This is a genomic window from Labedaea rhizosphaerae (assembly GCF_004362825.1).
GTDB classification, from domain to species: domain Bacteria; phylum Actinomycetota; class Actinomycetes; order Mycobacteriales; family Pseudonocardiaceae; genus Labedaea; species Labedaea rhizosphaerae.
Map to the genome: position 1 here is coordinate 1 of NZ_SNXZ01000001.1, position 57671 is coordinate 57671.

Consider the following 57671-nt stretch of genomic DNA (forward strand, 5'->3'; position numbering starts at 1 on the left):
CTCAAAGGAAACCCCTGACAGGGGGTTTCATACATAAGCTCTACTGGCTTAAGTTTATCGGCACACTGTTGAGTTCTCAAACAACACACGCGCAACCGGCTTTACCACTGATTAGTAGTCGTTCCGGGAGGCTTGAATTGCTTCAAGGTCTTGCTTTGTTCTGCTGGGAAGAACCCTACACCCTGTCGATTCCGGTGTTTCACCGGGGGTCAACCTTGGGGATCGAGATCCTCTTGGCAGCGCCGCTCTACGTTACTCGGTCCGGTTCGCGGTGTCAACCGCTGGGGCCCGAGTGAAGCTCGGTCCGTCCAGCTTAACACTGTGCGATTTCCGGTCTTCGTGCCGTCCTCGCCAGGCTCTTGCGTCCTGTTCCGTCCGGCGCTCCGTGCGACGAGGAGAAAGTTAGCGGGGTGGCGATCACGAAGTCAAATCGGCTGGTCAGCGGCCTGTACGCGGTCGCAGCCACAAAGTGGAGAGCTCCCCGGATCGCACGCCGGCGACCGCGTCGGCGACCTCCACGACCGCAGGCGAACCCACCGGGACGACCTCGTAACCGAGCCGCCCGACCTCGCCCAGAACCGCGTCCGGCGCATCCGGCGTCCCGCCGATCTCGCTGCTCAGCGGCCCCGCGAAGGTGCACAGCACGTGCGGGCGGTCCCGCCGCAGCAACCGCACGAGCCCGCCGAACGCCCGGTCCGCGCGCCCCGGCACATCGACCTTCACGACCGACAGCGGCAGCCCCCGCAGCACCCCGGACGACTCGAGCTCGCGGTCCAGCCGGACCGCCCTCGGACCGGATTCACTCGATGAGGTGGTCGTCACATCTTCCGGAGCGGCCGACACGGTGACCCCGCCACCCAGCGCGGGCGCGGTCGCCAACGGGGTCTCGCTGTCCCACGCGGCCGCACGCACCACCGCCAGCCGGTCCGCCACGGCGGCCGAGACGTTCGCGGACACGTTGTGCCGCACCAGGTTCGCCGCGACCGGGTCCGGTTCGACGGCCACCACGGCCCCGCTCGTGCCGAGCCGGGAGAGCACCCGCAGGCAGTGGTAGCCCACGTACGCGCCCACGTCGAGGAACACGCCCTCCGGTTCGATCAGCGAGTCGATGAGCTCGGCGAGCGCGGGTTCCCACACGCCGTTGCTGGACAGCACCGGCAGCATCATCGAGTCCTCGGCGGGCAACCGGATCAGGCCCGCGTCGCAGAGCACGAGCGCGGTCGGCGTGCCGATCTCGTCGAGCTCACCCTCGAGTTCCGCGGTCCGCTCGTGCGCTCGTACGACGACCCGCCGCAACGCGTCCGTGGCTTGAAGGGCCTGCGTCGCCGACCGGAGCTGGCCGGCCGTGTGCGCGTCCCGTTCGGCGAACCGCGCGCTCACGCCCTGCTCGACCGCGTCGATCCGCGACGTCGTCGCCGCCAGCGACGCCGTCAGCTGGTCCACCCGTTCGGACACCGCCGCCAGTTCGGCGTGCCGGGCGGCCGCTTCGTCGGCGATCGCCGTGGTCAACGCCGTCAGGTTGCGGTCGTGGGCGACCAGGTCGGCCCGCAACCGCAGCACGGCGTCCTCGCCGGCCTGCACGCGTTCGGACTGGTCGAGCTCGGTGCGCAACGCCTCGAGATCCACTGTGGACTTCTGGTTGACCGCCAGCTCGGCCGCGGTGCGCTCGACGCCGTCGAGCATCGTGTGCAACACCGTGCGCAGGTGCGCGTCGTAGTGGTTGAGCACGCGCAACACGGCCTTGCGCAGCGCGGGAGCCATCGGGATCTTGTGCCCGACAGCTACGTCGGGCTCCCGCAGCAACGCGTGCCGGGCCGCCCGCAGCGGCTGCAACGGGTCGCGCTCGGGCTCCGGTTCATCGGCGGCGTGCCGTTTGCGCCACGCGCGGTAGGCGCGCTCGACCCGCCCACGCAACACCTCACCCGCGGCGACCGGGCTGAACGCGGCCAGCACCCGGTCCCGCACCGCCCCGCCGAGCTTCGCCGCCGCGCCGTGGTCGCCGACCAGCTCACGCAGCACGTCGGGCAGTTCGCCCTCCCGCGCGACCACGGCGCTGTCGCTGCCGAGCAGGCCGGCGGCGACACCGTCGGCCCGCACGATCACTGGCACGCCGCGCACGGCCGCCGCCGCGAGGTCGAGCAGCACCGCGCCGCTACCTGGGCTTTCGTCCCGTTGCCAACACACCAGCCAGTCGGCGGCGAGCACGGCGTCGGTGTCGGGTGGGCCGTCGACCAGGCGCACGCGCGGGTCGTCGGCGGCGGCGAGCCGGGTGCGTTCGGCGGAATCGGGGTCGGGCGCGGGGGTCGCGTGCACGACCAGGCGCGCGTCGGTCCGGTCGGCGAAGGCCTCGCCGAACGCCTGCACGAGGGTGACCGCCCCGCCGTCGGCGCCGGCCGCGTGGTCGAGCAACGCGACGAAGACGGTTTCGTCGCCGAGCCCGAGGCGCTCACGCGCGCCGAGCCGGTCGCGGTCGTCGCGCTCCCCCGGGTCGTCGAGCGGGAACGGCAGCTGAGCCGGGGTCCACACCTCGTCGGCGCGGCTGCCCGGCTCCGGCTCGGTGCGCACCGCGACCAGGTAGCGGTCCACGCCCGCGAGCAGTTCGTCCACGCACAACACGACCGGGTAGATGGGCTGGTCGGCGTGCGGCAGCCCGGACGCGGCCACGGCCAGGCGCATCGACTCGGCGACCGGGCCCGACCCGAGCACCGCCACGCCCAGGTGGTCGTGCAGCTCGGTCGGTTCCTCGTACCGCACCGCAGCCAGCGGCAGCCGTCCGTCGGCGACGCCCTCGGTCGCGCACCAGCGGCGGTAGGCGGCGCGGTCGGCGCCGTTGAAGTCGGGGAACCGGCGGCGCAGCTCGGGGTCGTCGGCCCACAAGGCGTCTTGCCAACGCGCGCACAACCAGCGTTCGACGTCGGGCACCGGGCCCTCGGCGCGCAACTGGGCGCGCAGCGACGGCAGCACGACCGTGCCGTCCTCGCTCACCCCGAAGCGCCGGCCGTGACGCGGCGGCGACACGGGTGCGGTCAGTTCGTCGCGGTAGGTCTCGCACAACCCGTTGAGCAGCCGGTGCTCGGAGAGCAGCACCCGCGGCCGGTGCAGGTCACCGGTGTAGAGCCACGGCCGGGCCGGGTCGAAGCCGTCGAAGTGCACGGTGCGCAACGGCACGCCGCACGCGGACAACGCCCCGGCCGAGCCGGCCAGCGGGCGTTGCGCGGCATTCCAGTAGGACAGACCGATGCCGGGGTCGCGCAGCACGCGGTGCTCGACCATGGCCGGCGCGCCGTCGAGGAACGCACCCGCCTGGTCGGGGTCGCGCAGGGCGGCGTCGGCCCATTCCCGCAGGAACGGCTCGGCGCCCTCGGTCACCGCGAGGACCCCCGGTTCGTAGACGCCGGCCGCGTGCAGCTGGGCCGAGGTCGGCTGCCGCTCGTCGTCGGGCAGCGGGCGCAGGGTGCGGGGCACCACGACCAGGGAGGCCTCGTCGAGCGCGCGCGCGAACGGTTCGGTGAGGTCGCCGAGCACCATGCCGGACGCGCCGAGGTGCAGCACTGGTTTGCCGGTCGCCGACAGCAAAGCCAGCAACAGCCGGGGCAAGAACACCGAACACGCCTGGTCAGCGGTGATCGACGGGGCCAGCCGCGCCAGTTCGGCGTCGCCGATCCCGATCCGGCCGGGCGTCAGCACGTCCGGCGGCAACCCGGCGGGGTCGGCATCCACCAGCAAGGTCAGGAACCGGACCCCGGGATGGGCCGCCGCGAACGACTTGGCGAGCACCCTCGTCGCCGGGTATCGAGCGCAGGTGGCGACCGTGCACACCGTGAAAGACAACTCAGGCACGGGCAGAACCTAACGGCTCGACCGGCCCGCTGTGGTCACCCACACGAGTTCCAAACCCCTATGACGCCCCTCGCCTGCTCGAATGCCCCCGCAATCGACAGCAATGTCGCGTCGGTGCGCGGCCGGCCGAAGAACGTCACCCCCACTGGGAGCGCTCCCGAGCGGCCGGCGGGCACCGTGACGGCGGGGTAACCCGCGACGGCGGCGGGCGCGGCGGACTCGATGGCCAGTTCCGGCGCCGGGTGCGTGCCGAGCGGATCGGCCGGGTTCTCGGTCGGCGCGAGGATGGCGTCGAGCTTCGCGGCGGTCATGGGCTCGTCGATGCTGCGCCGGGCCAGTCCGGTCGCGGTTCGCCTGCGCCGCAGGTACTCCGGGTCGTCCGGTGGTGGCGCGTCGAGGGCCTTCTCGAACAGGTCCTGGCCGAACACGCTCAGCTCCACCGGATCCGCGCGGTTGAACGCGATCAGGTCGGCGAGGGTGTCCGGTGCGTCCGGGCGGGTGGCGAGGTAGCGGGGCAGCTGGTCGGCGAACTCGGTGAGCATGGCGGCGAACGCGTTGTCCAGGATCTCGTCCTGGTAGTTCAGGCCGAGCTCGACGACGGTCGCGCCGGCGTCGCTCAGCAACCGCACGGCGTTCTCCACCGCGGCGTCCAGCCCGGCGTCCACTCCAGACAGTCGCCAGACGCCGATCCGCTTGCCGGGCAGGATGTCGAGATCCAGCGACATCGACTGTCCACTGAGGACTTCCAACGCACGGGCCGCGTCGGCGACGGTGCGGGTGATGGGACCGACGCAGTCCTGCTCCGACGTGATGGGCACGACGCCGGTGGTGTCGACCAGGCCCAACGTGGGTTTGACCCCGACCACCCCGCACACCGCCGCCGGGCTGACGATCGAGCCGATCGTCTCGGTGCCCAGCGCGAGCGGCACCAGGCCGGCGGCGACCGCGGCCGCCGAGCCCGACGACGAACCGGACGGCGAATGGCCGTGCGCGAGGGGGTTGAGCGTCTGGCCGCCCGTCGCCGACCAGCCGTCGACGGACTCGGAGGACCGGAAGTTGGCCCACTCCGACAGGTTCGCCTTGCCGACGACGACGGCACCGGCCGCCCGCAGCCGGCGCACCACAGGCGCATCCGCGGGTGCGCACCCGGGCAGCGCGCGCGACCCGGCCGTCGTCGGCAGGTCCGCGGTGTCGATGTTGTCCTTCACCAGCACCGGAACGCCGTGCAGCGGACCGGCTTGCGGCGCCGGCAGCTCGGCGGCGAGCGTGATCACCGTGTGCAGCACGCGATCCAGCTCGGCGATGCGCTCGAGGCTCTGGTCGATCCGTTCGATCCCGTCGTGGGGCGCCACGGCAGTGCTCCTCACGTCGGGTCGGGCACCGGGTCCAGGTTGTCGACCACGGACTGGCCGCAGACCCGAGGCGCGCCGCCTTCGGGTCTGATCGCGAAGACCCACTGCACCCAGTTGTCGCCGTCCTGCACGCGGATGCCCACGCTCGCCTTCTCCAGCGGCTCGCCGTCCGTGCCGCCGAGCGCGCTCGAACCGCCGAGTTCGAAGGTGTCGACCTTGTCCACGGTGACGCCGGTGGGGCTGTGCAAGCCCAGCGGGGCGAGCTTGACCTGGTCGCGGAAGCTCGCGCACGCCAGGCGCCGGGCCGAGTCGAGGTCGTTGTTCTGCACGGCCGAGACGTAGTCGTAGCCGACCTGTTCGTACGGGCTCTTGGGCCGGACCGGCTGTCGGTTGGGCACTGCCGTGGGCCGCGCCGCCCGCGCGCTGCCACCGGTTCCGCCGGTTCCACCGGTGGCGTCGGGTCCCGCTGAGTCGTGATCACCGCCATTGCTCACCAGCACCACGACCAGCGCCACCACGGCGACCGCCAGCGCGACGGCGAGGCCCACGATCCACGCGGTCCTGCCCCCCGGCCCGCTGTGGCGGCGGTGGTGGTGGTGGCGGCGCGCCTTGCCAGCCGGCTGGGCCGGACGGGTAGGGCGCATACGGTTGCTGGCTCATCGCTTCCCTTACAGCACGGGCAACAACGTGCGCAGCTCGAACGGCGTGACCTCGCTGCGGTAGCCGTCCCACTCGACCCGCTTGTTGCGCAGGAAGAAATCGTAGACGTGCTCGCCGAGCGCCTCCGCGAGCAGTTCCGAGTTCTCCAGCTCGGCCAGCGCCTCGCCGAGGTTCTGCGGCAGGTTGTCGTAGCCGGCGGCGCGGCGCTCGCGGTCGGTCAGCGACCACACGTCGTCCTCGGCCGGCGGCGGCAGCTCATAGCCTTCCGCGATGCCCTTGAGCCCGGCGGCCAGCACGACCGCGTAGGCCAGGTACGGGTTGCACGCCGAGTCGAGGCTGCGCAGCTCCACCCGCCGCGACGACGCCTTGCCCGGTGAGTACATCGGCACCCGCACCAGCGCGGACCGGTTCGCGTGCCCCCAGCACACCGCCGTCGGGGCCTCGCCGCCGACGATCAGCCGCTTGTAGGAGTTGACCCACTGGTTGGTCACCGCGGAGATCTCACGGGCGTGCTTGAGCAGCCCGGCAACGAACGCCTTGCCGGTGCCGGAGAGTTCGTACGGGTCCTCGCTGTCGTAGAAGGCATTGCGGTCGCCCTCGAACAGGCTGAAGTGCGTGTGCATGCCGGAACCGGGCTGGCCGGAGAACGGCTTGGGCATGAAGGAGGCCCGCACGCCCTGGGTGAGCGCGACCTCCTTGATCACGTACCGGAACGTCATCACGTTGTCGGCCATGGTGAGCGCGTCGGCGTACCGCAGGTCGATCTCCTGCTGGCCGGGCGCGCCCTCGTGGTGGCTGAACTCCACGGAGATGCCCATCGCCTCGAGCGTCTCGATGGCGTGGCGGCGGAAGTGCGTCGCCGTGGCGTGGCTCGCCTGGTCGAAGTAGCCGCCGTTGTCCGCGGCCGTGGGCGGGGTCCCGTCCTGCGGCACGTCGCTGAGCAGGAAGAACTCGATCTCCGGGTGGACGTAGCAGGTGAAGCCCGCCTCGCTGGCCTTCGACAGCGTGCGGCGCAGCACGTGCCGCGGGTCCGCCCACGACGGGGCACCGTCGGGCATGGCGATGTCGCAGAACATGCGGGCCGAATACGGCTCGCCCTCAGGCGTCTCCCACGGCAGCACCTGGAACGTCGCCGGGTCGGGCTTGGCGACCATGTCCGACTCGTAGACCCGGGAGAAGCCCTCGATCGCCGAACCGTCGAAGCCGATGCCCTCGCTGAACGCGCCCTCGAGCTCGGCGGGCGCGACCGCGACGGACTTCAGGAAGCCCAGCACGTCGGTGAACCACAGCCGGACGAACCGGATGTCGCGCTCCTCGAGCGTGCGCAGGACGAACTCTTGCTGGCGATCCATGGGCGTGACTGTAATGGCGAATCGGCGTGTGATCAGGATCTGGTGCGGGCCGGACACATGGACGTAACACGAGCCGCCACCGGCCACCGCGCCCGGCTTCGCGTCGCTGTCGCGACCGGCTCGAATCCGAGGACCTCGAAGAGCGGCCGGGCATCTACCCCTACCCGGTGACCAGGACGTAACGATCACCCGTCGCGCACGACAAGGTGGTCGTGAATTCCTTGCCAGGCCGGGGCCGGACCATCGCGACCGCCTCCGTGGTGGTCGCGACCGCCCTGTGCGTCCTCATCTCCGTCGTCAGGGCCAACGGGGAATTGCTCGGTGGCGGGATCATCGTCCTGCTCGTGCTCTGGTTCGCGTACGACATCTGGTTGCGCCGGTACGGCGGCCATTCCACCGCACGGCAGTGGCCGAACTCGGTCATCTCGTTCGGCGCCGCCTTCGGGGTGACGTCGACCGCCTACTTCGGCACCGACCTGGCCATCGACATCCGTGGCGCGAACGTCAACACCACCATCGACGGCGTGGCCACGATGATCAGCGTGGTGATCCTCGCCCTCGCGGCCGGTGTGGAGCTCTACCGCAGGGAGCGTGACCGCACCCGCGCGGTCACGGGTTAGCCAGTGCGCGGGCTCGGGTGGTGCGGATGCTGATCGAGGCCACGGCCGCGATCCCGCACAGCCCGCCCGCCAGCACCCAGGCCAGGTCGTAGTTGCCCTGCGCGTCCCGCAACGCCCCGGCCGCCGTCGCCGCGATGGCCGCGCCGAGCTGGTGCGAGGCGAACACCCATCCGAACACGATGGGCGAGTCTGCGCCGAAGCGGTCCCGGCAGATGGCGACGGTCGGCGGCACGGTGGCGATCCAGTCCAGGCCGTAGAACAGGATGAACGCCCACATCGGCGGCTCGGTGGTCGGCGCGAGCAGGCTCGGCAGGAGCAGCAGCGCCACGCCACGCAGCGTGTAGTAGGTCAGCAGCAGGTAGCGCGGGTCGATCCGGTCGGTCAGGTACCCGGAGAAGATCGTGCCCGCCACGTCGAACACGCCGATCAACGCCAGCAGCGACGCCGCGACCGTCGTCGGCATGCCGTGGTCGTGGGCCGCGGGCACGAAGTGGGTGCCGACCAGACCGACCGTGGTGGCACCGCAGATCGCGAACCCGCCGGCCAGCAGCCAGAACGTCGGCGTTCGCGCGGCTTCCCGCAGGATCCGCACGGCGCGCGCGGCGCTGCTGCCCACCTGCGCGGTGCGCTTGACCTCGTCGGTGCCCGGCCCGGCGCCGTAAGCCGTGGTGCCGACGTCCGACGGGAAGTCCCGCATGGCCAGCAGGACCAGCGGAATCACGGCGACCGCGGCACACGCGACCACGACGGCGGGCACGCGCCAGCCGTGGTTCGTGGCGAGCGCGGCGACCAACGGCAGGAAGATCAGCTGACCGGTGGCGCCCGCGGCGGTCAGCACGCCGCTGACCAGGCCGCGGCGCGCGACGAACCAGCGCCCGGTGATGGTGGCGACGAACGCCATCGACATCGAACCGGTGCCGACGCCGACCAGCAGGCCCCAGCACAGCAGCAGCTGCCACGGCGCGGTCATGAACACCGTCAGCCCGCTGCCCGCGGCGATCAGCACCAGCGCGCCCGCCACGACCCGGCGGATGCCGAGGCGGTCCATCAACGCGGCCGCGAACGGCGAGATCAGCCCGAACAGCACCAGGTTGATCGACACGGCGGACGAGATCGTCGCGTGCGACCAGCCGAACTCGGCGTGCAGCGGGTCGATGAGCACGCTCGGCACCGAGCGGAAACCGGCGGCGCCGATCAGGGTCACGAAGCCGACGGCGGCGACGATCCAGGCCCGGTGCAGGCGCAGCCGGGGACGAACGCGATCTTCGAGCTGGGTCACGCGGGACAGCATCCTAAATCGGCGAACGGCGAACCAGTGGCCAGATTGTCAATATGTGTAAGAATCTGGCCATGCCCCCACACAAGGTCGCCGTGCTCGCCCTCGACGAGGTGATCGGCTACGACCTGGCCATCCCGCCGCAGATCCTGGGCGAGGCGCACGACGACGATGGCAATCCGCTCTACGACGTGCGGGTGTGCGGCTTGACCACGCAACCCCACCGCGTCTCCGCCGGCTACTGGATCACGCCCGACCACGGCCCGGAGGCGCTGGCCGACGCGGACAGCGTGATCATCCCCGGCACGAAGATCGTCGGCCCGCGCCGGGAAGGCACACTGCCCGACGACCTGCGTGCGGCGCTCGCGACCATCCCGCCGCACGCGCGGATCATGTCGATCTGCACCGGTGCGTTCGTGCTCGGCGCGGCCGGGATCCTCGACGACCGGCCCGCCACGACGCACTGGGCCTACATCGAGGAGTTCCGCGCGCTCTACCCGAAGGTGCACATCGACGAGTCCGTGCTGTTCGTCGACGACGGCGACGTGCTGACCGCGGCCGGGCTCTCCGCCGGCGTGGACCTGTGCCTGCACGTGGTCCGGCTCGACCACGGCAGCGACGTGGCCAACCGGGTCGCCCGCCACTGCGTCGTGCCGCCGTGGCGCGAGGGCGGGCAGTCGCAGTTCATCGAGCAGACCGTGCCCGACCCCGGCTCCGACGGCACCGCGCCGACCAGGGCGTGGGCGTTGCGCCGGCTCGGCGAGCCGCTGGACCTCGCCGCGATGGCCGAACACGCACGGATGAGCGTGCGCACGTTCTCCCGGCGGTTCCGCGCGGAGACCGGCCTGTCCCCCGGCGCGTGGCTGATCCGCGAACGCGTCCGGCATGCGCGGCACCTGCTGGAGAGCACCGACCTGCCGGTCGACCGGGTGGCCGAGACGGCCGGGCTGGGCAGCGCGGCGTCGCTGCGCCAGCACATGCGCGCCGAACTCGGCGTGGCCCCGACGGCCTACCGCCGGACGTTTAGGGGGAACTGAGGCTCGCTCTCAGCGCCGGACCCCTACGATGCCGGGCATGTCGTTGCGTCGTGGTCTCGCCGTCGTGCTCGCGTTGTTCGCGCTGGCCGGGTGCACATCGTCCCCGGACACCAGCGGGCCGCTGCCCGACGGCGCCGCGCTGCTCAAGCAGAGCTCCGAGGCGAGCAAGGCCATCACCAGCGCGCACTTCCAGCTGGTCATCAACGGCACGATCCCGGGCATCCCGATCCAGGGCGCCCAGGGCGACCTGACCAAGGAGGGCACCGCGCAGGGCTCGGCCAAGCTGCAGGAGTTCGGCCAGCTGCTCGAGGTCCAGTTCGTGCTCGTCGGCGGCGAGTTCTACGTCAAGGGCGTCACCGGCGGGTTCCAGAAGATGAACGGCATCACCAACATCTACGACCCCAGCGCGATCCTCGACCCGAACCGCGGCATCGCGAAGGTGCTCACGTCGATCACGCAGCCGAAGACCGAGGCCCGTGAGGAGATCAACGGCACCCAGACGTTCCGGGTCGCGGGCAAGGCGCCCAAGGACGCGGTGTCGGCGATCGTGCCGGTGCAGCAGGACGTCGACGTGAAGGTCTGGGTCCGTGAGGACAACAAGCAGCCGGTGCGCGCGTGGATCCAGCTGCCCGCGGACAAGCCGGGTGCGGGAGCGCCGACCGTCGAGATCACCTTGTCCGACATCAACAAGCCGGTGACGATCACCAAGCCCGCCTGATGGCCGTGGTGACCACGCTCGAGCCGCACACCGCGCGGCGGCGGCTGGCCATCGGCGCCGCCGGGCTCGCGGTGCTGCTCGGGGCGCTGGACACCTACGTGGTGCTCAGCGTCATCAAGCAGATCATGGACGCGATGCAGGTCCCGGTGAACGACCTGCAACGCGTCACCCCCGTCGTCACCGGGTACCTGCTCGGCTACGTGGCCGCGATGCCGTTGCTCGGGCAGGCCTCCGACCGGTTCGGCCGCAAGCTCCTGCTCCAGGTCTGCCTGGCGTTGTTCATCGTCGGCTCGGTGCTCACGGCCATCTCGGGGACCATGCCGTCGCTGGTCACCGGCCGGGTCGTGCAAGGCGTGGCCAGTGGTGCGCTGCTGCCGGTGACGCTGGCGATGGTCGCCGACCTGTGGGCCGAGCAGCGCCGCTCGACCGTGCTCGGGTTCGTCGGCGCCGCCCAGGAGATGGGCAGCGTGCTCGGGCCGCTGTACGGGATCGCGATCGCCGCGATCGCCGGCTGGCGCGGGGTGTTCTGGGTGAACGTGCCGCTGGCGTTGCTGGCCATGGTCGCCGTGCAGCTCAGTGCGCCGCGCCGGTCGCCGACGACCGAACGCACCAGGATCGACGTCGTGGGCGGCGTGCTGCTCGCCATCGTGCTGGGCCTGGCCGTGGTCGGGCTCTACAACCCCGATCCCGAGCACGCCGTGTTGCCGCCGTGGGGCGTTCCGGTGCTGATCGGCGCGGCGGTCGCGCTGGTGGCGTTCCTGCTGTGGGAGTGGCGTGCGCCCACGAAGTTGATCGACCCGGCGAGCGTGCGGATGGGCACGTTCCTCGCCGCGCTCGGCGTGAGCGTCACCGCGGGTGCCGCGCTGATGATCACGCTCGTCGACGTGGACCTGTTCGGCCAGACCCTGCTCGGCCGCAACGACCAGGGCAGCGTGCTGCTGCTGGTGCGTTTCCTGGTCGCGTTGCCGATCGGCGCGGTGGCCGGCGGCTGGCTCGCGAGCCGGTTCGGCGAACGCTGGATCACCGTGGCCGGGATGCTGCTCGCCGCGATCGGGTTCTGGCTGATGTCCGGCTGGCCGGTGGACCCGCTGGTCGCCCGGCACGCGCTGGGCCCGATCTCCTTGCCGCGCCTGGACACCGACCTCGTCCTGACCGGTCTCGGGCTCGGCCTGGTGATCGCGCCGCTGTCGTCGTCGGTGCTGAAGGTGACCCCGGCCCGGCAGCACGGGGTCGCGTCCGCGGGCGTGGTGGTCGCCCGGATGACCGGGATGCTCGTCGGCGTGGCGTCGGTGACCGCGTGGGGCCTGCACCGCTTCCACGCCCTGACGGCGAACCTCCTGATGCCGCTGCCGCAACTGGGCGAGACCGAGAAGCAGTTCAACGCGCGGCTCGTGCCGTACAAGAACGCCCTGTTCGACGCGCTGCTCACCCAGTACCGCGGCGTCTTCGCGATCACCGCCGTGATCTGCCTGGTGGGCGCCGCGCTTGCTCTGCTCGTGCGTACGCGCAGCCCCCAAAGCACGGGCTGACAAGGCACCAGCCGACCGCAAAATTTCGCCGCCGTGCGCGAGGCCATCCCCAGCCCCCGCCCACCCAGGGGACTTCTTGGGGCCGAAGTGCGCCAGTTTATCGAGGTCAGGGCGGTTTCGGCGGAGCGCTCGGCAATCTGTGGACAACCCGCGGTCGCGAAGGGCGGGGTGTGGACAGGCGGTTGCCGGCGCGGGCAAACGGCGCTATGAGCAGCGGGTGCCTTCGGCGGGCATCTTGAGGTCGATCAGGTAGCTCGACGCGGCGTCGTCCACGCACTCGTTGCCCTGCAGGAACGCGGTGTGCTGGGTGCCCTGGAACGTCAACAGCCCGCCGTGCAACGCGTCCGCGAGGTCGACCCCCGACTGGTACGGCGTGGCCGGGTCGCCCGTGGTCGAGATGACCAGCACCGGCGCCAGCCCGGTCACCGCGGGCCGGTGCGGCACGCTGGTCGGCGGCACCGGCCAGAACGCGCACACGTCCAGCGCGGGCACCGGCGGCTGCGCCTCGTCGAGGAACGTGCCCTTCGCCGCCTCCGCGAGCTGCTCGGTCTCCTTCTGCACCTCGGCGCGGTCCTTGAGCTGTGGCTGGTCCACGCAGTTGATCGCGGTGAACGCGTCCTGCAGGTTCGAGTAGTGCCCGTCCTGCCCGCGCCCGAGGTAGGCGTCGGCGAGGATCATCAGCACCCGGCCCTGCCCCTGCGCGAGCTCCGTCAGCCCGGTGTTCAACGGCTCCCAGAGCTGGTTGGAGTACATCGCCTGGATGATCCCGGTGGCCGCGTCGGAGAAGGACAGCTGCCGGTCGCCGACCGCGACCGGGCGCGTCTTGAGCGGGTTCACCAGCTGTTCCAGCTTGGTCTGCGCGGCACCGGCGTCGTGCCCGAGCGCGCAGTCGGCGCGCGCGACGCACCACTTGATGAAGTCCTTGATCGCGCCGTCGAAGCCCTTGGCCTGGCCGATCTGCTCGTCGAGCTGATCGGCGTCGGGGTCGACCGCGCCGTCGAGCACCATGGCCCGCACCGACTGCGGGAACTGCTGGGCGTACTCGGTGCCGATCCGGGTGCCGTAGGAGAAGCCGAGGTAGGTCAGCTTCTGGTCGCCGAGCACCGACCGCATGACGTCCATGTCCCGCGCGACGTCGCGGGTGCCCACGGTGGCGAGCACGTCCGCGCCGGTGCGCTGGGTGCACTTGGCGGCGTAGTCCTTGTTCTCCGCCTCGATCTTCGCCACATCCGTGGTCGGCGGCTCGAGCCGTTGCCGGTCGGTCTCCTGGTCGGTCAGGCAGTGCACCTTCGGCGAGCTGACCCCGACCCCGCGCGGGTCGAAGCCGACGAGGTCGAAGCGCTTGAACACCTCGGCCTTCGAGTCGCTGGAGTAGAGCCCGGCCGCGGCCGACATGCCGGACGCCCCCGGCCCGCCCGGGTTGATCACCAGCGAGCCGACCTTGTGCTGCTGGTCGTCGGCGGGGCGGCGCAGCAGGCCGATGGTCGCGGCGGGACCGTCGGGCTTGGCGTAGTCCAGCGGGACGCGCATGGTGGCGCACTGCAGACCCCGGCCCGCGAACGCCTGGCGGCTCTCGTCGTCGGTGGCGAACTGCGGGCAGCCCGACCAGACCAGCGCCTGGGAGTAGAACTGCTCCAGCCCCGCGGGCACGGCTCCCGCCGGACCCGATCGCTGCACCTTGCCCGCCGTCGGCGTCCCCGTGACCACGGTCGAACAACCGGCGACGAGCACCAGACCGACAAGAATGATCCCCGCACGCATCCGCACAAAGCGATCCTCGCAGGCCACGGGCCGGTACGGCCGAGTGGGTTCACCGGCGTCGACGGGAAACGGGAAAATCCCGCCCGCCTCACACGGAACTCAACCCTTGGGCACCAACGTTGGCCCTTGCGTTGGTTGATGAACCCCACGACCCGTAACGTCGTCCCCGCGACACGCGTGGCGATAACAAGGAGGTGGTCGGCGTGGCACTCGCCGGCCGTTTGCGCACCAGGGTGCGGCGATTTCTCGCCCGTCCCGGAACAGTGGATCTCAGCCGCTATTCCGACCTGCTCAAGGAGGTCGAGTGGCGTGAGGACAAGCTGCGTGAGCTGACCGACGAGGAGCTGACCGAGGCCGCCGCCGCGCTGCGGGACAAGGCGCGTGCGGAGACCAAGAAGGACAAGGGCCCGTTCGACGACGGGGACCTCGTCGAGCTGTGCGCGGTCGGCCGCGAGGCCGGGCGGCGCGCGCTGGACGAGCGCGCCCACGACGTCCAGCTGCTCGGCACCATGGGCCTGCTCGCGGGCCACGTCGTGGAGATGGCCACCGGTGAGGGCAAGACGCTCTCCGGTGCCCTGGCCGCCGCCGGGTACGCGCTGGCCGGCCGGCACGTGCACGTGCTGTCGGTCAACGACTACCTGGCCCGCCGCGACGCCGAGTGGATGGGCCCGGTCTACGACCTGCTCGGCGTGAGCGTGGGCTGGGTGTCGCAGAACAGCACCCACGAGGAGCGCAAAGAGGCCTACGGCAAGGACGTCACCTACGGCGCGGTCAGCGAGGTCGGCTTCGACGTGCTGCGCGACCGCCTGGTCACCAACGTCGACGACCGGGCCCAGCGCGCGCCCGACGTGGCCCTGGTCGACGAGGCCGACTCGGTGCTCGTCGACGAGGCGCGGGTGCCGCTGGTGATGGCGGGCTCGACCGAGACCGACCCCGGCGACCCCGAGGTCGCGAAGATCGTCGCGGGCCTGCGCCCGGGTGCGCACTACGAGCAGGACGAGGACGGCCGCAACGCCTGGCTGACCCAGGCCGGCGCCCGGATCGTGGAGCGTTCGCTCGGCGAAGGCGTGGACCTCTACACCGAGGAGCACAGCGACCGCCTGGCCGCGGTGAACGTGGCGCTGCACGCGCACGCCCTGCTCACCCGCGACGTCGACTACATCGTGCGCGACGGCAAGGTCGCGTTGATCAACTCCTCGCGTGGGCGCATCGCGTTGCTGCAGCGCTGGCCTGACGGGCTGCAGGCGGCCGTCGAGGCCAAGGAGGGCGTCGCGGCCAGCGAACGCGGCCAGGTGCTCGACTCGATCACCGTGCAGTCGATGATCGGCCGCTACCAGCGCGTGTGCGGGATGACCGGCACCGCGGTCGCGGTGGCCGAGACGCTGCGGGAGTTCTACGAGCTCGAGGTCGCGGTGGTCCCGCCCGACAAGGAGTGCGTGCGCGAGGACGAGGAAGACCGCGTCTACGTCGACTTCGAGAGCAAGGAAGCGGCGATCGTCGAGCTGATCGTCGAGAAGCACAAGACCGGCCAGCCGATCCTGGTCGGCACCCTCGACGTCGCCGAGTCCGAGCGGCTGGCCAAACTGCTGGCCAAGGCCGACGTCGAGTGCGTGGTGCTCAACGCGCGCAACGACGCCGAGGAAGCGGCGATCGTGCGTGAGGCCGGGGCGAAGGGCGCGGTCACCGTGTCCACGCAGATGGCCGGGCGCGGCACCGACATCCGCCTGGGCGGCAGCAACGGCAGCCACGAGGAGGTGGCCGAACTGGGTGGCTTGTACGTCCTGGCCACCGGCCACTACCCGAGCAGCCGCCTCGACGACCAGTTGCGTGGCCGCGCCGGACGCCAGGGCGACCCCGGCGGCTCGGTGGTGTTCGCGAGCCTGGCCGACGACATCGTGGCCCAGTACGCGCCCGAGGCCGAGCCCGGCGACGAGCCGGACGACGAGGGCAGGCTCACCGACGCCACGTCGCAGCGCTATGTCGACCACGCCCAGCGCGTGGCCGAGGGCGTGAACCTGGAGATCCACCGCAACACGTGGCGCTACACGCGGCTGATCGAGAAGCAGCGCGAGATCCTGCTGGAGTACCGCGACGAGGTCCTGACCGGCGACGCGGCGGCGGAGTTGTTGGAGGAACGCGCCGCCAAGCGCTACAAGGAGCTGGTCAAGGCGGCCGGCGAGGACGCGGTGAAGGCGGTCGCGCGCCAGATCGTCCTGCGGCACCTGGACAAGCGCTGGACCGAGCACCTGGAGTTCGTCGCCGACGTGCGCGAGACCATCCACTTGCGCGCGCTGGCCAAGGAAACCCCGATCGACGAGTTCCACCGGGCCTGCATCCCGGCGTTCAAGCAGATCCGCGCGGACGTCGCCGACGCGGCGGTGGAGACGTTCAAGGAGATCGAGGTGGGCGAGGGCGGCACGGTGGACCTGGACGCCTCGGGCCTGCGCAAGCCGTCGTCGACCTGGACCTACCTCGTGCACGACAACCCGTTCGACTCCGACGCCGAGCAGGCCCTGCAGAAGGTGCGCGCCATGGTGAAAAAGGTCAAGAAGTAGCAGCCCTGCGGGCGTGTCCCCCACTCCCGCCGGGTGTGTCCCCCGTTCCGACCGGGTGTGTCCCACACTCCCGCCGGGCGTGTCCCCCGGTCGGACCGGGTGTGTCCCCCACTCCGACCGGGCGTGTCCCACACTCACGTCGGGTGTGTCCCCCGCTCGCGCCGCGACTCGGCGGCGCGGGCGTGTGGATGAGAACCTGTCCCTTTAGACTTCGGTCACTTTTCGCCTCGGCGGCGAAAACTTGAGGGAGAATGGCGCCATGCCGCAGTTGCGCATCGCACTCGCCCAGGTCAACTCGTGCGTCGGTGACCTGGAGGGCAACGCCGGAGCCGTCGTCGACTGGACCCGCAAGGCGGTCCAGCAGGGCGCGCACGTCGTCGTCTTCCCGGAGATGCACCTCACCGGTTACCCCGTCGAGGACCTCGCGCTGCGCGAGTCGTTCGCGCGCGCGTCCCAGCAAGCGCTGGAGTCGCTCGCGGTCCGGCTCGCCGACGCCGGGTGCGGCGACATCGCCGCGTTCGTCGGCTACCTCGACCGCGACAGCATGGGCCCGCGCGACTCGGCCGCCGTGCTGCACCAGGGCGCGGTCGTGGCCCGCCAGCACAAGCACCACCTGCCGAACTACGGCGTCTTCGACGAGCGCCGCTACTTCATCGCGGGCCAAAGCCTCGACGTCGTGCGCGTGCACGGGCTCGAGGTCGGCATGGTCATCTGCGAGGACATCTGGCAGGCGGGCGGCCCGGTCGCCGCGCTCGGCCAGGCCGGCGTCGACCTGATCGTCGCGCCGAACGCCTCGCCCTACGAACGCAAGAAGGACGACCAGCGCCTGCCGCTGGTCGCCCGGCGCGCGCAGGAGGGCGGCGCGCCGCTCGTCTACGTGAACATGGTCGGCGCGCAGGACGACCTCGTCTTCGATGGCGATTCCATGGTGGTCGCCGCGGACGGCACGCTGCTCGCCCGCGCCCCGCAGTTCGTCGAGCACCTGATGCTGATCGACCTCGACCTTCCCGGCGGCGCAGCCCGCGCCGATGGCGAGGTCGACGGGTTCGCCGTGCGCCGCGTGGTGCTCAGCGACGAGCCGGTGCCCGCGTTCGAGCCGGAACACTCCCCCGGCGTCGTCGAGCCGCTGCCCGACGAGGCCGAGGTGTGGTCGGCGCTGGTGACCGGGCTGCGCGACTACGTGCACAAGAACGGTTTCTCCTCGGTCGTGCTCGGCTTGTCCGGCGGCATCGACTCGGCGGTGACCGCGGCGCTCGCGGTGGACGCGCTCGGCCCGGACGCGGTCTACGGCGTATCGCTGCCTTCGTCGTACTCGTCGGAGCACTCGAAGTCCGACGCGGCGGAGCTGGCCGAGCGCACCGGGTGCCACTACGAGGTGCAGCCGATCGCGGGCATGGTCGACGCCTTCGTCAACCAGCTCGGCTTGACCGGGCTCGCCGAGGAGAACGTGCAAGCCCGCTGCCGTGGCGTGACGTTGATGGGCCTGTCGAACCAGTTCGGCCACCTCGTGCTCGCGACCGGCAACAAGACCGAGCTGGCGGTCGGCTATTCCACGATCTACGGCGACGCGGTCGGCGGTTTCGCGCCGATCAAGGACGTGCCGAAGACGCTGGTGTGGAACCTGGCGCGCTGGCGCAACGCGGAAGCGGAAAAGCTCGGCGAGACCCCGCCGATCCCGGAAGCGTCGATCACCAAGCCACCGTCGGCGGAATTGCGGCCGGGTCAGCTCGACACGGATTCGTTGCCGGACTACGAGTTGCTCGACCGTGTGCTCGACGACTACGTCGAGGGCGATCGCGGTTACGACGACCTGGTGCGTGCCGGTTTCGAGCCCGAGCTCATCGACAAGGTGCTGCGAATGGTCGACCGGGCGGAGTACAAGCGCCGGCAATACCCGCCGGGCACGAAGATTTCCTTCAAGGCGTTCGGCCGCGACCGGCGTTTGCCGATTACCAACGCCTGGCGCGAAGGCAAGCAGTAGCCTGATCGCCCATGAGGCTGGCGGGTTTCACGGAGGTGAGCCCGCTCGGCGCGGGCGCGTTCGGCCGGGTGGTGCTGGCCCGCGAGGACAGTTCCGGCGCGGTCTTCGCGGTCAAGTACTTGTACGACCAGAATCCGACGGCACGCGCGTGGTTCCGGCACGAGGCCGGGATCCTGCGCCACGTCGTGAGCCCGCACGTCGCGCGGTTGTACGCGTTCGTCGAACAGCCGGACGGCGCCGCGATCGTGATGGAAGCCGTCCCCGGCGTGCCGCTCGCCGCGCTGCTGGCCGATGGCGCGATGAGCCCGGAGTCCGCGCTGACGGTGCTGAAGGGCTCGCTGCTCGGGTTGTCGGCCGCGCACCAAGCGGGGACCGTGCACCGGGATTACAAGCCGGGCAACGTCTTGGTGCAGCCGAACCGGCAGAGCAAGCTCGTGGACTTCGGCATCGCCGTGCTGGCCGGGCAGTCCGGCGCGCCGGTGGGCACACCGAACTACATGGCGCCCGAGCAGTGGTCGCAGGCGCCCGCGACACCCGCCACCGACGTGTACGCGGCGACGTGCGTGTTCTTCCGTTGTGTCGCAGGACATCCACCGTTCGCCGGCGATGACCTGCGCGCGCAGCACGAGCACGCGCCGATCCCGGCCGACGCGGTACCGGAGCCGTTGCGCCCGTTGATCCTGCGTGGCATGGCCAAGTCCCCGGCCGAGCGACCGCCGACGGCCGCGGAGTTCGTCGCGCAACTGGAGTCGTTGGCCGCCAACGGTTACGGCCCCGATTGGGAGAGCCGCGGCTGGGAACGCCTGGCCGGCAAGGCCGCGACGCTGTTGTCACTCACCCCGTTGGCCGGGATCGCCGGTGTGGCCGGGGTTTCGGGCGCGGGTGCCGGTGGGGTTGCGACCAGTGCCGTGGCGGCCGGGTCGGCGGGCGCGGGAGCCGGCACCGCAGGGGTGGGCAGTGCCGTCGGCGGCGCGGCCACCGCGAGTGGCGTCGCGGGTGGTGTCGGGGGTGGTGTCGGGGGTGGTGTCGCAGGCGCGGCGAGCAGTGCCGTGGCCACCACCGGTGTCGGCGTCACCGCGGGCGGTGGCGCGGCCACGGCCACCACAGCCATCGCCGCGAAGGTCGCGATCGGTGTGCTCGCTGTCGCGGCGGTCACGACGACGGCGGTGGTCGTGGTGCACAACTCCTCGGCCGACGAGCCCACCGCTCCCCCGGCGGCCCAGGTCAGCGCGTCGGTGCAGAACCGCGCCGAGACCTTCCCGACCTTCCGGTTCAACGGCCAGGTCGTGCACGTCACCGGCATCGCCGACAAGGCCGTCGCCGCGAAGGTCGACCAGGTGCTGGCCAAGCCGGTCGACGACTGGATCGCCTACACCAAGCAGGGCCTCGCAGCGGGCGGCCTGGTCCCCCCGACCGGCACGCCGTCGGCCACCAGCGAGGCCCACATCGTCGCGCAGACCGACCAGATGGTGTCCGCCCGCTACGACCTGACCATCGAGGACGCGGGCGACGCGTTCGGCAACCACGGTGGCTACCAGGCGGTGGGCCTCACGGTCGACCTCACCACGGGCAAGCAGGTGACCGCGGCGAACGCGTTCCCCAAGGCGGCCTCCTCATCGGACGGCGCGGCCGCCCTGGACGCCCTGCTCACCGACAACGCGCCCCAGGGCTTCTGCGAGGGCGAGGACCAGCCGCGCACCCCGCTGGAACCCGAGTACCTGCGCGACAACACCGTGCAGGTCATGTACGCCGGGGACGGCATGCAGTTCCTGATCGCCCCGTACTCCTTCGGCTACCCGATGGCCTGCTCCATGACCGTCGTCTCGGTGCCGTATGCGCAGCTCAGGCCACTGATGGACGTCCACGCGGCCGCGCTGATCCCCGAGGGCTGATCCCACGACCGTGTGAGCCTGCCGACACGCACTGTCGGGACTCGACCGTCCGGTGTCACGCTGGTGGGGCAACCATCCGCACGACCCGGGGACCCGACGACGGGCCTCGAGGGAAGGACGGTCGACAACGATGTCTGCAGAGCCTTCGACTTCCGCTGGGGAAGTAGCCGCCCCGTACGGCACGGGACCGGCGCAGGCCGCCAAGCCGGTGAAGCGGGTCCGCATCCCGCACCTGCTGGAGCTCAAGGAGCGCGGCGAACCCTGGCCGATGCTCACGACCTATGACATGTACACCGCCGAACTGTTCGACGAGGCCGGCATCCCGGTGCTGCTGGTCGGCGACTCCGCGTCGAACAACGTGTTCGGCTACGACACCTCGCTGCCGGTGACGGTGGACGAGCTGCTGCCGCTGGTGCGCGCGGTGACCCGTTCGGTCAAGCGCGCGCTGGTCGTCGGCGACCTGCCGTTCGGCTCGTACCAGCTCTCGCCGGAGCAGGCCCTGGCGACCGCGGTGCGGTTCATGAAGGAAGGCCGCTGCCACGCGGTCAAGCTGGAGGGCGGCAAGCACTTCGCGCCACACGTGCAGGCCCTGACCCGCGCGGGCGTGCCCGTGATGGGCCACATCGGCTTCACGCCGCAGAGCGAGCACAACCTCGGCGGCTACCGCGTCCAGGGCCGCGGCGACGCGGGCGACGACGTGGTCGAGGACGCGATCGCCCTGCAGGAAGCCGGCGCGTTCGCCGTGGTGATGGAGATGGTGCCCGCCGAGGTGGCCAAGCGCGTGACCCACGAGCTGCGCATCCCCACCGTCGGCATCGGCGCCGGCCCCGACTGCGACGGCCAGGTGCTGGTCTGGCAGGACATGATGGGGCTGCGGCGGGGCAAGTCGCCCCGTTTCGTGAAGCGCTACGCGAACGTCGCGGACGTCATGCTGACCGCGGCGTCGGAGTTCGCCGCCGAGGTCCGGGGCCGCGAGTTCCCGGCCCCGGAGCACTCGTTCCACTGAGTTGACACGCCTGTGGCGCCCGGCCTCGGCTGGGCGCCACCGGCTTGTCAGCCGCTGCGGACCGCGGTGGCCGCGACGGTCGAGTACTTCATGGTGAAGCTGCCGCCCAGTTCGTCGATGGCGGCGCCCACGGTGCTCAGGATTTGGTCCAGCTTCTCGGCGGGCAACGACGTCATCGTGCCCTGCGTGGGGATCTGGTCCAGCCATTCGTCCTTTGTGTACACGCGGTCCCAGTCGAACCGCCATTGGTCGAAGTCCGCGAAACCGCCTTCGGACCGGAACCCGTCCAGTGCCTTGTCCAGGCCCGGCTGGTACAACGCGACACCTTGCGTGGTGCCCATTTTCACCGGCGCGTCCGGCAGCACCTGCGCGAACGCGTCCGCCAAGGCCGCCGCCACCGCGGCCGGCATCTCGAACGCGTGCCAGAACACCGCCACGCGCCCACCCGGCCGCAACACCGAGGCCACCTTGGCCGAACCCGCGACGGGATCCACCCAGTGCCAGGTCATCCCGGCCACCACGACGTCGAAGAGCCGGCCGTCCGAGGACCACTCCTCGAGGGTCGAGACCTCGACGTCGATGCCGGTCGAGCGGGCGAACGCGGCCATCCGGGCATCCGGCTCGACCCCCAACACCGTGCAGCCGGCGTCGCGGAACTGGCGGGCGACGATGCCCGTGCCGCAGCCCACGTCCAGCACGGCGCGGCCCGGGCTGGTCGAGATGATCCGGTTGACCAGCTCATCGGGGTAGTGCGGACGCGTACGGTCATAGCGATCCGGGTCGACGCCGAAGCCTTCGGCCATCTTCCGGTGCTGATGCGACGGTAGAGTGGGCATGCGCCCACGCTAATGGGCAAGCGCCCACTCAGGCAAGGAGGGAGTCCGGAGTGCCCACTGGCGTGGCCCTGCGTGACGTCCGCAAGCAGCTCTTCGACGCCGCCGACCGGATCCTGCTCCGCGACGGCCCCAGCGGCCTGACCAGCCGCTCCGTCACCACCGAAGCCGGCGTCGCGAAGGGCATCCTGCACCGCCACTTCGCCGACTTCGACGCCTTCCTCGCCGACTTCGTGATGGACCGCGTCGACCGGATGGACACCCAGGCCGCCCAGCTGCGCGAGGAGGCGGGCAAGGGCGACGTCGTCGACAACCTCGCCGACGCGCTGACCGCCTTGTTCGGCTCGGTCGCGGTGGCGATCGTCGCGCTGGTGACCTTCCGCGACGGGCTGCGGGCCCGGCTGCGCGAGTCCTGGCCCGCGGGTGTCCCCGTGCTCACCGAGGCCGCGATCATGATCGGCCAGTACCTCACGTACGAACGCGCCCACGGCCGCATCGCCGACGACGCCCCGATCGACGCGCTCGCACCCACCCTCATCGGCGCCGGTCACCTGCTGTTCGCCGACCGCGGCACCCCGCCGGACGCCGAGGCCGTGCGCACGATGGTCACCACGGTCCTCGGCGGGTACCTGAGCCATGCCTGACCTCTACCCGCCGGTCGAGCCGCGCCGCTCCGGCATGCTCGAGGTCGGCGACGGCCAGCTCGTCCACTGGGAGGAGAGCGGCAACCCCGACGGCAAGCCGGTGGTCTTCCTGCACGGCGGGCCCGGCGGCCGGATCGCGCCCGCGCAACGCAGGCACTTCGACCCGGACGCCTACCGGATCGTCCTGTTCGACCAGCGTGGCTGCGGTCGCAGCACGCCCGGCGTGCACGAGCCCGGCGTCGACCTGAGCACCAACACCACCTGGCACCTCGTGGCCGACATGGAACGGCTGCGCGAGCACCTCGGCATCGACCGCTGGCAGCTCTTCGGCGGGTCGTGGGGCGCGACGCTCGCCCTCGCCTACGCCCAGCGCCACCCGGACCGGGTCACCGACATCGTGCTGCGTGGCGTGTTCACCTCGAGCGAGGCCGAACTCGACTGGCTCTACCGCGGCGGCGCGGCATCCATCCACCCCGACGCGTGGCACGCGTTCCTCGCGCCGATCCCCAAGGCGGCACGGGAAGATCCGCTTGCGGCCTACCGCGCGTTGATCGACGACCCCGACCCGGACGTGCGGGCCCGCGCGGCGCTCGCGTGGAGCGGCTGGGAGGCCGCGCTGTGCGAGCTGGTCCCGACCGAGGGCCTGGCCGAGCAGTACGCCGACCCCCGGTTCGCGGTGCCGTTCACCCGCGTTGCGTTGCACTACTTCGGAAACCGGTCGTGGCTGTCCGACGACCAGCTGATCGCGGAGGCGGGCAAACTCGCCGGTATCCCCGGCGTGATCGTGCAGGGCCGCTACGACCTGGTCTGCCCGCCGGTGACCGCGTGGCGCCTGCACCAGGCGTGGCCGGACTCGGAACTGGTGATGCTGCCGGTCGCGGGCCACGCCGTCGGCGAGCGCGGCGTCCTGGCCGCGTTGACCGCCGCTACCGACCGATTCCGTCCAGCGCCGCGCTGAGCCGGCCCCAGGCGTCCACAAGGGACGGTCCGTACCAGGTCAGGTCCCGGCCGGACACCAGCACGCACCGCGCGCCGGGAAACGCTTCGGGCCCATCGGTTTCGGTGAACTCGTAGGGTTCGTCCGGCAGCACGACCAGCCCGGCCGTGCCGTCGGCGAGCAGCCCGTTCAGCTCGTCCAGCGACGGTCGCGGGTAGCGGTCTTCGTGTGCCGCATAGGCGTTCCCGATGCCCAGCCGCAGCAACACGTCGCCCCCGAACGTGTCCCGCCCGACCACCACCCACGGCTTGCGCCACACGGGAACGATCGCGGTTGCTCGCCGCGGCAACGTTTCGCGCCACCGGTCCTCGGCCGCGACCAGCCATGCCGGCTCGTCCAGCCCGAGCCCTTGGGTCAGCAACCGGCGCACCGACGCGAGCCCAGCGGGTACCGTGCCCGGCGCTTCCGTCACCCACACCGGGATGCCGTCGGCCCGCAGCCGGGCGACGTCCTCCGGCCGGTTCTCCTCGCTGTTGGCCACGACCAGGTCGGGCCGCAACTCCAGCACCCGATCGACCTTCGGGTACTTGGAACCGCCGACCCGCGTGACGTCGAGCCCCGCCGGGTGGATGCAGTAGTCGGTGGCACCCACGAGCAGCCCAGCCGCCGACTCCGCGATGGCCTCCGTGATCGACGGCACCAGGCTCACCACGGTCCGCGGCACCCCGGTGACCGGAACCGGCTCGCCGAGGTCGTCGATCAACGTCATGACTTCAGGCTAACTAGGTCTGTGCCGGGGTGGGGTTTTCCACAGGCGGGTAGTTGTCCACAGATCCGCTTCTCCCGCCCCACACCCCCTTTGACCTCGATAGACTGGTTTCAAGGGGTGCCCCCGGGAGGGTGGGGGCTTGTCTTCGCGCGCGCGAGACTGCAGGCCGTTCTTGGTGCGGCGGGGCGTGACGGGCTGGTGCTCGGTGGGCCGGAGCAGGTCATCGATGCCTGTCCGTTGGGGGGTGGATGTTGGGCGGCTGCTGCGGGCCGGTGCTGAGCCTTCGTAGGTGGTTGCTCTCGCGGTGAAGTTGCTTGCCGTCGTTGCCGGGGGTAGCGGGTGACTGACGGGGGTTGAGTCCTCCGGGGATGACTGCTCTCGAATGGGTGTTGCTGCGGCGGGTGTTCGCCGCCGGTGGCTGGTTTGGCCTCGGGGCGGGGAGCGGCGAACACCCTTGCCACCGGTGCCGGTGGTTGCGCTGCGTGGGTGGCCCGGTTGAGGGGTTGCGCTGCGAGGGCGCCCTGCGGTTGCCGGGGTGGTCCCGGCGGTGGCTGAGTTGCGGGCATGCGTTCGTTGGGGGCTGCGTTAGATGCTGGGCGGCCGCTGCGGGGTGGTGGCCGAGTCTTCGTAGGTGGTGCTCTCGCGGCAGAGTTGCTGGCCGGCGTTGGTGGCTGGGACTGGGTGACTGATGTTGGTTGAGTGGTCGTTCCTGGTTGCTCTCGTACGGGTGGGGCTGCCGCAGGTGTTCGCCGCCGGTGGCTGGTTTGGCCTCGGGGCGGGGAGCGGCGAACACCCTTGCCAACGGTGCCGGTGGTTGCGCTGCGAGGGTGGCCAGATTGAGTGGTGGCGTTGCGATGGCAGCCAGCGGTTTGCCGAGGGTTCCGACGGTGGCTGAGTTGCGGGCATGCGTTCGATGCTGGGCGGCTGCTGCGAGGTGGCGGCTGAGTCTTCGTAGGTGGTGCTCTCGCGGTGGAGTTGCTTGCCAGGGATGGCGGCTAGGACCGGGCGACTGACATTGGTTGAGTGTTCGTTCCCGGTTGCTCTCGTGCGGGTGGGGCTGCCGCGGGTGTTCGCCGCCGGTGGCTGGTTTGGCCTCGGGGTTGGGGGCGGCGAACACCCTTGCCAACGGTGCCGGTGGTTGCGTGGCGGGGGTGGCCCGGTTGAGGGGTTGCGTTGCCAGGGCAGGCTGCGGTTTGCCGGGGTGGTCCCGGCAGTGGCTGGGGCGCAGGAATTTACGCGGCGTCTGGTTGTTTAGGAGGCGTGTTGTAGCCAGGGTGGTGGGGTGAATACCGGCAGCCCGTTATCCATATGCACCGACCATTCGGCGTGATGGATCAGCCGGTGGTGATATGGGCATACCAGGACCAGGTTATCTAGCGTGGTTAGGCCGCCGTCGGCCCAATGTTTAATGTGGTGGGCGTGACATTGGTGTGGTGTTCGCGCACAACCCGGGGCGGCGCAGCCTTGGTCGCGGATGGCGAGGGCTCTGCGCAATCGTTTATCAGCTAGGCGGCGGGTTTCGCCGATATCCAACGGCTGGGATTGGCCGCCGAGGACGACGGGGATGATTTTCCCCTCGCAGGCCACCCGGCGGGCTTGCTCTGGGGTCAGGGTGCGGGCGTCGTCGAGGATGGCGTGGCCGATGCGGGTCTGCAGGGTCTCCAAGGAGACCGTCACCGCGATGTGCGGGCGCTCGCCACCCTCAGCCGGAGCCTGGCCGGAGTCGGCGGCGAAGCCGATGATCTCGGCCAGGGCGTCACCCTGACGCTCGCTCAGCGTCCGGTCATCCTGAGGCTGCGGCTTGGCCAACGGGGACAGCAGCGCGCGCAGCACACTCGCATCCTCCCCGCCGAAGCGGAACTGGCCTGACAGGGACCCGTCGCGGTGTTCGTAGAGGTCCAGCGTGTTCTGGCCATCGACCACCGTCGGCTCGATGGGTTTGCGACCGTCCGGGTTCAGAGCGTCGACGATGCGCTCGCCCAGGCGGATGAGCTGGGTCGGGTTGAACTTCCGCGCCAACCCCGTCATGTCCGCCTCGACCTGCTCGGCGTGCTCGACCGGGACCGACTCCACCGTGGTGGCGATCTTGTCCACGTGCGCGCCGGAGATCTCCCCAGCCGCCATCGCCGCCCGCGCCGCAGGCAGCCGCGGCGGGATGGGCTGTCCGGTGATCCCGACCTTGGGGCACAACAACTCGACGTGGTGTTCGAGGCGCTTGGCCTCCTTGGCGGTCACGTGCAGGACGTCCTGCAGGAACCGCCACAACTGGGGAAACCCGGACTCTTTCCACTCCAGGTGGGAAATGTCGTCGAGCAGCTTCAACTCCAGACGCCGCATCTGCGCGACGGTCGAGTTAAGCTCCCCCAGCTCCATACCCCGATCATACCACGCCATTCGAACAAATGGTCTAACACGAACGGGGGAACAAACGTCGGAATATTCCGGCTGAGCTACGCAACTCAGCAATTAACCCAACCACCCGGCGGCGAACACGCGCGGCAGCCGCTCCTAATAGAGAGCCAGGATTCAGACGTTGGTGATGCGCACACCGGAGTTTGTCTTGTAGCGGCGGTTGATCGCGATCAGGTTGGCGGTGAACGCCTCTACCTGGTGCGCGTTGCGCAGTCGCCCGCCGTAGATGCCGCGGACGCCGGGGATGCGGTCGGCTAGGGCGCGGACGATGTCGACGGCCTCGCGGTCTTCGCCCAGCACGAGCACATCGGTGTCCATGTCGGTGACCGACAGGTCCGCGAGGTGCACGGCCGACACGTGGTGGAACGCGGCGGTCACGCGGGCGTCCGGCAGCAGGTCGAACGCCTGCTGGGCCGCGCTTCCTTCGGCGACCGGCAACGCGTACGGGCCCTGCTTGTCGAAGCCGAGCGGGTTGACGCAGTCGATCACGATTTTGCCGGCCAGCTGTTCGCGCAACGACGTCAACAACTCTGCGTGGCCGTCCCACGGGACGGCGACCAGGACCACGTCGGCCGAGGCCGCGCACACGGCGTTGTCGCCACCGGTCACCTCGGCGCCCGCGAGCGACGAGACCTCCGACGCCGCCTGCTCGGCCCGCTCGGCACTGCGCGAGCCGAGGATCACCCGCTGCCCGGCCATGGCCCAGCGCAACGCCAAACCCTTGCCTTGCGGGCCGGTGCCACCGAGCACCCCGACGGTCAGCTCGGAAACCTCGGTCATTCGGTCTTCTCCTCTTGTTCGGCCCGCTGGAAACTCACCTTGCGCGCGGCGGTATCGGCTTCGACCAGCCGCACCCGCATCGTCTCGCCTTCGGACATGCCCTCGCCGGTGCACCGCGCGAGCACGGGCGGCGCCGGGACGAACACGTCGGCGGAGTTGCCGTTCTCCGTGCGCAGCACGACGGCGTCGAACTCGGCGCCGATCTGGTCGGCCAGCACCCACGCCTCGACCTGGTCCAGGCAGGCGCGGTCGACCTTGGCGGCGAGCGCGTCGGACGCGGACATCAAGTCCGGCAAGGAAACCAGCGACTCGCGCACCCACTCGGGCACCTCGGTCCCGGCGCTGACGGCGAGGCAGATCTCCGCGCCGAACCGGTCCACGAGCCGGCGTAAGGGCGCGGTCACGTGCGCGTACGGCGCGGCGATCCCGGCGTGCGTGCTGATCTCTGGCGGACTGCCGTCGAACGTGGTGTAGCCGGCGCCGCGCAGCAAGCGGGTCGCGTCCATGAACAACGCCATCGACTCCGGCCGGGTGGGGTCGAGCCGGGCGAGCAGTTCGGCGGCGGCCTCGTCGCGCGGCCAGTCGATGCCGAGCGACTTCGCCGAGCGGCGCAACCACTGCACGGCGCCGTCGTCCGGGTCGGGCAGCGTGCGCAGGATGCCGATCCCCGCGGTCAGCATCATCTCGGCCGCCGCCATGCCGGTGAGCAGCGAGATCTCGGCGTTCCACGCGTCGACCTCGCTGCGGGGCCGCAGCACCAGCGCCCAGCCGTCGCCGTCGGCGACGACCTCCTGCTCGGGCAGTTGCAACTCGACCGCGCCGCGGCGCACGGCCAGCGCACGGCGGGCCCGGCCGAGGTCGGGCAGCGCCGCCAGCGACGGGTGCGGGTTGCCCGCGTCGACCGCGGCCTGCACGGTCTCGTAGTCGAACCGCACGGTGGAGCGGACCGTCGCGCGCCGCACGTGCGCCGATTCCTGGTTGCCCTCGGCGTCGCAGTCGATGGTCCACAGCGCGGCGGGCCGGATCTCGCCGGGCAGCAGGCTGGCCGCGCCCTCGGAGAGCTCGGCCGGGTGCAGCGGCACGTTGCCGTCGGGCAGGTAGACGGTCTGGCCGCGCTTGCGGACCTCGGCGTCCAGCGCCCCGCCGGACACCACGAACGCGCCGAGGTCGGCGATCGCGTAGTGGACCCGGAAACCGCCGCCGGACCGCCGCTCGATCAGCATGGCCTGGTCGAGGTCCTTGGCGCCGGGCGGGTCGATGGTCACCAGCGGCAGGTCGGTGGCGTCCTCGCGCGGGCCGGGCGCCGGGCCGTCGGCGGCCGCGCGCACTGCCTCGGCCAACGCGGCCCCGGGGTAGTCACCCGGCAACCCGAACTCGGTGCGCACACCGGCGAAGTCCCCGTCGGCCGCCACGACGCGGATGACCTTGGATGCCACGCTCGCACCATAGCCGGGTACGCGCGGTCACCGCGCCCCCATCGTGAGCGGCGCATCCGCATCCACAGAAGCCGACCGAATCCTCCGTTCGCGATCGGGGTTTTCCACACCTTTACCGAACCCCCGTTCCCCCAGCTCAAAGCCGATAGAATGGACAAGGGGGAGCCCCCGGGAGGGTGGGCCCTGCGCACCGGTCGGCGAAGTTTTTCCAGCGCGCGCTTGGTAGCTCAGACGGTCCCCTGGCGGACCCGGATCCGGGCCGCTGGATCGCCCGCTCAGGAGCGGCCACAAGCGCCGCGGCTCGCTCACCGGATCCACTGCTCACCCGCCCGCCGCTGGCTAAGCTGAGCCGTGATCGTCGCCCTGGACCGCCGCTTCGGCGAGATGTCGATCTTCGGCACCGCGGCCGAGTACCGGCGGTTCGCCGACCTCGTCCGCGCCGGCGGCGGTGCCGTCGACCTGGAGGCCGAGGCCGACGTCGACCCCTTCGACGAGCCGCTGGCCCGGATCGTGGTGCGCCGCACGGACGCGACCACCGTGACGCTCGCGCGTGAGGACCGGGACCTGGTCCTGTCCGGGCCCGCCGAACACCTGCACACGATCGCCCACATCTTCGACGAGTCCGCCGATCAGGACGGGGCGGGCGGCAACGTCCACCTCGACCCGTACCCCGGGCACCACTACCTGGACGAACGCTCCGCCTCGGTGATCCTCAACGACCCCGGCGCGCCCCGCCTCGGGGCGGCGTACCGGGAGTGGCTCGCCGAGCAGCAGCCGCCTCAGTAACCCGGGACGGGCACTCCTCGCGGCGGCGTGTCGGACGTCGCGTTGCGGTGCTCGCCCGGCAGCGGGTCCGCGAACGACACCAGCACCGTGGTCTGTTCCGGGTTCTCGATGCGGCGCCCGTGCCGCTCCCGGTAGACCAGCTCGCCGTCGGTGTCGATCTCCACGATGCAGCCGACCTCGGCCAGTTGGTCCTCGTCGAGGTCCACGAGCCGCTCCCACTTCGACGGGACGACCCGGTACACCGGCCACTGCAGGTGCGCGGCGGCCTGGTGGAACTCGGCCAGCAGCTGCGTGAAGTGTTGCTGCCACACCAAAGGCATGTTCTCCACGAGCGACCGCGGCAGCACCACGTACCCCTGGTCCGTACCCGGCCGGGGCCCGGCCGAGAGGTAATCCCGCAAGGGCGTGGTCGACGCGGGCTGTCGCGCGACCTGGTCGGGATACATGCTCGCCCTCCCTCAGACTCCGGGCCGCACGGCCTGGGCCATCAACTCCGGCTCGCCGAAGCGCACCGCGCGGATGTGCACCGGCACACCCGTCTGCTGCGCTTCGACGATCTTGTTGTCGCCCAGGTACATGGCCACGTGGTGGATGGTCGCCGGGTTGGACGTGTCGTACGCCCAGAAGAGCAGGTCGCCCGGTTTGGCCTGCTCGATGGGCAGCAGCGCGCCCGCGTGGTACTGGTCGCGGGACACGCGCGGCAGCAGGATCCCCGCGTTGCGGTAGGCCTGCAGCATCAGGCTGGAGCAGTCGAACGAGTCGGCCTGGTTGACCGGCGCGCCCCACACGTACGGGTCGCCCTGCTGCTCCAGCGCCCACTGGATCGCGGTGCCCGCGGCCTTGGTCGGTGGCGGCAGCAGGTTGCCCGTGCCGCGCCCGCACCCGGTCGGGTCGGCCAGCTTGCCCATGTCGCCGATCAGGTTGGACGCCATGGGTTCCCAGCGGTGGTACCGGTCCGGGAACGCCGAGCGCTCGACGTCCTGCGCGGACTCGCCCGGCCGCTGGTCCTTCCAGCCGGGGATCTTCTCCAGCACGTCGTAGAACTTGTTGATCGCGTACGCCGGGTCCTTCACCTGCGCCGGGGTGCCCCAGCCCATCGACGGGCGCATCTGGAAGATGCCGAGCGAGTCGCGGTCGCCGTAGTTCAGCGGGCGCAGGCCCGACTCGGTCATGCCCGCCTGGATGGCCACCTGCCACGCCCGCGGCGGCAGGTTCCGCTGCTTGCCGATGGTGATGATCAGGCCCGCGATGCTGCGCTGCTGCGGGGAGAGCCGTGCCGCGTCGATCGCGCCGGACCCGGTGGGTCCACTCGTGGCCGGGCCGAGCGCGGCGTCGCAGCTCATCCCCGCCGCGGCCGCGGTGGCCTGCTCGTTCGAGCCGACGACCGTGTTGATCGCACCCGTGCTCAGCACGACCGTGAAAATGGCCACGGCCGCCACGACGATGATCACCGCGGTCTTCATGGTCAGGTCCCCTGGTCGTAGTGGGTCACTCGCCAGCCCTCGGTCGTCTTGATCAACGTGATGGCCAGGGGTCCGCTGTCGGTCGGGACCCGCACGTCGATCGAGCCGGCGACCGAGGAGATCGCCGTCGCGGGGCCGGTGACCTTGGTGGCGGGGACGTTCGCCGGGTCGATCGACTCCATGATCGTCATGTATTCCTCGGTGGTGTACGGGCGCATGCCCTGCAACCACTGGTAGGTGCTCACGCCGGCCGGGTGGTTGGCCCAGGCCGCCGTCCACCGCGTCGCGACGTCGAGCGCCTCGGGATCCGGCGCGGCGGTCGAGGGCGACGGCGGCGCGGGCAGCCGGGTCGGCAGCGGCGACGACGTCGTCGGCCCCGTGCTCGGCTCGACCGGCGGTGCCACGTTCTGCGTGGTCGACGTCGTGGTGTCGTCCGTGCTCGGGGCGGCGACGGGCTGGCGGCCGGGACCGGACAGCTTCGCCACCACGATGGCCAGGACGGTGACCACCACGGCGAACCCGACGAGCGCGATCACCAGGTGCTTCGGGGAGCGCAGCGGCCAGCCCCAGAGCCTGCGGTACACCGCGGCGCGACCGCGGTTGGTCCTGATCGGCATGTGCTACCTCCCCTCAGCGGATGAACGTGTCGGTTTCCCGCGGCCCGCGGTTCACATCGATGCGGCGCGGCGGCTGCTCCTGCGGGCGCTGGCCCACCTCGAGCCCCCGCGAGGGCCGGTAGACGACGTGCACCGGCCGGCCGGCGACCACCTCGGTGTCCGCGTGCCGGACCGGCGGCGGCGCCTGGGGGCGGCGGGTGAGCTCGCCGGCGCGGTGCTCGGACGGCACGAGCACCCGCTCGTCGCGCTCGTCCCACGCGCTGTCCGAGACCGGTGCGGTGTCCACGACCCGGCTCACCCGGTGCGCGGCCGGGCCGAGCTGACCGCCGTTCGGGCCGCCGCCGACCAGCACGGAATCCGCGCCCGCGGCCGGCAGGTACCCGGCCGGCGAGCCCGACGGCAGCTGCGGGCGGCCGTCCGGGCCACGCCGGTTGTCCATCCGCTCGGACGGGACCATGACGGGGTTGCTGGCCTCGGGGCGTGGCCGGCGGACGTCCTTCCCGGCGGGCAGCGTGTCGGGGTCCATGCCGCGGACCTGGTCCCAGAACTCGTCCTGCGCGCTCGGCGGCTGCGCGTCCCGGCCGCGGAACCGGCTGAACAGCCCGGGTCCGGCCGAGGGCATGGCCGAACCGACCGCGCCGACGGAGAGCTCGACCATCTGGAACATCCGGCGCATGGGCCGGCCGATGACCATGAAGACGATCGTGATCAACGCGGCGAGCGCCATCCGCGCGATCGTCGACAACGCGTTCGCGCCGAAGATCGCGTTGAGCAGCAACACGTGCATGCCGGCGAGCGCCGCGAGCACGAGCACGTTGAGCAGCACGCCTGCGGCCGCACGCGCGACCTTGCGCATGATGTCGTGGTAGAGCAGGCCGATCAGGCCGATCAGCGGCGTGGCGAGCAGGAACACGCGCAGCAGCACCTGGGCGAGCAGGATTCCCGCCTTGGCGAACAACTGGAAAAGCGTGTAGATCGCGCCCTGGAACAACGCCAGGAAACCGGAGCCGGTGCGGCTGCCGTCGGTGCCCTTGAAATAGCCGGTCGCCGGGCCGAGTTTGGTCGAGATGTCCTTGTACTCGGCCTTCTTGCGGTCCAGCTCCTTCTGGTCGACGGTCGTGGTGCTGTCGGTTTTCTTCCACGCCTGCGCGTCGAGCAACTGGTCGCCGTACTGCTTGGCCTGTGGGGCGTCCTCGCTGCCGAACTCGCCACGCAACCAGTTGCGGTAGACCACCCGGTCGTGCAGAAGATCGGGCAGCGAGTCGATGGCGAGTTTGTCCGGTTGATCGGACAGGAAACCCGCCTGCATCTGTGTCGTCCGGTCGAGGAATTGGCCTTCGATCTGTTTGTAGATCGGGCCGATCAACAGGAACGACGTCGCCACCCACATGGACGCGAGCGCCCACATCCCGCGTTTGCTGACCGTCGCGAGATCACCGGTCCAGATGTGTTTGAACAACCAGACCGCGAGCAGCAACGCGACGAGGCCGAACCATTTCACGTAGACGTTGTCGTAGAACAGCTTCGTGCCGCTGTCCACGGCCTTGTCGAGTGGACCGGTCAACTCGTCGTAGGCCAGCGCGTAGTGCAGGCCGTTCGTGGCCGCCACGAAGTTCTTGCCCACGTTGAACAACTGGTTGCCGCCCCAGTTGTCGATCGTGGTGTTCGGGTCGGTGAGGCCCTTGGAGAGCACGCAGTTGTCGTCGTAGACGTGCCACGTCATGCCCGCGTAGCCGTAGGTGCCGTACCGCGACTTGATCGAACCGTGGGTCGGCAGCGGGTTGTCCAGCGCGGCCACCATGCCGGAGTTCGGCCGCTCCGGGTTGGGTGCCTCGGCGCAGCTGTTGTCCTGCGCGGACGCGGCGGGGGCGCCGATCACGACCTGGAGGCCGAGCACCGCGGACACGGCCAGGAACGCAGTGAAGCGCCGCGACCGTGGCCGCGGCGTGTAATCGGGGTCGGCTCGTCTCTTGCGCCGGACGCCCAGCCAGACCGACAGGGCGATGAGCACGAGCAGGGTCAGGAGATCCATTCAGACCGCCCCCGTGAGAAAGCGGTCACGCACCGTGTGCGATCTCGCGCACCGGCGACTCTGGTGGTCCCGTCCCCCCGCCGTCATGCCGCGTCTTCTCCGCGCCGCTTCTTCCCCGAGTCCTGGCCGTCCTGGGGCGGGTCCTGGATCTCTTCGGCCTTGGCGAGCAGCTCCTCTTCGGTGAGCCCGAGCTCGGCCTCCGCCTCGGCCTCGAAGTCCTCGTCGGACATGGCCTGGCTCGGCTCGATCAGGTACTCGTCAGGCACCTGCGGGGCCTGCTGTTCGCTCGTGGCCGACGCGGTGGCCGCGTCGCGCAGCGCGTCCGGCGTGGTGTCGAGCGCGGCACGCAGGTGGTCCAGGTGCCCGCCGGAGAGGTCGATGCGGATGCGTTCGACGCCGCCCGCCCCGTCGCCGAAGATGAACTGGCGCGGCGAGCGGTCGCGCTCGACGACCCCGGAACGCAGCATCGGGCGCCGGCCCAGGCTGGCCACCACCTGCTCGTACCCGGCGCCGACCGGCACCTTGAGCAGCCGCAACGCATCGGCCTGCGCGTCGTCGTCGTCGAGGCGGCCGACGAACACCGAGTCGAGCAGGGTCACGAAGCCCTGGATCTTGAGGAAGTCCGCCGGGATCTGCGAGGACAGCAACACGCGGACGTTCCACTTGCGGGAGTCACGCGCGAACCGGTTCATCAGCACCCGACCGGTCGGCACCTCGGAGAGGAAGAACGCCTCATCGATCCAGACGCCCTTGCGCAGGTCCTTGGGCTGCTCGTAGATCGAGCGCTGGGTGAGCCACGCGGCCAGGTTCAGCATCTCGACGCCGAGGGATTCGGCGTCGGTCCAGTGCTCGCGGCCGACGCCGTCCTTGGGCAGGGTCAGCCCGGCCATGGTGAGCACGGTCAACCGGTCGTCGCGCTGGTCGGTGTACGGGTCGGCGTCGGCCTCCGGGATCAGCAACGACATGCGCTCACGCATCTCGTCGAGGAAGTCGGCCACCACGACCGCGTGCTCGTGGTGCTCGCTGGCGTCGCGGCGCAACGCGTCGAACACCATGCTCGGGTCGGCGTCGATCCGGCCGCCGACCGCACGCACCGCACGCAGCAGCACGATCCGGGTCTGCGGCAGCCGCGCGACCTCGTAGGGCAGCAGACCGGCCAGCACGTCGAGGACCAGGCGGCGGCGGGTCGCGGCGGCCAGAGCCTTCTCCCGGCGCCAGGACCGCTCCGGGTCCTCCTCGTCCATGAAGTGCGTGAGCTGCGGCTCGGCCACCACCCGGTAGGGGTTGAGGATGCCGGGCTGGGCGTTGAGCAGGTTGATGGGCCGCGCGTACGGGCGCAGCTCCGGGAGGTCGCACAGCCGCGCGAGCGGGCCGGACGGGTCGAGCAGCGTCCAGTGCGCACCGGCGCGCAACGTCTTGTAGACGATGCCGCCACCCAGGAACGACTTACCACCACCGAGCCCGGCGACCAGGGCGGTCAGGCCGGACGCGTCGCGGATCTCCTGCGCCATCCACGGGTCCCACGCCACCGGGCGCCGGGTCGTCGTGCAGGTCTCGCCGAGGAGGATGCCGCGGCGGTCGCCGACCTCCGCGGTCGCGGTCGGCACCGACGACGCCGCCCACACCACCGAGCCGCGCCGCAGGTAGGCCGAGGAGGCCAGCGGCTCGCCCGGGATGAACTCCCGCGCCAGCGCGTACTGCGCCTCGGGGTGCTCGATGGCGACCTTCGGCTTGTACAGGTCGAGCAACTGCTGGGCCAGGCGCAACGCGTCACGCTCGGTCGGACCCGAGACGGCCAGCCGCCACCACGACCGCACGCGGGTGGCCAGCGCCGTGAAACCCGACGTCATCTCGTCGTCGATCTCCAGCACCCGCGCGGCCTGGCGGGCCAGCGACTGGGGCGGCTCGAGACCGTGCTCGTCGGTGTAGTGGCGCACCTGCGAGCGGACCTTGGACATCTGCCGCTGCAGTTCGCCCTGCACCTCTTCGGGACGACGCACGTAGATCCGCGCCGACCACTCCACCGCGGCGGGCAGCCGGTCGGAGTGCTGCACCCACGGGTCGTCGATCTCCGGGATCTGCAGGCCGTGCATCTGCCCGACCGTGAGCACCGCGACGTGCCGCGCCACCCCGGCGTTGGAGCCGGTGCGCCCGCGCACGGTGACCGTCGGCGAGTACGGGTCCTGGTGGAAGTCGGCGGCGTCGGTGAAGCTCGCCAGGTCCTCCGGCTCCCAGGTCGCGCCCGGAACGGCGGGCATGTTGCGTGGCGCGGGCAGGCCCAGCGAACAGGACCGGTGCATCAGCCACGACATCTCTTCCGCCGTGACCGGGCGGCCCTCCAGGCCGGCGGAGCCGATGACCTGGTCGAGGTGGTCGACCTCGCTGTCCAGCGCGACCAGCTCGGCGTCGACGGCCTCCGGGAAAACCTTGCGCAGCAAGGGAGCCGCGCGCTCGACGGCCCGGTCGACGACGTTGCGGGTCTGCACCTGGACGCCGAGGTAGACCTCTTTCTCGGCCATCGACCGGCCCATCAGCTGCTGCTGCTCGCCGACCAGGTAGTCGTCGAACGAGAGCGCGCCGGGCACGTCGGGCAGGCGGTTCACGGCGTTGTGCACGTGCGCCTCGGCCCACATGCGGATGGGGTAGGGCCGGGTGGTGACGCGCAGGTGCATCCACCGGCCGTGCAGCTCGGCGTACTGACCGGCGATGGCCGCGATCAGGTCCTGGCGCTGGGAGTCCGAGCGGAACGACCAGCGCTGCGGCGCCAGCCGGTACCAGGCGTAGACGTCGTGACCGGTGCGCACGAGGTGGCCGTCGATCGAGCGCACCGCGATCTCCGGGGTGTAGCTCGGCATCGCCGACTCCCCCGGCAACCGCCGGTTGCGCTTGCTCGCCGCCTTCTTCCCGGCGTCGGTCATCGGCCGGTACTGCGCCGGTGGACGTTCGGGTCGCTCATGCCGCCCTCGCCCCGCCTGCGGCGGCTGCGCGGACTGCTGGTACTGCGCGAACAGGTCCTGTTCGCGCTTACCTCGGCGGCCGAACACCCCGGCGTCCTCCCTTCGCACGGCCCGGTTCCATCTGGGCGCGTGCCTTCGGCGCTTGCGGTTTCCTCGCAGGCTTTCCGTGCGCCTTGCGAGCTTGCTTGCGTGCGGCCTTGTCACTGCGACGCGGCCGCTGCGCATTGATCTTGACCCGGCTGGCCGTGACCGCGCCGCCCTCACCCGTCGCGATCTCCCTCGGCGCGGTCAGCTCACGCAGCCACATCGCCATCACCGAACCGAGCGGACGCTCGTAGGTGATCCGCGACGTCGCCAGCCGCGTGATCAACACCGTGGCCACCATCCCCCACGGGATCGACCAGCCAAATGGCACACCGATACGCCGCTCCACCGTCATCACCAGCAGGAACACCACGGTCCCCACACCCCAGGCGACGTAGCGGACCCGCCACGGCATGGTCGCCTTCGGCGGTCCCAGCCACACGGCGTCGACGCGGTAGACCTCGTCGTCAGTGCGAATGCGCATCGGGCACCAACCCGATCAGCCGGTGAACAGACCGGCGATCCAGGTGCCGATGTTCTTGCCGGCATCCGTGGTCACCGCGAGGCCGATGATCGCGAGCGCGACGATCACACCGCCGAGGCGGCGCATCACTCCGGCGTTGTCGCCCTTGCCGCCACCCAGCCACAGCAGAAGCAAGGCGACCACCAGAAGCAACAGCGGAATGATGTTGTTGAGGATCCATGCACGGACCCCGGAGGTGCCAAGGCTGCCTTGCTGGGCTACCTGATCGGCGACGGTCTCGAGGGTGGTCATGGCGGTCATCGCTTACTCCGGTACTCGGACGTGCGCGTCATGCATACGGGACGCATGGCATGGTCTTTCGGCACTGGACGGTGGGCAGACAGTGCCAGGAGAACACGAAGCCGAGTCGCAAAAAAGACCCGGTCCGCAGTTCACTCGCATGCGACTCTCTTCTTCACACTGGGTGTCGAAAGGTCGCTGGTCACCGCCTTCGTCCTGCTCGTTCGGCCGTCACCCAGCTGGCGCAAGGCAGCCTCCTCCAGGCTTCAGTGACCCCGACACTGGCCTCTCGCGAGAGTACAGGCCGAAAGGCCCGAGCAGAAATCCCGCGATCAACACAAACCGGGCTATTCAAGGTCAATATTCGCTACGCTTCGTGATCGTTCCAGGAAGTGGGGCGGACGAGCCGGCCGTAAGCCGGATTCTGTGCCGCGTCCGCTTGCGCGAAAGCGGCGGCGACCATCCATCTAGGCCTGCCGTTGCCGACAGGCTCCAGCGGCCTACCCGCAGGCTCGGGCGGGCCGCCCTCGAACGCCTGCGCAGGAACCTCGCGGTTCCCTCTTGGCCTTGCTCCGGGTGGGGTTTGCCGTGCCAGCCTGGTCACCCAGGCCGCGGTGGTCTCTTACACGCACCGTTTCACCCTTACCCCGCTTGTGGCGAGGCGGTCTGTTCTCTGTGGCACTGTCCCGCGAGTCACCTCGGGTTGCCGTTAGCAACCACCCTGCCCTTTCGGAGTCCGGACTTTCCTCGGTCCCGGCTCGTGGCCGGGAACGCGGCCGCCCTGCCGACTCGTCCGCTGAACCATTGTGCCAGGGGCCACCGACAGCGCTGACGGTCGGCATGACCTGCGCATGGGCGATTTGTCGCTTCTCGCGCCATCGACCGGGTTTTCCACAGGCGGGCAGTTGTCCACAGATCCGGTCGCGACCCCCTTTCCGCAGGTCAGAGCCGATAGACTGGTTTCAAGGGGTGCCCCCGGGAGGGCGGGGGCTGCCATCGCGCGCGCGAGGCGAACGGCGGATGGGCGGCGAGCGACAGTCGCACCCCGGCCAGTTCGGTCCAATGCCGTCGGCTGCGGTTACGGTTCAGCGGTGAACGGGCCGGTCGCCGTGGTGATCAGCGTCGGGCTGCTGGTCGCCGTCCTCGTGTTCGCGACCATCCGCCCGCGTGGTCTTCCTGAGGCGGTCGCCGCCATCCCGGCGGCCGGGCTGGTCCTGCTGCTCGGGCTGGTCCACCCGAAGGACGCGGGCCAGCAGGTCAGAGACCTCGTCCCCACCTTGATCTTCCTGGCCGCAGTCCTCGTCATCGCGCACCTGGCCGACACGGACAAGGTCTTCACCTGGTTGGGCGAGCACGTCGCCACCGCCAGCAAGGGGCGCCCGCAAAGGCTGCTGACCTTCACCTTCGCCACCGCGGCCGCCACCACCGCCGTGCTCAGCCTCGACGCGACGATCGTCCTGCTCACCCCGGTCGTCTTCCACACCGCGAACGCCGTGCGCCTGCGTGCCAAGCCGCACGTCTACGCCTGCACGCACCTGGCCAATTCGGCCTCCACCCTGCTGCCGGTCTCCAACCTCACCAACCTGCTCGCGTTCGGCGCCTCCGGCCTCGCGTTCGCGAGCTTCGCCATGCTGATGGCCCTGCCGTGGCTGCTCACCATCGCGGTCGAATTCCTCGTGTTCCGGCGGTTCTTCGCCGCCGACCTCGGCGGGCACGGCGACCCGCCACCCGCGCCCACCACGCCCGCCCCGAAGTTCGCGCTGACCGTCCTGGCCCTGCTCCTGATCGCGCTCGGCGCGGGCGTCGACCCCGTGTGGACGGCCGTGGCCGCGGCGGCGGTCCTCGCCACCAGAGCATTGATCCAGCGCAAGGCCACGGTCAGGACCCTTGTCGCGGAGGCCGCGCCCCTTCTCTGCCTCTTCGTCGCCGCCATGGCCGTCGTCGTCGAGGCGGTGGCCGACCACGGCGTGGGCGACGTGCTGACGACCATCACCCCGACGAGCACCAGCCTGGCAGCCCTGTTCGGCGTGGCGGCGGTCGCCGCGGTCCTGGCGAACCTGGTCAACAACCTGCCCGCCACGCTGATCCTGTTGTCGGTGCTCGGCCCGCACGCCCCGGCCGGCGTCCTGCTCGCCGTGCTCCTCGGCGTCAACATCGGCCCGAACGCCACCTACGTCGGCTCGCTCGCCACGCTGCTCTGGCGCCGCATCCTGACCAGGTCGGGCCACACGCCGACACTCTGGGAGTTCCTGCGCCTCGGCGCGCTGACCGTGCCGCTGTGCCTGCTGGTGTCGGTGCCCGCGCTGTGGCTGGCATTGACCGTGACCGGACGGTAAGGAGAGGACATGCGCGTCGTCGTGTGGATCACCGAGGGCACCTGGCAGTCCTGTGTGGACGCGGCGGCCGAGATCACCCCGGCCGACGCGGAGGTGGTCCTGCTCCACGTCCTCGACACCGAACTGGGCGAGGTCGTCCACGGCACCTACGGCGGGCTGCTCGGCCGTGCCGGTCACGACCCGAGCACGCTCATGGCCGGCATGGCCGACACCGCCGAGCGGGAACTCCTGGCCGCCGCGAAGGCGCGGCTGGACCGGCCGTGCGAGACGCAGGTACGTGCCGGTCACGTCCAGCACGAGGTGGTCGCCGCCTGCGCGGATGCCGACCTGCTCATCTGCGCCCGCGACGGCGAACACGACCACCCGGGCCCGGCCAGCATCGGCCACCACACCAGGTTCGTCGTCGACCACACGCCCAGCGCGGTCCTGCTGGTCTGGCCGGATTAGACCCCGTGCCGCAGGAACCGCGGCAACGGCCACCCCTCGTCGCGCACCGCCAGCGTCGACAGGACCCGGCGCGCCAGCCGCGGCGTCAGCAGCGCACGCACCTCGTCCGGCCCGCAGAACCGGAACCCGTCGAGTTCGCCGTCGACGAACTCGATCTTGGCAAGCTGCTGCGCCGAGAGCACACCGCCGTCGAAGACGAACGCGATGCCCGGTACGCCGTCGGCCGCGGAGTCGATCGTGAGCAGCGCCCCGACCGTGATGTCGAGCCCCAGCTCCTCGGCGACCTCGCGGCGTGCGGCGTCCACCGGCGACTCGCCGCGCTCCGACTCGACGACCCCGCCCGGGATCTCCCACGGCTGCTTGTAGGTCGTGTGCACGAGCATGACCCGGCCCGCGTCGTCGAAGAACAGCACGCCCGCGGCCACGACGGCGCGTGGCAGCGGCGGGCGCATCAGCCGGCGGCGGGCAGGTACGAGGTGTCGTTGACCAGGCGGACCGAGGCCATGCCGTCCGGGTAGAACTCCACAATGGACAGTGAAGCCAGGTCGAGGTGCAGGCGGAACAGCAGCGACGGCCCCACGTCCAGGCCCATCCGCAGCAGCGACTTGATCGGCGTGACGTGGCTGACCACCACGATCGTCGACCCGGGGTGCGCGGCCAGCAGGTCTTCCCGCGCCGCGAACACCCGCCGGTGCACCTGGTCGAAGCTCTCCCCGCCCGGTGCCGGCACGGCCGGGTCGCGCAGCCAGCGCGCGTGCAACTCCGGATCCCGCTGCGCCGCCTCGGCGAACGTCAGCCCGTCCCACGCGCCGAAGTCGGTCTCCACCAGGCCTTCGTGCGTCACGACCTTGCCCCCGGCGGCGTCGGCCACCGCGGTCGCGGTCTGCACGCACCGGGCCAGCGGCGACGACACGACCACCGCGCCGGCCGCGTCGTCGGCCAGGCGGACCGCCGCGGCGGCCGCCTGCGCCTGTCCCAGTTCGGTCAGCGGCAGGTCGCTGCGCCCGGAGTAGCGGCGCTGCACGGACAGTTCGGTTTGCCCGTGGCGCAACAACAACATCCGGGTCGGGGTGCCGGTCGCGCCGGTCCACCCGGGTGCGGCCGGGGCGCCGGTCGAGTCGGCGGCGACGGCCTGCGTCGCCCCCTCGGCGTTCGCGGCGTCCATGGCCTCGTTGGCCAGCCGGTCGGCGTGCGCGTTCTCGGCACGCGGCACCCACTCGTAGGTGACCTCGTCGAACCCGGCGGCCAGCTCGCGGGCCCGCCGCGCCAGCGGCTGCATGGACGGGTGCTTGACCTGCCAGCGCCCGGACATCTGCTCGACCACCAGCTTCGAGTCCATCCGAACGTCCACACTGGACGCCCCGGCGTCGGCCGCGGCCCGCAACCCGGCGATCAGGCCCTCGTACTCGGCGACGTTGTTGGTCGCCACCCCGATGCTCGACGCCACCTCGGCCAGCACGACGCCGGTCACCGAGTTCTTGACCACCGCGCCGTACCCGGCGGGTCCGGGGTTGCCTCGGGAGCCGCCATCGGCTTCGACGGTGACCTTCACAGGCCGGACTCCGCGGTCCGCACCAGGATCGCCCCGCACTCGTCGCAGGTCACCACGTCGTCCGCGGCGGCCGCGCTGATCCGGGCCATGGCGCTGCGGTCGATCTCCAGCTGGCACGCCCCGCACCGGCGGTGCTTCAACAGCCCCGCACCGATCCCCCGGTGCTGGCGAACCCGGTCGTAGAGGGCGAGCAGCGGCTCGGGGAACTTCGGGGTCAGGGCCGCGCGCTCGGCCGCGCGCTTCGCCTCGATGCTCTCCAGGTCGGCGAACACGGCGTCGCGCCGGCGCTGCGCGTCGGCCAGCGCCTCCTGCGCCTTCTCCAGCGCCACGGTGGCGTGCTGGGTGTTGGCCTCGGCCGCCTCGCGCTGCTCCATCAGCTCCAGCAGGTCGTCTTCGAGCGCGTTTTGCCTGCGCTGCAACGTTTCCAGCTCGTGTTCGAGCTCGCTGAGCTGCTTGGACGGCAGGCCGCCCTTGGCCAGCAGCGAGCGGTCGCGGTCCTCGCGGGCGCGCACCGCGTCGATCTCCTTCTCCTGCCGTTTGACCTCGCGGTCGAGGTCGTCCAGCGCGGTCCGCACCGAGACCTGGTCGTCGGTGCGGGCCTGCAGCGCGGTCTCGGCCGCGGCGATCTCGGCCAGTTCGGGCAGGGTGCGCCTGCGGTGGGTGGCGCGGCTGAGCTCGGCGTCGATCTCGGCGAGGTCGAGCAGGGCCCGTTGCACGGCTGGATCGGCTTTCACGGTGTTCATGACCTCCTGGTGGCCCACGCCGCGGTCCACGGATCGGTGCGCAGGGTGGACACGGTGACGTCGACCGTACCGTCGAACGCCACCTCGATGACGCCCGCCGCCTGCGCGCACCACGGCCACTCGCTCGCCCAGTGCGCGACATCCACCAGCGCGGGCGCGCCCGGCTTGGCCAGGTGCTCACTCGCCGGGTGGTGCCGCAGGTCGGCGGTGACGTAGGCGTCGACGCCCGCGGCGGTCGCGGCGTCGAGGAAGCTGTCGCCCGAGCCACCGCACACGGCGACGGTTTCGATGGTCCGGCTCAGCTCGCCCGCGGCCCGGACCCCACCCGCGGTCTCGGGCAGCGCAATGCCGACGCGGTCGATGAACTCGGCGAACGGCTGCGGGTCCACTTCGCCGATCCGCCCGCTGTTCGTCTCGGGCACCAGCGGCCCGGTGATCTTCAGGCCCAGCGCCTTGGCCAGGGCGTCGGACACGCCGGGCTCGGCGTTGTCAGCGTTGGTGTGCATGCAGAGCAGGGCCGCGCCGCCCCGGACCAGCCGGTGCACGAGGCTGCCCTTGGGGGTGTCGGCCGGGACGCCGTGCACGCCCCGCAGCAGCAGCGGGTGGTGGGCGACGATCAGCTGTGCGCCTTGGGCGAGCGCCTCGTCGACGGTGGCGTCCACCGGGTCGACGCAGACGAGCACCTTGGTCACGGGCTCGGCGGGGTCGCCGCAGACGAGGCCGACGGCGTCCCACGACTCGGCGAGCTCGGGCGGGTACGCGGCCTCGAGCACGGCGATGACGTCGGCGAGCGTCGGCATCTACAGCACCTCCCTGAGCGCGGCGAGCAGCCGGTCGGTGTCCTCGGGTGGGCGGACGGTGATGCGCAGGTGGTCCTCGGTGAGGCCGGGGAACGTGTCACCGCGGCGCACGGCGATCCCGCGCTCACGCAGGGCCTCGCGCACCCGTTTGGCGCTCGGCATCCTGACCAGCAAGAACGGCGCGACGGCCGGTTCGTGCACGGTGAACCCGAGGTCGCCGAGGTGCTTGGCCAGATCGGCGCGGTAGGTCGCGTACAGCTCCGCGTCGGCCTGGGCCTTGGCCACCGCGTCGGGCTCGCAACACGCGGCCACCGCGGTCAGCGGGAGACTTCCCACCGGCCACTGTGGACGGTGTGCGGCGAGTTCGCGCAGGATGGCGGGTTCGGCCAGCGCATAACCGGCCCGCAGCCCCGCGAGCGCCCACGTCTTGGTCAGGCTGCGGAACACCAGCAGGCCAGGGAGCTGTTGTCCCGCAAGCGTTTCCGGCTCGCCGGGGACCGCGTCCATGAACGCCTCGTCCACCACGAGGATGCGTCCCGGCCGGGTCAGCTCGGCGATCACGTCGGCCTTGTGCAGGACGGAGGTGGGGTTGGTCGGGTTGCCGAGCACGACCATGTCGGCGTCCTCGGGCACGAGTTCGGGGCGCAGGGTGTCGCTGAGCACGCGGTGCACGGGCACGCCGGCCTTGCGCAGCGCGACCTCGGGCTCGGTGAAGCTCGGGTGGATGATCGCGGCCTTGTCGGGCAGCAACTGGGGTAGCAGCGCGAAGCCTTCGGCCACCCCGTTGAGGATCAGCACCTCGCTCGCGTCCCGCCCGTGCCGTCGCGCGGCGGCCGCCCGCGCGGCCAGGTCCAGCTCACGCGCGGGGTAGCGCCCGAGGTCGCCGAGCGCGTCGACGAGCCGCTCCCGCAACCAGCCGGGCGGTTGCGCGCCACGCACGTTGACGGCGAAGTCGAGCAGCCCGGGCGCGGCCTCGAGGTCGCCGTGGTGGCGCAGTAGTCGCAGGTCACCGCTCACCGCCGGGATTCTAGTCAGCGCCGATCGGACGGCCGCCCGGAGTCGTAGATGATCGTCGACCCCCGCTGGATCTCGATGCGGGTCCGGCCACCTTTCTTGATCACCGCTCGCACCAGCAGGTGGTGCGAGACCGTCTTCGCCAGCACCCGGATCGTCACGAGCAGACCGGCGACGCCCATCCCGAGCAACTGCCACGTCATGGCGACCTCCGAGGACCATCAGCGTTCGCCGTGACGGTAGCCAGCGCGCCTGCGCCCAGACTCGCTTCGCGCCCAGTTGCCGCCGCGCGCCACCTGCGGCAATGCCCCAAAAGACCAGGTCGCCAGCGGACACCCAGGTAGACCTCCTTTTCGGCCACCAGTGGTCGAAACGCAGGCCGGAGAGCAGCAGTCCCTAGGCTGGGCCGGGTGCACATCAGCTTCATCTGCACCGGGAACATCTGCCGGTCGCCCATGGCCGCCTCGATCGTCCGGGAGCACCTGCGCCGGGCCGGGCTCGAGCACGTCGAGGTGACCAGTGCCGGGACTGGCTCGTGGCACGTCGGCGAGCCGGCCGACCGGCGGGCGCAGGCGACGCTCGTCAAGCACGGCTATCCCACCGAGCACATCGCCGCCCAGGTCGGCCCCGACCACCTCGACGCCGACCTGCTCATCGCCCTCGACCGCGGCCACGCCCGCGAGTTGCGCGCGCTCATCGGCGACGACCCCAGGATCCGGCTGCTACGCAGCTTCGACCCGGACGCCGACGACAACGACGTGCCCGATCCCTACTACGGCGCGGACGACGGCTTCGGCGAAGTCCTCGACATGATCGAAAAGGCGGCACCCGGCGTGGTCCAGTGGGTCCGGGAACATGGTTGATCCCGCCCGGATCATCGCCGAGGCAAAGGCGATCAGGAGCCTCGGCGGCACCGTCCAGCTCGTCGAGGTCGACGGCGAACTGCTCGTGGTCAAGCGCCACGACGGCGCCGAGGCCGCCGGGCTGCGCTGGCTGAAACCGGTGCCGGAGATCAGGGCCGTCGACGACGAGTACCTCATCACCACCTACATCCCGGACGCCCCGGCGACCAGGCAAGCCGCCGAGGACCTGGGCCGGAACCTCGCGGAAATGCACCAAGCCGGCGCCGATGCCTTCGGCCAACCGCCACCCGGCGGCCCCGAGGACGCCTGGATCGGCCTGGCGCCCATGCGCAACACCCCCGCCGAGGACTGGCCGGAGTGGTTCGCCGAGCACCGGATCCTCCCCTACCTCAAAACCGCCGTCGACCGGCGGGCGATCGACGACCCGAAGCCGATCGAGCAGGTCTGCGACGCCATCCGAGACCTGGCCGGACCGCCGGAACCACCCGCACGACTGCATGGCGACCTGTGGTCCGGCAACGTCCTCTTCAGCCACGACGGCGCGTACCTGATCGACCCGGCCGCGCACGGCGGTCACCGCGAATCCGACCTCGCCATGCTCCAGTGGTTCCCCTGCCCGCACCTCGACCGCGTCCTCGCCGCCTACGACGAGGCAACCCCGCTGGCCGCCGGCTGGGAACAGCGGGTCCCGCTCCACCAGCTCTTCCCCCAGCTCGTCCACGCCGCCCTCTTCGGCGGCGGTTACGGACGAACCGCCCAGGAAAGCGCACGCCGAGCCCTGCGCAGCGCGTGACCCGGCGCACGGCATACCGTGGTCACGTGCGGTTGCGGTTGCTGCTACGTCCGAGCTGGCTCGCGTTGACGCTGGTCGTGCTGGTGTTCGCGGGGGCCTGCTTCGTCGTGCTCTCGCCGTGGCAGTTCCGGCGCAACGCCGAGCAGAGCGCCCAGAACGCCGAGCTGCAGGCCTCCTTCACGGCCAAGCCGGTGCCGATCGAGACCGCGCGACCCGGCGAGTGGCGGCAGGTGATCCTGCGCGGCCAGTACCTGCCGGACAAGGAGACCGTCGCGCGCCTGCGCACCGTGCAGGGTGAGCCCGCGTTCGAGGTGCTGACCCCGTTCCGGCTGGACAGCGGCGGTGTCGTCCTCGTCGACCGCGGTTACGTCCCGCCGGTCCAAGGCGTGCACGTCCCGCCCTACCCGGCCGCACCGGCCGGCCCGACCTCGGTGACGGCGCGGACTCGGGCCGGTGAGACCGACCCGCAGCACCGGCCCGCCTTCAACGACGCCACCACCGACGGCCGCACCCAGGTCTACGCGATCGACGTGCCCATCGTGGCGGCCGCGACGAAGCTCCCGCTCGCGCCCGGTTACGTCCAGCTGGTCGACGGCCAGCCCGGCGGTCTGCGCACGCTTCCCTTGCCGCAGTTGGATTCCGGCCCGTACCTGTCCTACGCGCTGCAGTGGATCGCGTTCGGCACGATGGCGTTGCTCGCGCTCGGCTACTTCAGCTGGCGGGAGATCCAGCCCGGCGGCGCGCTGGCCGAGCCGCGGCCCGACAAGCCCAAGCGCCGCTCGGTTGCCGCGATGATCGCCGAAGACGAAGCCGCCGAACGTCACGAACACGCCCACCAGCCGTAACCACCGCCTGAGCCGCACCCGACTTCCCAAGTGGAGGTGGGTGACGATGGCTTTGACGATGATCAAAGGACGTTTCCGCGTGCTGGGTGCGTCCCCCGACGGTGACTCCGTGCGCTTCTACGCCGACGACCCGACGGCGTTCGCGCGCGCGAACATCAAGGTGCGCCTCAACGGCCAGGGCGGCGCGCAACTGCGCCTCGACGGCATCGACGCGCTCGAAACGCACTACGCGAGCTGGCACCAGCAGACCGAGTTGGGCAACGCGGCGTCGAAGAAGCTCCTGGACTACCTCGGCTTCAAGAACGTGCGGCGCAACAACCGCGGCCTCGTGAGCTCGGCCAAACCCGACGAGGTGCCCGGCCACATCATGACCCGCTTCGCCGACAAGTACGGCCGCGCGGTGTCCTTCGCCTTCAAGGGCACGCCGCCCGCCGACGAGGACGACGGCGACCAGGTCTTCCTGGACGTCGGACGGATGCGCAAGTCCGCGAACCACACGATGCTCGAGTCCGGCCTGGCGTACCCGACCTTCTACTCGCTGCTCTACGTGGACCTGCGCAAGGCCATGGCTGACGCGTCGAACAAGGCCCGCGCGGCCGAGAAAGGCGTGTGGCGCACCGACCGGACCACGACGGGCTTCGACGTGACCGCGCGCGACCAGCTCAGCGACCTGGTCATCCTGCCGAAGCTGTTCCGCCGCCTTGTCGACTACCTCGACCTCGACGAAACCGGCGGCGCCTCCCTGGACGGCTTCGCCCACTACCTCGACACCCGCAACGACCGCCTCTTCACCGTCCCGGACGGCCATTCCACCGAACTCGCCACGCTGGTCGAGGTCGAAGGCCGGCACATCGACATGACCGTCCCGCCGGAGCGCATCGTGTTCGTGGAGGCCTGACGGCCCACTTTTCCACAGGCGACCAGTTGTCCACAGATTCACGCAAACCCCGTCCGACCAGCCCAAACCCGATAGACTGGGTAAGGGGGAGCCCCCAGGGAGGGTGGGCCCGCGCCCGGAGCGGAAACCAAGATCAACAGGTGTGCAAGATCCACAACCGAGCGAGATCCACCGACACACCTAACGCCGGCGCAGGAAAGCCAACGCCGCCGCCGCTCCAGCGGCCAGCAACCCCACCACCCGCGACAACTCCACCGCCCGCGTGACGTGACCGGCGTCAGGATTGCGCCCGTCACCGAGCACGGGCCGCTCCTCGACCCCGTGCGGGTACACCGTGCGCCCGCCGAGCCGGATCTCCAGCGCGCCGGCGAAGGCGGCCTCCACCCGGCCCGCGTTCGGCGACGGATGTGCCGCGGCATCCCGCCGCCACGCATGCCAGGCACCCTGCGCCGAACCACCGACCACCGGGGCCGCGACCACGGTCAAGGCCGCCGCGGCACGTGCGGGCAGCAGGTTCGCCAGGTCGTCCAGTCGCGCGGCGGCCCAGCCGAAGCGCCGGTAGCGCGGCGAGCGGTGCCCGATCATGGCGTCCAGCGTGTTGACCGCCCGGTACCCGACGAGCCCGGGCACGCCGGCCACGGCACCCCACAGCAGCGGCGCCACGATGGCGTCCGACGTGTTCTCCGCGACCGATTCGACGGCGGCGCGGGCCAGCTCGCCGCCGGTCAGCCGGGACGGATCGCGCCCGCACAACGCAGGTAGCCGCTCCCGTGCCGAGGAGAGGTGCCCGCCGTCGAGGTCGGCGCCGATGGCCGTGCCCTCGCGCGCCAGCGACGCGCCACCCAGCACCACCCAGGTCGCCGCGGCCGTGGTCGCGATCCGCACGACCGGCCGCCCGCTCCCGAGCCGCTCCACCAGCACGCCCGAGGACACGACGAGCAACGAAAGCCCAAGGGCGTGCACGACGCCAGGCAGCTTCTGATCGCGGTAGGTGAACCGTTCGGTCCACTGGGCGAGTTTGCCGAAACCGGCCACCGGGTGCCGTCGCCGCGGGTCGCCGAACACGCTGTCCGCCGCCACCCCGAGCAGCAGTCCCACCGCGCGCGCCGCGCCCACCCGCACCCCTCCAAGAAGCGACTCCCCCGAGCCGCTCGAAACGGTAGTCCTCGTGCCGCGGGGCGCAGCTCTCACCCCCGACAGCTATCGTGACCGGTCGTGGATGGTGAGCAGGAGCTGATCGAGGCGAGCCTGGACGACGCGGTGGCGCGCAGGCTCAACCTCTACGCCTACCTGCAGGCGAGCAGGCACCCCCGCACGTACCTCGCGATCATGCGGCTGTTCACCTCGACGCTGCTCGCCGACCTGTCCGCCGGTGAGGTCGCGGCGGCCCTCACCGCGGCCGAGCGCGACGGGCTCGTCGACCCCGGTGAGTCCCATGTGGACAATGTGCTCGAGCGGCTGCGCCAGCTCAAGGAGTGGGGCAACCTCGTGCACGGCCGGCGCGAGACGATCGCGTCGAGCATCGCCGAGTTCCAGCACGGCAGCATGCGCTACCAGGTCAGCAAGCTGGCCGTGCGCGTGCAGCGCGACGTCGACGAGCTGCTGCGTGTGCCCGAGGGTGCCCGCGAGGTCTCCCGCGAACTGCTGCCGGCCATCGACCGCGGGCTCGCGAGCCTGCGCCAGGCCCTGTCGAGCGCCGCCGCGGCCGACCAGCGCGGCGAGCCGGCCAAGGCCCGCAAGGCCCGCGAACTGCTGGCCGAGCACGTGACGACGCTCTTCCTGCAGCACGGCGAGCTGGCTGCCACCGTGCGCGACTTCTACGCCTACCTCGGCCAGATCCTCACCCGTCACCACCTGGTGCCCGACGAGATCTCCGGGTTCCGCAACCTGCTGGTCGAGTACATCCAGCTGGTGGTCGAGGACGTGCTGCGCTACACCCCGACCATCGCCGCCACGCTGGCCGAACTGCGCGATGCCCGCGGTGAGCTGCTGCGCCTGCTGCGCCCGGCCGAGCAGCTGGGCGAGCGGGTGGAACGCACCCGCGGCCGCACCGAGGCCGACTGGAACGAGCTCACCGACTGGTTCGTCGACCGCCCGGGCAAGCCCAGCCAGGTCACCGCCCTGCGCGACGCGACGACCAGGGCGATCGGCGCGCTGCTGGCCACGGTCAAACGTGCGACCACCGGTGGCGGCCTGCTGCCGAGCCGGCGCGGCGAGCTGCTGAAGCTGGCCGGGTGGTTCGCCAACGCCGAACCCGAGCAGGCGCACGCGATCTACGCCTCCGCGTTCGGCCTCTACTCGTCGCGGAACCTGTTGCCCGCACCGGAACACGACGGCGACGACGAGCACACACCGTGGGCCGACGGACCCGTGGTCGACGTGTCGGTGAGCGTGCGCGGGCGTGGCGACCGGGGTGCGCGCGGGCGTCCGTCGCGGATCATGGACGACCCGATCACCGAGCAGGGGCTCCTCGCCCAAGCCCGCGAATCCGACAAGCGCCGAGCCGCCGCGGCCGCGGAACTCGTTGCGGCATCGGACAACCTGAGCGGCGCCGAGCTGTCGTCCGACGCCCTCGGCGCCCTGTGCGAACTGCTCACCCTCGCCATGGCCCAGCGTGACAGCGCCGACGACGCGGGCTCGGCCACCGACCAGGTCCGCGGCCTCACCCTCACGGTCACCCCGACCAACGGCGAGGTGACCACCATCCGCAGCGCGGGCGGCACCCTGACGCTGCGCGACGCGAAGCTCGCCCTGGCGGCGATCGATGGCTGACCGCCGCACGCCCGAACCAGGCACCACCTTGCTGGCCGAGCTGTCGGACATCGATGCCGCCGAGGTGGCCCGCTGCGCGCGTGTGCTGCTGCGCCACCCATTGCTGCGCCCCGGCGGCCCGGACGGCGACCTGGTCCCGCTCGTCTACCGCCACCGCGCCCCGCTGCAGGAGCTCTTCGCCACCCTGCTCGGCTACCGGCTGGTCGTCGAACGCCGGTTCGCCCGCCTCTACAAGGCCGGCGCGGGCCACGACCCGACCCGCGGCGAGAACGCCCTGAGCCCACGCGGGTACGCCTACGTCACGCTCGCCATGGCCGCGCTCACCGGTGTCGGCAAGCAGGTGTTGCTCTCCCGACTGGTCGCCGACATCCGTTCCGCCGCAACGGAAGCAGGCATCACGGTCACCGACGACCTCGCCGACCGGCGCGCGGTGACGGCGGCGTTGCGCCACCTGATCGGGCTCGGCGTGATCAACGAGACCGACGGCACGGTGGCCGGGCTCATCGGCGACCAGCCGGCCGAGGCGTTGATCACCATCGACACCGATCTGCTCGGTCAGCTGCTCGCCGGGCCGCTGGCCACGGCGGACACCCCGGACGAGCTGATCGCGCAGGCCACCCACCCCGAGCAGCTGGGCGTCGAGCACGCGGTGCGGCGCCAGCTCGTCGAGGATCCCGTTGTGCTGCACGCGGATTTGCCGCCCGAGCACGCGGAATGGCTGCAGCGCAGGCAACGCCGCGAGTCGATGCTGCTCGAGCGCTGCTTCGGCCTGGTCACCGAGACCCGCGCCGAGGGCGTCGCGGTCACCGACCCCGAGGAATACCTGACCGACATCCCGTTCCCGTCCACCGGCACGATCGCCCGCATCGCCCTGCTCGCGTTGCCGGAGCTGCTCGACCCCGAGGACGCGCTCGACCTCGACGTGCACCGCGACGACGGCCGCGTGCCGGTGTCCGCCGAGCGGGTCCGGCTGGTCTGCGACCGGCTGCTCAACGACTACCCGACGGCGTGGTCGCGGCAGGCCACCGAGGACCGGGATGCCTTGCCCGGCACCGTGATGGCGTTGCTGGTCACGCAGCGCCTCGCGGTCGCGGAGGGCGACGGCTGGCTGCTCAGCCCGGCCGCGCACCGCTGGCTGCCCTCGCCGGACGACACCCCGGCCAAGAGCGCCGCCCCCGAGCAGCCACCGCCGGAGGTGCCCGGCTGGTCCCTGTTCGACGATCCCGATGCGAAAGAGAACCCATGACACCCCATGACGCGACATCTGGCCACGGGGCCGTCAACCGCACCTCAGGGGAACGTGACGCAACCCAGCCACAATCACGAGACCAACTGGCACCTTCCGTACACAACGCAACCGGCGGAGAGAAATCCGGGGAGGCGGGACAGGCGGCCCCGATCTCCCGGTGGCGGTTGCACCGTGGCGGGATCGTCAACATCTGGCAGTACCGCGAGCAGGTCTTCGACTTCTCCGGCGGCCGCGCGGTTTTCCAGGGCACCAACGGTTCCGGCAAGTCCCGCACGCTGGAGCTGCTGCTGCCGCTGTGCCTGGACGGGGATCTGCGCCACCTGGGTTCCAAGGGCGCGGGCACGGTGTCGATCCGCCGCCTCATGCTCGACGACTACGACGGCGGCCCGAACCGCATCGGCTACGCGTGGATCGAGCTGGAGCGCGACGGTGAATCCGGTCCCCAAGGTCCAGAGAAGCAGTACCTGACGTGCGGGCTCGGGGTGAAGGCGTCGGCGACCTCGCAGCAGATCAGCGATTCGTGGCGATTCGTGACGCCGCAACGGATCGGCTTCGACGTGCAGGTGGTCGGCAGCGACCGCGTGCCGCTGGGTCCGGCCGCGTTGCGCGATGTGCTCGGGGCCGACCGCGTGCTCGACGAGGCGGCTTTCCGGGCGAAGGTGGCCGAGACGGTCTACGGCGTGCCCGCCCCGCGTTACGGCGACCTGCTGCACCTGCAGCGCACGTTGCGCAACCCCGACATCGGCCTGAAGGTGCTGGAGGGGCAGCTCGAGCAGATCCTGTCCGACGCGTTGCCGCCGCTGGACGCGGGCATGATCGAGCAGCTCGCGGCGTCGTTCGAGGACCTGGAGTCGATCCGGGAGAACATCACCAGCCTCGCCTCCGCCGACACCGCGTTGCAGGCGTTCCTCGACGGCTACCGCGGTTACGCGCTGGGCGCGTTGCGTTCCTCGGGCACGGCCGCGCGCGCCGCTCAGTCCACTGTGGACAAGGCGTTGGCCGAGGTGCGCCGGTTGAGCAACCGGCTCGACCAGCACAAGGCCCAGCACGACGAGGCCCGCGAGCAGGTCACCGCCATGGAGACCCGCGAGGTCGAGCTCGAAGAGGGCGTCGCCGCGCTCAAGGAGCTGCCCGCCTACCTGGGCCTGCGTGACCTGCAGGACCGCGAGCGGCTGGTCGGTCAGGCCCGTGAGGGTGCGGTGCGCGCGTTGGAGAACGCGGCCAGCATGCGTGCCAACGCCGACCGCGCCGTGGAGACGGTGCTGACCGCGTTGCGCCGCCTGAGCGAGGACACCGATTCGGCGATCGAGCACGCCGGCACCACGGCGGCGAAGCTGGCCGCGGCCGGGCTCGACCGCAACCTGGCCCCGAAGGTGCCCGCCGCGCCCATGGCCGAGCCACGCACCAAGGCCGACAAGGTCCGGGCCAAGCCCGACCCGGAGGCCGAGCCGCTGGAGATCCAGCGCCGGGTCCCGCCGACGCTGGCCCCCGACGAGCTGACCGAGGCGCTGACCGCGGCCGCCGCGCAGGCCGCCGAGGCGATCAGTGCTGCCACGCAACGGGTCGCGCTCACCTCGTCGTTGTACGAGCGGGCCGCCGGTGCGGACAAGCGTGACCAGGACGTCGACCGCCTGCGTGACACCGCACGCCAGGCCCAGATCGAGGCGACCGAGGCCGCGGGCCGGCGCAACGAGGCCCGCCAGCGGCTCACCGACGCCGCGCACGTGTGGTGTGAGCAGGCCGAACAATGGACGCTGGCCGGTCCGTTCGCGGGCGACCACGCGCCGCGCCCGCCGCGCCCGGGCACCGTCGACGACGTGCTCGCCGACCCCGGGGCGACCCGCGCCGCGCACGAGACCGCCCGTCAATGGGCCGCGCCGCACCTGCGTTCGCTGCGCCAGCGGGTGGCCGGTGCCGAACAGCTGGTGTCCGGTGTGGACAAGCAGATCGCCGAGACCGAGGCGCGGTTGATCGAGCTGCGCAAGGGCCGCGACACCACGCCCGCGCGCCACCCCTATGTCGCCGCGTCGCGGGACACCGAGGCCGGCGCGCCGTTCTACCGGCTCGTCGATTTCGCGCCCGGCGTCTCCCCCGAATCGCGCGCGGGCATCGAAGCGGCGCTGCAGTCGTCCGGCTTGCTGACCGCGTGGGTCGGCCCCGCCGAGGACGACGACATCTGGCTGGACGGCGCCGAACCCGTCTCCGGACCGTCGCTCGCCGACGTGCTGGTCCCCGCCGTCGAGACTGGTTCCCCGGTGTCGGCGCAGGTCGTGGCGGCCCTGCTGCAGTCGATCGCGCTGGACGCGGACGGGGCGCTTTCCGTGAGCCCGTCCGGGCAGTGGCGGGCCGGCGTGCTGCACGGCGCACTGTCCAAAGCGGACGCCGAGTACGTCGGCGCAGGCGCCCGCGACGCGGCCCGCACGCGGGCGGTCGCCGAGCTGTCGGCGACGCTGGAAGAGCTTGCGGCGCAACGGGACACGGCTGTCGAAGAGCTGAACACCGCGCAACGCGACGTGACCGCCTGGGAGAGCCACCTCGAGGCGTTCCCGGACGACCGCGCCCTGATCACCGCGCACGCGACCGCCGCGGCGGCCGACACCCTGGCCGTCGAGGGCGCCTCGCGCGCCGAACGGCTGCGGGCCGAGCTGGACGCCGAGCAGGGCCGGTTCGCCGCCGTGCGCACGGAGTTGGCGCAGGACGCGGCGGCCGCCGGGCTGCCCGCCGAGACCGAGGCGTTGCGCCGGGCCAACGCGGCCGCGACCGAGGCCCGCACCAGCGCGCAGCAGTTGCGCGAGGCGTTGACCCGCCGCTGCGTGAGCACGGTCCGCGACCTCGCCGACGCCCTGCACGACCACGCCGCGGCCGACGACGACCGGGACACCGCCGAGCAGGCCGCCGAGGCCCAGTGCACGGCGTTCGCCCGCGAAGCGCGCGCGCTGGAAGACCTGCGTTCGTCCATCGGCGGCGAGGCCGAGGAGATCTCCCGGCGCCTGGCCGCGATGGAGTCGCAGCGCCGCGAGGTGCGTGCCGGGCTGCCCGCCGCGCGCGAGGCCGCCACCGAGGCGTCGAACCAGGTCGCCAAGACCGAGACGCTGCTGGAGACCCGGCGCGCGGAGATCGACGGCAAGCGCGAGGCGGCCGATCGTGCCGTCGCCGCGTTCCGCGAAGCCCTTGCCGCGCCTGGGGTTTGGCCCGCCGCCGTGCCCGGCAATGAGACAGTGCCCGGCAGCGAGACGGCGCCCGAGGACCCCGACGAGGCGATGACGGCCTTGGAGGCGGTGAGCACGAAGACGGTCGCCGAGGAGAAGGTGATCACCAAGCTCCAGGCGTTGCAGACGGCCTTGGCAGGCAGCCACAACGTGCTGACCGAACGGCACGCCGGGCTGCTGACCGTGGTGGTCGCCGCCGAGGACGGCCCGCGTCCGGTGGCGGTCGCGGCCACCCGCGTGGCCGAGCGGCTGAACGAGCGGCGCGGTTATCTGACGGAGTCCTACCAGGGGATCTTCGCGCTGCACCTGGTCCGCGAGCTGGCCGACCGGTTGTCCGCGCAGATCGAGATCGCCGAGGACCTGTGCCGGCGCATGAACGACGTGCTCGACACGGCGCGGTCCAGCCAAGGCGTGCACGTGCAGCTGGAGTGGCGCCCGGCGTCGTGGCTGGACGACGCGACGACGGAGGCGCTGACGTTGTTGCGCACCCCGTTCGCCAAGCGCACGCCGGATCAGGACGAACGGTTGCGGCGGGCGTTCACCGAGCGCATCGAGGCCGAGCGGGACGCGGCCAACGACAGTTATTCGGAGATCCTGGCGCGCGCGCTGGACTACCGCGCCTGGTTCGCGTTCACCGTGCGGGTGCGCGACACGGGGCCGGACGGCAAGCCGCGGCTGCGCCGGTTGCGCCAGCTGTCGTCGGGTGAGACCCGCCTGATCTCGTACGTGACGTTGTTCGCCGCGGCGGCCGCCTTCTACAGCGCGATCGCGGCCGGAGCGGCCGGGATGGAACCGCTGCGCCTGGTGTTGCTCGACGAGGCGTTCGAGCGCCTCGACGACCCGACGATCGCCCGCATGCTCGGGTTGCTGGTGGACCTGGACATGGACTGGGTGATCACGTGGCCCAGCGGCTGGGGCGTGTCACCGAAGATCCCGCGGATGCACATCTACGACGTCCTGCGCCCCAAGTCCGGCCACGGCGTGGCGTGCACCCACACCACCTGGGACGGCGCCGCCCTGGACCGCGACGACCCCTGACGCGTCGCAACCCTCCGCCCTGGACGCAGAGTGATCAATCAGGCGCTCTATGTGGAGGTCAGCGTGAGGGGGAGCCATGGCGAGGTCGCGCACCAGCACTTTCGTGCCGCTTCTGATCGTGCTGGGCGTAATAGCTGTGCTCAGTCCCCAGCTCATCGGCAAAGTCGGCGGCCTGTTCGGCGACAGCGAACCAACGCTGATCGGCACAGGTGAGACCGCATTCCTCGTTGGCTCTGACGGCGAGTCCGAGGCCGAGCGCTGCGATGCCGATGAGCTGCTGCGCAACCGGCGCTGTGACAAGCTCAAAGTCGTGGTCATCGACGCGGCGAAGATGCCGTTCATCGCACGCAACATCAAGCTGGCATGGACTGATGGCAAGCCTGCAGTGTTGACCCGCAATTCGACCAAGCGAGCCACCAACCGCGCTGCCGCCTGCGGTGGCTTCGTGGCGAAGTATCCCCGTGGCTCGTGCGACGAGTACGCCTTCGCCACCACCGAACAGGGCGGTGCCGGCGCTCGAACGGAAGAGGTGCCCTTGCGCGAACAACGGTGCCAAGGCGGGGCGGTCAACGCTGGATACGTCAGGGCGAACATCCAGCAAGGAGAAGACTTCCTGGTGGTCATCTGGAGTCCCAGCGACATCGCCGGTAGCGCCTTCACCGGAGACGACGCCGCCAAGGACCAGTCGTGCGACGGTTGAGCGAGCACTACTCATGGGTTGAGCACGAGTACGACCTCGCGTGGACGATCGCCGTCATCGCAGACCGGAGGGCGGCTGAGGTGCTTGCCGCGTACGGATCGACTGCGGAGCACGGTGAGCTGACCGTGCGGGCAGCACTGGTCGAGCGCGCCGAGCACTTCGACGACTACGGCCTGCTCCAAGTGCTCGACGTCCGCGGCGCCGTCGTGGCAATCGAACCCAACGGCTGGACCGGCACCGCACCCGCACTCGCGGAACGCCTGTCGGTCGACGGCGGGCATTTCTTCGCTGTCTATTGGAGTCCGTCGGGCTGCCAAATC

47 protein-coding genes and 1 other RNA gene (1 of these 48 running past the window's edge) are annotated in these 57671 nt (G+C 71.2%); 22 read left to right on the forward strand and 26 right to left on the reverse strand.

The annotated features are described in order from the left end of the window. Positions 1 to 438 precede the first annotated feature (438 nt). From EV186_RS00005 to EV186_RS00015, 4 genes are all read right to left on the reverse strand, one after another. Positions 439 to 3840 (reverse strand): FkbM family methyltransferase, encoded by a 3402-nt coding sequence (locus EV186_RS00005; protein WP_133847038.1) that lies wholly within the window; start codon positions 3838 to 3840, stop codon positions 439 to 441. Between the two features lie 35 nt (positions 3841 to 3875). Further along, entirely contained in the window at positions 3876 to 5192 is a 1317-nt protein-coding gene (locus tag EV186_RS00010) for an amidase family protein (protein WP_166658963.1), read from the reverse strand. An 11-nt stretch (positions 5193 to 5203) separates the two neighbouring features. Beyond that, positions 5204 to 5740: a hypothetical protein gene (locus EV186_RS38665; RefSeq protein ID WP_166658964.1), complete on the reverse strand. Its 537-nt coding sequence runs from the start codon at positions 5738 to 5740 to the stop codon at positions 5204 to 5206. Between the two features lie 120 nt (positions 5741 to 5860). Then, a complete protein-coding gene (locus EV186_RS00015) occupies positions 5861 to 7204 on the reverse strand; it encodes a glutamine synthetase family protein (protein ID WP_133847040.1) in 1344 nt (447 codons plus the stop codon). Between the two features lie 212 nt (positions 7205 to 7416). Between EV186_RS00015 and EV186_RS00020 the strand changes: the two genes are divergently transcribed. Beyond that, entirely contained in the window at positions 7417 to 7824 is a 408-nt protein-coding gene (locus tag EV186_RS00020) for a hypothetical protein (RefSeq protein WP_133847041.1), read from the forward strand. On the opposite strand, the gene EV186_RS00025 is transcribed toward EV186_RS00020, so the two are convergent. Further along, on the reverse strand, positions 7814 to 9115 hold the full coding sequence (locus EV186_RS00025; RefSeq protein WP_133847042.1) for an MFS transporter: 1302 nt from the start codon (positions 9113 to 9115) through the stop codon (positions 7814 to 7816). The genes EV186_RS00020 and EV186_RS00025 overlap by 11 nt on opposite strands. A 59-nt stretch (positions 9116 to 9174) precedes the next feature. Between EV186_RS00025 and EV186_RS00030 the strand changes: the two genes are divergently transcribed. Genes EV186_RS00030 through EV186_RS00040 form a run of 3 tightly spaced genes read left to right on the forward strand, consistent with a single transcriptional unit; the run spans position 9175 to position 12384 of the window. Beyond that, the gene (locus tag EV186_RS00030) at positions 9175 to 10137 is read left to right on the forward strand and encodes a GlxA family transcriptional regulator (RefSeq protein WP_243753734.1); all 963 of its coding nucleotides are present in this window, start codon (positions 9175 to 9177) and stop codon (positions 10135 to 10137) included. Between the two features lie 37 nt (positions 10138 to 10174). Then, positions 10175 to 10855, forward strand: a complete 681-nt coding sequence (locus tag EV186_RS00035) for an LppX_LprAFG lipoprotein (RefSeq protein ID WP_133847044.1) — start codon at positions 10175 to 10177, stop codon at positions 10853 to 10855. Continuing rightward, positions 10855 to 12384, forward strand: a complete 1530-nt coding sequence (locus tag EV186_RS00040) for an MFS transporter (protein WP_133847045.1) — start codon at positions 10855 to 10857, stop codon at positions 12382 to 12384. Before EV186_RS00035 ends, EV186_RS00040 begins: the two co-directional genes overlap by 1 nt. Before the next feature lie 204 nt (positions 12385 to 12588). Here EV186_RS00040 and EV186_RS00045 read toward each other — a convergent pair whose 3' ends face one another. Beyond that, on the reverse strand, positions 12589 to 14145 hold the full coding sequence (locus EV186_RS00045) for an alpha/beta hydrolase (protein WP_133847046.1): 1557 nt from the start codon (positions 14143 to 14145) through the stop codon (positions 12589 to 12591). A gap of 203 nt (positions 14146 to 14348) precedes the next feature. Here EV186_RS00045 and secA2 point away from each other — a divergent pair, with 203 nt between their 5' ends. The 4 genes from secA2 (at position 14349) to panB (ending at position 21579) form a co-directional block, all read left to right on the forward strand. Further along, positions 14349 to 16700, forward strand: a complete 2352-nt coding sequence (gene secA2 / locus EV186_RS00050; RefSeq protein ID WP_133847047.1) for an accessory Sec system translocase SecA2 — start codon at positions 14349 to 14351, stop codon at positions 16698 to 16700. A gap of 259 nt (positions 16701 to 16959) precedes the next feature. Next, complete coding sequence (locus EV186_RS00055; RefSeq protein WP_133847048.1) at positions 16960 to 18681, forward strand: NAD+ synthase; 1722 nt, start codon at positions 16960 to 16962, stop codon at positions 18679 to 18681. A gap of 11 nt (positions 18682 to 18692) precedes the next feature. Further along, entirely contained in the window at positions 18693 to 20573 is a 1881-nt protein-coding gene (locus tag EV186_RS39310) for a serine/threonine-protein kinase (protein WP_208115436.1), read from the forward strand. 130 nt (positions 20574 to 20703) lie between these two features. Then, complete coding sequence (gene panB / locus EV186_RS00065; protein WP_133847049.1) at positions 20704 to 21579, forward strand: 3-methyl-2-oxobutanoate hydroxymethyltransferase; 876 nt, start codon at positions 20704 to 20706, stop codon at positions 21577 to 21579. A 47-nt stretch (positions 21580 to 21626) separates the two neighbouring features. On the opposite strand, the gene EV186_RS00070 is transcribed toward panB, so the two are convergent. Continuing rightward, a complete protein-coding gene (locus EV186_RS00070; protein ID WP_133847050.1) occupies positions 21627 to 22415 on the reverse strand; it encodes a class I SAM-dependent methyltransferase in 789 nt (262 codons plus the stop codon). A 50-nt stretch (positions 22416 to 22465) separates the two neighbouring features. Between EV186_RS00070 and EV186_RS00075 the strand changes: the two genes are divergently transcribed. Together EV186_RS00075 and pip are read left to right on the forward strand one after the other, a co-directional pair. After that, a complete protein-coding gene (locus EV186_RS00075) occupies positions 22466 to 23056 on the forward strand; it encodes a TetR/AcrR family transcriptional regulator (protein ID WP_133847051.1) in 591 nt (196 codons plus the stop codon). Continuing rightward, complete coding sequence (gene pip, locus EV186_RS00080) at positions 23049 to 24014, forward strand: prolyl aminopeptidase (protein ID WP_133847052.1); 966 nt, start codon at positions 23049 to 23051, stop codon at positions 24012 to 24014. The genes EV186_RS00075 and pip overlap by 8 nt, the downstream gene beginning before the upstream one ends. Here the strand turns inward: pip and EV186_RS00085 are convergent. From EV186_RS00085 to EV186_RS00100, 4 genes are all read right to left on the reverse strand, one after another. After that, positions 23983 to 24762 carry a helical backbone metal receptor gene (locus tag EV186_RS00085; RefSeq protein WP_133847053.1) on the reverse strand — a complete coding sequence of 260 codons (780 nt, stop codon included), beginning with the start codon at positions 24760 to 24762 and terminating at the stop codon, positions 23983 to 23985. The genes pip and EV186_RS00085 overlap by 32 nt on opposite strands. A gap of 1251 nt (positions 24763 to 26013) precedes the next feature. Then, positions 26014 to 27135: an HNH endonuclease signature motif containing protein gene (locus tag EV186_RS00090; protein ID WP_166658965.1), complete on the reverse strand. Its 1122-nt coding sequence runs from the start codon at positions 27133 to 27135 to the stop codon at positions 26014 to 26016. 153 nt (positions 27136 to 27288) lie between these two features. Further along, a complete protein-coding gene (npdG, locus tag EV186_RS00095) occupies positions 27289 to 27954 on the reverse strand; it encodes an NADPH-dependent F420 reductase (protein WP_133847055.1) in 666 nt (221 codons plus the stop codon). Then, the gene (locus tag EV186_RS00100) at positions 27951 to 29390 is read right to left on the reverse strand and encodes an RNB domain-containing ribonuclease (RefSeq protein ID WP_133847056.1); all 1440 of its coding nucleotides are present in this window, start codon (positions 29388 to 29390) and stop codon (positions 27951 to 27953) included. Before EV186_RS00100 ends, npdG begins: the two co-directional genes overlap by 4 nt. Before the next feature lie 351 nt (positions 29391 to 29741). Between EV186_RS00100 and EV186_RS00105 the strand changes: the two genes are divergently transcribed. Then, positions 29742 to 30176: an Imm32 family immunity protein gene (locus tag EV186_RS00105; RefSeq protein WP_133847057.1), complete on the forward strand. Its 435-nt coding sequence runs from the start codon at positions 29742 to 29744 to the stop codon at positions 30174 to 30176. Here the strand turns inward: EV186_RS00105 and EV186_RS00110 are convergent. The 8 genes from EV186_RS00110 to rnpB all read right to left on the reverse strand — a co-directional run bounded on the left by EV186_RS00110 (position 30170) and on the right by rnpB (position 38884). After that, a complete protein-coding gene (locus EV186_RS00110) occupies positions 30170 to 30622 on the reverse strand; it encodes a hypothetical protein (RefSeq protein WP_133847058.1) in 453 nt (150 codons plus the stop codon). The genes EV186_RS00105 and EV186_RS00110 overlap by 7 nt on opposite strands. Before the next feature lie 12 nt (positions 30623 to 30634). After that, positions 30635 to 31639, reverse strand: coding sequence for a C40 family peptidase (locus EV186_RS00115; protein ID WP_133847059.1), 1005 nt, complete (start codon positions 31637 to 31639; stop codon positions 30635 to 30637). Between the two features lie 2 nt (positions 31640 to 31641). After that, complete coding sequence (locus EV186_RS00120; RefSeq protein ID WP_133847060.1) at positions 31642 to 32256, reverse strand: hypothetical protein; 615 nt, start codon at positions 32254 to 32256, stop codon at positions 31642 to 31644. A gap of 13 nt (positions 32257 to 32269) precedes the next feature. Further along, positions 32270 to 34288, reverse strand: coding sequence for a hypothetical protein (locus EV186_RS00125; protein WP_243753735.1), 2019 nt, complete (start codon positions 34286 to 34288; stop codon positions 32270 to 32272). 83 nt (positions 34289 to 34371) lie between these two features. Continuing rightward, positions 34372 to 37206 (reverse strand): ATP-binding protein, encoded by a 2835-nt coding sequence (locus EV186_RS00130; protein WP_133848634.1) that lies wholly within the window; start codon positions 37204 to 37206, stop codon positions 34372 to 34374. A gap of 106 nt (positions 37207 to 37312) precedes the next feature. Further along, positions 37313 to 37813 carry a hypothetical protein gene (locus EV186_RS00135; RefSeq protein WP_208115437.1) on the reverse strand — a complete coding sequence of 167 codons (501 nt, stop codon included), beginning with the start codon at positions 37811 to 37813 and terminating at the stop codon, positions 37313 to 37315. 15 nt (positions 37814 to 37828) lie between these two features. Beyond that, positions 37829 to 38113, reverse strand: a complete 285-nt coding sequence (locus EV186_RS00140; protein WP_133847061.1) for a hypothetical protein — start codon at positions 38111 to 38113, stop codon at positions 37829 to 37831. A 377-nt stretch (positions 38114 to 38490) separates the two neighbouring features. Next, positions 38491 to 38884, reverse strand: an RNA gene (rnpB, locus tag EV186_RS00145) — RNase P RNA component class A. A 299-nt stretch (positions 38885 to 39183) separates the two neighbouring features. On the opposite strand from rnpB, the gene EV186_RS00150 reads away from it, so the two are divergent. Both EV186_RS00150 and EV186_RS00155 read left to right on the forward strand, forming a co-directional pair. Beyond that, positions 39184 to 40428 carry an SLC13 family permease gene (locus tag EV186_RS00150; protein WP_243753736.1) on the forward strand — a complete coding sequence of 415 codons (1245 nt, stop codon included), beginning with the start codon at positions 39184 to 39186 and terminating at the stop codon, positions 40426 to 40428. 9 nt (positions 40429 to 40437) lie between these two features. Continuing rightward, positions 40438 to 40875 (forward strand): universal stress protein, encoded by a 438-nt coding sequence (locus tag EV186_RS00155; RefSeq protein ID WP_133847063.1) that lies wholly within the window; start codon positions 40438 to 40440, stop codon positions 40873 to 40875. Here the strand turns inward: EV186_RS00155 and EV186_RS00160 are convergent. From EV186_RS00160 to EV186_RS39760, 6 genes are read right to left on the reverse strand one after another with little or no spacing between them, the layout of a single operon-like run. Next, the gene (locus EV186_RS00160; protein ID WP_133847064.1) at positions 40872 to 41327 is read right to left on the reverse strand and encodes an NUDIX domain-containing protein; all 456 of its coding nucleotides are present in this window, start codon (positions 41325 to 41327) and stop codon (positions 40872 to 40874) included. The genes EV186_RS00155 and EV186_RS00160 overlap by 4 nt on opposite strands. Further along, complete coding sequence (locus tag EV186_RS00165) at positions 41327 to 42427, reverse strand: bifunctional RNase H/acid phosphatase (protein ID WP_208115438.1); 1101 nt, start codon at positions 42425 to 42427, stop codon at positions 41327 to 41329. Before EV186_RS00165 ends, EV186_RS00160 begins: the two co-directional genes overlap by 1 nt. Beyond that, entirely contained in the window at positions 42424 to 43161 is a 738-nt protein-coding gene (locus EV186_RS00170) for a zinc ribbon domain-containing protein (RefSeq protein WP_133848636.1), read from the reverse strand. Before EV186_RS00170 ends, EV186_RS00165 begins: the two co-directional genes overlap by 4 nt. A 5-nt stretch (positions 43162 to 43166) precedes the next feature. Further along, positions 43167 to 43970, reverse strand: coding sequence for a Nif3-like dinuclear metal center hexameric protein (locus tag EV186_RS00175; protein ID WP_133847065.1), 804 nt, complete (start codon positions 43968 to 43970; stop codon positions 43167 to 43169). Then, positions 43971 to 44987: an Rv2231c family histidinol phosphate aminotransferase CobC gene (cobC, locus tag EV186_RS00180; RefSeq protein ID WP_243753737.1), complete on the reverse strand. Its 1017-nt coding sequence runs from the start codon at positions 44985 to 44987 to the stop codon at positions 43971 to 43973. It abuts the gene before it with no gap. A gap of 14 nt (positions 44988 to 45001) precedes the next feature. After that, entirely contained in the window at positions 45002 to 45187 is a 186-nt protein-coding gene (locus EV186_RS39760; RefSeq protein WP_243753738.1) for a hypothetical protein, read from the reverse strand. A 207-nt stretch (positions 45188 to 45394) separates the two neighbouring features. Here EV186_RS39760 and EV186_RS00185 point away from each other — a divergent pair, with 207 nt between their 5' ends. From EV186_RS00185 to EV186_RS00200, 4 genes are read left to right on the forward strand one after another with little or no spacing between them, the layout of a single operon-like run. Continuing rightward, complete coding sequence (locus tag EV186_RS00185) at positions 45395 to 45847, forward strand: low molecular weight protein-tyrosine-phosphatase (RefSeq protein WP_133847066.1); 453 nt, start codon at positions 45395 to 45397, stop codon at positions 45845 to 45847. Next, a complete protein-coding gene (locus EV186_RS00190; protein ID WP_133847067.1) occupies positions 45840 to 46640 on the forward strand; it encodes a fructosamine kinase family protein in 801 nt (266 codons plus the stop codon). The genes EV186_RS00185 and EV186_RS00190 overlap by 8 nt, the downstream gene beginning before the upstream one ends. 26 nt (positions 46641 to 46666) lie before the next feature. Beyond that, entirely contained in the window at positions 46667 to 47485 is an 819-nt protein-coding gene (locus EV186_RS00195; protein ID WP_133847068.1) for an SURF1 family cytochrome oxidase biogenesis protein, read from the forward strand. A 46-nt stretch (positions 47486 to 47531) separates the two neighbouring features. Then, positions 47532 to 48383, forward strand: a complete 852-nt coding sequence (locus EV186_RS00200) for a thermonuclease family protein (RefSeq protein WP_133847069.1) — start codon at positions 47532 to 47534, stop codon at positions 48381 to 48383. Positions 48384 to 48563: 180 nt separating this feature from the next. Here EV186_RS00200 and EV186_RS00205 read toward each other — a convergent pair whose 3' ends face one another. Next, positions 48564 to 49499 (reverse strand): cobalamin biosynthesis protein, encoded by a 936-nt coding sequence (locus tag EV186_RS00205; RefSeq protein WP_133847070.1) that lies wholly within the window; start codon positions 49497 to 49499, stop codon positions 48564 to 48566. A gap of 99 nt (positions 49500 to 49598) precedes the next feature. On the opposite strand from EV186_RS00205, the gene EV186_RS00210 reads away from it, so the two are divergent. The 5 genes from EV186_RS00210 to EV186_RS00230 all read left to right on the forward strand — a co-directional run. Continuing rightward, entirely contained in the window at positions 49599 to 51155 is a 1557-nt protein-coding gene (locus EV186_RS00210; protein ID WP_243753739.1) for a DUF2397 domain-containing protein, read from the forward strand. Next, positions 51148 to 52401: a TIGR02678 family protein gene (locus EV186_RS00215; RefSeq protein ID WP_133847071.1), complete on the forward strand. Its 1254-nt coding sequence runs from the start codon at positions 51148 to 51150 to the stop codon at positions 52399 to 52401. Before EV186_RS00210 ends, EV186_RS00215 begins: the two co-directional genes overlap by 8 nt. A gap of 167 nt (positions 52402 to 52568) precedes the next feature. Beyond that, positions 52569 to 56651 (forward strand): TIGR02680 family protein, encoded by a 4083-nt coding sequence (locus EV186_RS00220; RefSeq protein ID WP_243753740.1) that lies wholly within the window; start codon positions 52569 to 52571, stop codon positions 56649 to 56651. 76 nt (positions 56652 to 56727) lie between these two features. After that, positions 56728 to 57351, forward strand: coding sequence for a NucA/NucB deoxyribonuclease domain-containing protein (locus EV186_RS00225; RefSeq protein WP_133847073.1), 624 nt, complete (start codon positions 56728 to 56730; stop codon positions 57349 to 57351). Continuing rightward, a protein-coding gene (locus EV186_RS00230; protein WP_133847074.1) for a DUF6461 domain-containing protein crosses the window boundary here: on the forward strand, positions 57339 to 57671 show its 5' portion. 243 nt of this gene lie beyond the right edge of the window; 333 of the gene's 576 nt are visible here — the first part of the coding sequence; its start codon is at positions 57339 to 57341; the stop codon falls past the right edge of the window. Before EV186_RS00225 ends, EV186_RS00230 begins: the two co-directional genes overlap by 13 nt.

What these genes read in the sequence shown, in the direction of transcription:
- EV186_RS00015 (WP_133847040.1), bottom strand. Translation starts at nt 7,204, where the DNA reads ATGGATCGCCAGCAAGAGTTCGTCCTGCGCACGCTCGAGGAGCGCGAC.
- EV186_RS00025 (WP_133847042.1), bottom strand. Translation starts at nt 9,115, where the DNA reads ATGCTGTCCCGCGTGACCCAGCTCGAAGATCGCGTTCGTCCCCGGCTG.
- EV186_RS00030 (WP_243753734.1), top strand. Translation starts at nt 9,175, where the DNA reads ATGCCCCCACACAAGGTCGCCGTGCTCGCCCTCGACGAGGTGATCGGC.
- EV186_RS00035 (WP_133847044.1), top strand. Translation starts at nt 10,175, where the DNA reads ATGTCGTTGCGTCGTGGTCTCGCCGTCGTGCTCGCGTTGTTCGCGCTG.
- EV186_RS00040 (WP_133847045.1), top strand. Translation starts at nt 10,855, where the DNA reads ATGGCCGTGGTGACCACGCTCGAGCCGCACACCGCGCGGCGGCGGCTG.
- EV186_RS00045 (WP_133847046.1), bottom strand. Translation starts at nt 14,145, where the DNA reads ATGCGTGCGGGGATCATTCTTGTCGGTCTGGTGCTCGTCGCCGGTTGT.
- EV186_RS00055 (WP_133847048.1), top strand. Translation starts at nt 16,960, where the DNA reads ATGCCGCAGTTGCGCATCGCACTCGCCCAGGTCAACTCGTGCGTCGGT.
- EV186_RS39310 (WP_208115436.1), top strand. Translation starts at nt 18,693, where the DNA reads ATGAGGCTGGCGGGTTTCACGGAGGTGAGCCCGCTCGGCGCGGGCGCG.
- panB (WP_133847049.1), top strand. Translation starts at nt 20,704, where the DNA reads ATGTCTGCAGAGCCTTCGACTTCCGCTGGGGAAGTAGCCGCCCCGTAC.
- EV186_RS00070 (WP_133847050.1), bottom strand. Translation starts at nt 22,415, where the DNA reads ATGCCCACTCTACCGTCGCATCAGCACCGGAAGATGGCCGAAGGCTTC.
- pip (WP_133847052.1), top strand. Translation starts at nt 23,049, where the DNA reads ATGCCTGACCTCTACCCGCCGGTCGAGCCGCGCCGCTCCGGCATGCTC.
- EV186_RS00085 (WP_133847053.1), bottom strand. Translation starts at nt 24,762, where the DNA reads ATGACGTTGATCGACGACCTCGGCGAGCCGGTTCCGGTCACCGGGGTG.
- EV186_RS00090 (WP_166658965.1), bottom strand. Translation starts at nt 27,135, where the DNA reads ATGGAGCTGGGGGAGCTTAACTCGACCGTCGCGCAGATGCGGCGTCTG.
- npdG (WP_133847055.1), bottom strand. Translation starts at nt 27,954, where the DNA reads ATGACCGAGGTTTCCGAGCTGACCGTCGGGGTGCTCGGTGGCACCGGC.
- EV186_RS00110 (WP_133847058.1), bottom strand. Translation starts at nt 30,622, where the DNA reads ATGTATCCCGACCAGGTCGCGCGACAGCCCGCGTCGACCACGCCCTTG.
- EV186_RS00115 (WP_133847059.1), bottom strand. Translation starts at nt 31,639, where the DNA reads ATGAAGACCGCGGTGATCATCGTCGTGGCGGCCGTGGCCATTTTCACG.
- EV186_RS00120 (WP_133847060.1), bottom strand. Translation starts at nt 32,256, where the DNA reads ATGCCGATCAGGACCAACCGCGGTCGCGCCGCGGTGTACCGCAGGCTC.
- EV186_RS00125 (WP_243753735.1), bottom strand. Translation starts at nt 34,288, where the DNA reads ATGGATCTCCTGACCCTGCTCGTGCTCATCGCCCTGTCGGTCTGGCTG.
- EV186_RS00130 (WP_133848634.1), bottom strand. Translation starts at nt 37,206, where the DNA reads ATGACCGACGCCGGGAAGAAGGCGGCGAGCAAGCGCAACCGGCGGTTG.
- EV186_RS00135 (WP_208115437.1), bottom strand. Translation starts at nt 37,813, where the DNA reads ATGCGCATTCGCACTGACGACGAGGTCTACCGCGTCGACGCCGTGTGG.
- EV186_RS00140 (WP_133847061.1), bottom strand. Translation starts at nt 38,113, where the DNA reads ATGACCGCCATGACCACCCTCGAGACCGTCGCCGATCAGGTAGCCCAG.
- EV186_RS00155 (WP_133847063.1), top strand. Translation starts at nt 40,438, where the DNA reads ATGCGCGTCGTCGTGTGGATCACCGAGGGCACCTGGCAGTCCTGTGTG.
- EV186_RS00160 (WP_133847064.1), bottom strand. Translation starts at nt 41,327, where the DNA reads ATGCGCCCGCCGCTGCCACGCGCCGTCGTGGCCGCGGGCGTGCTGTTC.
- EV186_RS00175 (WP_133847065.1), bottom strand. Translation starts at nt 43,970, where the DNA reads ATGCCGACGCTCGCCGACGTCATCGCCGTGCTCGAGGCCGCGTACCCG.
- EV186_RS39760 (WP_243753738.1), bottom strand. Translation starts at nt 45,187, where the DNA reads ATGACGTGGCAGTTGCTCGGGATGGGCGTCGCCGGTCTGCTCGTGACG.
- EV186_RS00190 (WP_133847067.1), top strand. Translation starts at nt 45,840, where the DNA reads ATGGTTGATCCCGCCCGGATCATCGCCGAGGCAAAGGCGATCAGGAGC.
- EV186_RS00200 (WP_133847069.1), top strand. Translation starts at nt 47,532, where the DNA reads ATGGCTTTGACGATGATCAAAGGACGTTTCCGCGTGCTGGGTGCGTCC.
- EV186_RS00215 (WP_133847071.1), top strand. Translation starts at nt 51,148, where the DNA reads ATGGCTGACCGCCGCACGCCCGAACCAGGCACCACCTTGCTGGCCGAG.
- EV186_RS00225 (WP_133847073.1), top strand. Translation starts at nt 56,728, where the DNA reads ATGGCGAGGTCGCGCACCAGCACTTTCGTGCCGCTTCTGATCGTGCTG.